The organism is Arthrobacter sp. efr-133-R2A-120 (assembly GCF_030209835.1).
Taxonomy (GTDB): domain Bacteria; phylum Actinomycetota; class Actinomycetes; order Actinomycetales; family Micrococcaceae; genus Arthrobacter.
Window position 1 is genome coordinate 1 of sequence record NZ_JARVRF010000064.1, and the last position, 57,353, is coordinate 57,353.

A 57,353-nucleotide genomic window follows, 5' to 3' on the forward strand; every position below is an offset into this window, starting at 1 on the left:
GGGCGGCCGCCTTGGCGCGTCGCGCGGCTTCCGGGAGTGCACCGTAGCCGGGGAGTCTGGCGCCGAATGGCTCGGCTTTGCCGTTCCGGGCGATGTAGCGCTCTGCCTGTTCGATGATCCAGAGGGAGTTGGCTTCGGTTTCCGCGCTCGTGGCTCCCCAGGCGGTGATGCCGTGGCCGCCCAGGATGGTGCCGATGGCCTGTGGGTTGGTTTCCTTGATCGCTGCGATGTCCAGTCCGAGCTGGAAGCCGGGGCGGCGCCAGGGAACCCACACAACCTTCTCGCCGAAGACCTTGGAGGTCAGGGCTTCGCCGTCCACCGCGGTCGCGATCGCGATGCCGGAGTCCGGGTGCAGGTGGTCCACGTGCGCGGCGTCCACGAGTCCATGCATGGCGGTATCGATCGAGGGCGCGGCGCCGCCCTTGCCGAACAGACAGTAATCGAAGGCGGCCACCATGTCGTCTTCCCGCTCGACGCCGGGGTAAACGGCCTTGAGCGCCTGCAGCCGGTCCAGCCGCAAAACCGCCAGGTTAGCCGCCTTCAGGGTTCCCAGGTCCCCGCCGGAACCCTTGACCCACAACAGCTCCACGTCCTCCCCGGTCACCGGGTCCTTTTCCGTGCCCTTCGCCGAGGTGTTCCCACCGGCGAAGTTGGTGTTCCGCTTGTCCGCGCCCAGGCGGTTGGAACGGGTGATCAGCTCTTCAACAGCGTGGTTTTCCATGTGACTCATGCTTCCGATCGGACTGGGTGCTGAGGTGCTCAGCGGCTGTTTGGTCAGCGTTACTCTGCTGGCGGGACAACTCGCAGTCCCGCTCATCGGACGGAGGGGTTTGCCGCTGGAAGGGTCAATTTCCCCGCCAGCGGCACCCCACGCCGAGGTGGTGTTGACTTAGAAGTCGTAATTGCCGATGTTGCTCTTGTCGAAGACGATCGGGTCACCCACGTTAACGACGCCGTCTTTCCCAACCGTGTATTTCCCCAACCGCCCGGCCGTGAACGTTTCGCCTTCCTTGCCGCTGATCGTCCCCTTACCGAGCGCGTCGATCGCGTAGGTGGCCAGGTAGCCCATGTCCTTCGGGCTGTACAGTGCAAAGGCTGAGACGGTGCCGTTTTTGATGTAATCCCGGGTCGCATTCGGTGTGCCCAAGCCAGTCAAAGCGACCTTGCCCTTGAATGACGAGTCGGAGATATAGCGTGCCGCGGCCGCGAGGCCCACATTCGTGCAGGCGATGATGCCTTTGAGCTGAGGATGGGACTGCAGCAAGGCGGCGGTCTTGTTGAACGACTCCTGGTCGTCATCATTGCCGTAGACGGTGTCCACCAGCTTCAGGTTCGGGTGGTTTTTGGCCAGCTCGGTCTTCATTCCGGAAATCCAAGCGTTCTGGTTCTTAGCGTTTGCGGATGCACCGAGGATCGCGACCTCTCCGCTCTCGCCGATCTGCTTTACGAGCAGGTCCACCTGAATCTTCGCAATGCTCTCATCAGTCGCCGGGGCTATGAACAAGTCCCTGAACTTAGGCTCAACGTCGGAGTCGAAGGTCACTACTTTTGTTCCGGCCTTCCGTGCCGCAGTCAGGGCCGAGCCGGGAGCAGTGGGGTCACTGGCTGAGAGTACGATTCCGGAAGCCCCCTGTTGGCTGAGGGTGTTGATGAAGCTGACCTGGGCATCTGCTGCCGAAACAGCGGGACCGACCTCAGCAAACGTCCCCTTGAGCTCCTTTGACGCTTCCTCGCTGCCTTTGGCTGCATCCTGGAAGTAGGGATTGCCCAGCGCCTTGGGCAGGAAGCCAATGCTCAGGTCCTTGGCGGTGCTCTCCTGGGAAGAGCCTGACGGTCCGGACGTCTCTCCTGCGCCGCAGCCGGAGGTGACGAGGGCCACGGTGGCGGCGACCGCTGCTAGTGCGGCCAGACGAGAGCCACGTGTCCCTAGGGATGTGAATAGCGACATTTCTTTATTTCCTTTCAATGACGGACAAAAGCGAGATAAGACTGGATCGGACGTTCGCCTACGCATGACGGGCTGGGGTTTTCGATGTCCCCTCCTTGGCGGCCCGGGTAATTTTCCCTTTGAGCCAGGTAAGCAAGCTTGGTGACACGATCGACGCGACCAGCAGTGCGCCGACGATAATGTTGATGACGTCGGAGGTTACGTTGACGAAACGCAGGGCACTTTGAAGCGTGCCGATCAACAGGACCCCCGCGAGCACTCCGTGAAGGGCGCCCTTCCCGCCGAAGATGGAGACGCCGCCGAGAAGTACCGCGGCGATGACGGTCAGCTCCAGTCCCTGTGCGTTGTCACCGCGCGCGCTCCCGTAGCGGAATGTGAAGTAGATGCCTGCAAGTGCCGCGACGAGCCCCGACAGGACAAAGAGGATGAACTTTGTCCGCTGAACCTTTACACCGGAGAAGGCTGCGACTTCCCGGTTTCGCCCGATGGCGAATATCCCGCGTCCGAAGGGCGTGAAATGAAGCAGGAGGACGAAGGCCAGGGCCAGAACGACGACCAGAACCATGACGTAGGGGATACCGCTTTTGCCGAATACGGACGTCGTTAGTGTGGTCCAGTATTCGGGAAAGTTCACAACGGATCTCGTTCCCAGGATGCCGACAGCGATTCCACGAAAAAGCGCCAGCGTCCCGATTGTCACGGCGAGGGAAGGTAGCCCGACGACGGTGACGAGAAAACCGTTGATGGCTCCGCAGACAATGCCGAGCACGAGCGCTGCCAGCGCTGCGAGTTCAATGGGCCAACCGGCGTCGAACAAGGCCCCGAGCGTGACGTTGCTCAGTCCGACAATGCTTGCCACCGAAAGGTCGATTTCCGCTGAGATCAGAATCAAGGCCATCGGCAGGGCAATGAGGAGGATCGGGGTGACATCCAGCAGCAAGTATCCCAAGGTGAGGGGACTGGAGAACTTGCGGATCGACATCGACGCGACGGCAGCCACGATGATCAAGGCGATGACGACGGCGAATTCGCGGGTGAGGAAGAACCGTTTCCACGCCGGAGAACTGTAGTACGGATAGCTTTGGCTCCGGTACGGGGCGGCCTGCAAGGACGTGGATGAGTCAGTCATTTGCGTTGTCCCTGATCTCGATGAGTTTGTGGAATTGGCGAAGGGAGAGAACTCGATCCAGCGCGATGGCGCCGAGGATGAGGGCTCCGACGACCGCCTGCTGCCAAAAATCCTGCACTCCCAGAAGCGGCAGGGCCCGGTTGATGGTCAAAAGGAGCACGGCACCGATCGCGGCTCCAAGCACGCTTCCGCTTCCGCCGAAGATAGCGATTCCGCCGACGACGGCGGCCGCGACAGAGATGAGTTCAAAGCCGGTTCCAGCCTGCGAGTCGACCGTCCCATAACGTGCGGCGAACAGGACGCCGGCGAGGCCGGTCAGCGCCCCACATGCAACGAAGGCGTGTATTACCCGTTTCGTGATGCGCAGACCATACAGTGTCGCTGCTGAGGGATCCGAGCCGATGGCGTAAAGCTCGCGGCCCCCACGCGTGGTCTTCATGCACCATCCGACGGCGACGAGCACCAGCGCCGCGATGATGGCCAGTGTGGGAATGTTCAGGAACGAGCTGACACCGAAGCCAAGGAAGTCGCGTGGCATGTCGGACGCGTTGATCGGCTTGCGCCCGACCCACCAGACGTCAACACCCCGGTAAATGTAGAGCGTGCCCAAGGTGACCACGAGCGCGGGCACCTTTGCGTAGGCGATCAGTGCACCGTTGATCAGTCCGAGGAGAGCACCGAGGGCGATTCCGGCAATAATGACGACCGGAATCGGCATCCCAGGGAAATCAATGAAGAGGCGTCCCGTCAGATAGGCGGTGAGCCCGACGACGGAACCGACTGAAAGGTCAATGTTGCGGGTAATGATGACCATCGCCTGTCCGATGGCCAGGAGCACAAAGATTGCCGGAGTGAGGAGGAGGTCCCGGAACCCGTCGGTGCTGACGAGAAACGCGGGGCTTCGAACCGTTGTCGCCACAAGGACTAACAGGAGGGCGAGAACGATGCCCGTTTCTCGGGACTTCAGTAGTGTTTCGATAGCCTGCGCTGCGGGGTTCTTGCGTGCGGGGGAGATGAGGGCCGTCACTGCGTCGGCTCCATCACGTTCGTGGCGGCCAGGACCTGTTGCCTGTCGTGCGTTGCCGCGAACATCACGGTTTCCGCCGTCGCCTCTGCGCGGGGGATCTCTGACGTGATTCTTCCTTCACGCATGACGAGAACACGATCGGCCATGCCGAGTACCTCCGGTAGTTCTGAGGAAACCATGAGGATTGCGAGCCCCTGGCCCGCAAGTTGTGAGAGCATGCGGTGGACCTCCGCTTTGGTTCCCACATCGATGCCGCGGGTGGGCTCGTCGACGATAAGTATCCGAGGCTGAGCCGCGAGCCACTTGGCTAGGACAATCTTTTGCTGGTTGCCGCCCGAGAGCGTTCCTGCTGCCGTCGCCAGGGAATGGGACTTGACCTGCAGGCGCTGGGCCCACCCGTCGGCCGCCAGGTTCTCCGCCTTGGAGGAGAGGAGACCGAAACGAGCGAGACCTCGGCAGATGGACAGCGTCAGATTTCGTGCTACACCGAAGTCCAGGATGAGGCCCTGCTGCCGGCGGTCCTCTGGTACGAGGGCAACACCGAGCTTCATGGCTGCTGCGGTGTTCTTTCTCGGAACACTTTCGCCGTACACCGATACATGGCCCGAATCGTAGTTGTCGACGCCGAAGATGGCTCGGGCGACCTCACTGCGCCCGGCGCCGACGAGGCCAGCGAGGCCAACAATCTCTCCGGCGCGGACGGTGAAGCTGATGTCATGGAACGTTCCAGTGGAGTTCAGGTTGCGGACCTCTAAGGCGACGTCACCGATGGTCGCTTCTTCCTTTGGAAAGAGTGAAGCCACATCCCGTCCGACCATCTTTCGCACGAGCGAAGGGACGTCCGTCTCATCGATCGGATCGGTGGAGATGTACTCACCATCGCGCATCACGGTCACCGTGTCGCAGAGCGCATAAACTTCCTCGAAGCGGTGCGAGATGAACAGCAACGCACGCCCCTCGTCGCGGAGCGCCCTGGCGATGGCAAACAGCCGGTCGACCTCGGCGAGGCTTAGCGCCGCCGTCGGCTCATCCATGACCAGGACTTTCGCATCCAGCGACATCGCCTTGGCAACTTCGATGATTTGTTGATCTGCGATGGACAGCCCCTGAGCGGGCCGGTCAGGATCAATATGCACATCTAGGCGGCTGAATAGCTCCTGCGCGTGCTTTCTCATCGCCGCCCGGTCGATCCGTCCCCAGGACTTCATGGGCTGACGGCCCATGAAGATATTCTCCGTGACGGAAAGATCAGGAAAGAGGGTCGGCTCCTGGTAGATGACGGCGATGCCGGCATTCTTGGATTCGGCAGTGGATCGAAAATCCACCTCGGTTCCGTCGAGGGTGAACGAACCGGCATCCCGGTGGTACAGACCTGCAATGATCTTGACGATTGTTGACTTGCCGGCTCCGTTCTCACCCATCAAGGCATGAATGGAGCCGGCCCTGAGCGTCAGCTCGCCGTTTCGAAGCGCCCGTACCGCCCCGAACGACTTCGAGACTTCGGACAGCTCAAGCACAACATCGCCGACGGTTGACGTGGAAGAGTGACTCGACAAGCGGATCAATCCCTTCCCGTGGGGGTGGCGGTCATCAATGTGTAGGCGCCCTGCGTGGTATCCAGGCGGCTGTACTGAGCGAGCACGGGGATGTCGCTTGTCACCATAAGGGCATAGGGGACTCCTGCGGGGATGCGTAGGCCACCCAGCTTGTCCGGATCGTCGGTCCTGAGGTGGTACGCCCGCTCGGCGGGCAGGAGAACCGGATCCGAAAGACGCGGTTCGTCGTCGGCGAAGTAGGCTGCGAAGGTCACTTCAGCAGCGGAGCTGCCTACGTTTAGCAGGCAGATCGATTCGTGGCTCGTTTGCCCGCAGGAGCTTTCAGAAGGAATGTACGCATCGGGAACGTACCAGCGCGTGTGTCCGTCAGCCTTTGTTGCAGTGGACATCCGGATTCACCAGCCCGCCGGAGTGCCGACACGCTCACTGATGCGCTGCTTACGGTCCTCGGAATCACGGTAGGCACCAAGCGGATCTGCCACCACGCCCTGACGCTCCCTCAGCCTCCGCAGCAGCGGACGAACGTCCGTTTCGTATGCATCGGTCAGGACTTCATTGGCCGTCACGACATCCCCGGCTTCCTGGGCGGCGGAGAGAGCCGCGCGGTCCACGAGCAGGGCTTTCGCGAAGGCGGCCTGCATCGCCGTGACACTGCGTAGCATGGCGGGAATTTTGTCCTCGATCATCGCGCACTGATCAATCTTGTAGAGGACGTTGCGCGCCGTTTCAGCGACGCGCGGGTCTGCATCGTCCTCTCCGCCAACGAGCTCGACCGCAATAAGGAAGAGTTCATAGGGGTTAATGGCGCCGACAAACAGGTCATCATCGGCGTATTTCTTACCGTTAAGGTCAAAGCCGCCCAGGCGGTTCTCGTCAAGTAGGGTTGCGACTATGTGCTCAATATTGACACCGAGGGCATGGTGGCCCAGGTCGACCAGCACCTTCGCACGATCGCCCAACTTTTGGCAGAAGGAGAGCGACTGCCCCCAGTCGGCAATGTCCGTGTGGTAGAAAGCCGGCTCGAAGAGTTTGTATTCGAGCACCATGGTCATGTCCTCGTCGAGCGCAGCGTAGATCTCCTGCAGGCCTTCACGAAGGAAGTGGCGCCGCCGACGGAAATCGGCCTGGCCGGGGTAGTTGGTGCCGTCGGCCAGCCACATGGACATCTGGGTGGAACCAACCGAACGCATGACGTCAACGACTTCGATCGAGTGCTCGATCGCCTTGCGCCGGATCTTGGGGTCGAGGTTCGTCAGCGAGCCGAACTTGTAGTCATCGTCCTGGAACAGGTTCGGACTGATTGAACCGATCACCAGACCTTCCTTTTTGGCGTAGTCAGAGAGTCGGCCATAGTCGTCGACCTGGTCCCAGGGAATGTGTAGGGCAACCGAAGGAGCAACTCCGGTGAGTCTGTGCACGAGCGCGGCGTCATCGATCTTTTCCCAGACGTCGCGCGGTGTTCCCGGGGTGTTGAACACCTTGAACCGTGTTCCGGTGCTCACGTACCCCCAACTCTGTGTCTCAATATGCTGCTGAGCCAGGCGTGTCAAAATTTTCTCGTGCTTATCAGATTCAGACATGGGATCTCCCGATCGATGTAGTAAGGCTGGTTTCGGCTTTTTATTGGCCGTCAGTTGGGTCAGCTGTGGTTCAGAATGAGCCGGGCCGGCTCTGAGTTCACTGGTGTGGGCCGCCGGGACTGAGAAGCTCCTTGCGGCGGAGATGTTCGTCCGGACGCGAGTCGATGCGCTCTGCGTCTGGTTCGGACAGGTGTGTAGTGTTTCCGATGGAAAGGGCGCCGCCGATGATACGGGCGCATTTCACAGCCATTTCTGTGATCTGCAGAGCTTCCGTGGCAGACTGACCCAAGGCAAACATTCCATGATTGACAAGGTAAAGAGCCTTCGGCGGCCCGCCGAAAGCGGCGATATGGCGCTGAAGTTCGCGGCGTGCGCTGCGGGCCAGTTGGAGCCCCGGGTCGGTGTAGGGAATGAGCAGCTGGCGCTTGCCCAGAACCACCACCTGGTCTGGAAAGAGGGTTCCTGAGACGAGCTCCGTGGCTTGGTCCGAACAGAGCAACGCATTGACGCTGACGGGATGGGTGTGCGCGACAACCGGCGTCTCCCCGTATTCCTGGCAGACAGCGTGCAGCAAAGCCTCAACGGAGGGCCTCTTGTCTTCGGAGTCGACGAGGCTTTCCATCAGTACGCGCGCAACCGTTTCATCATCGGCCGTGTCATCATTCAGGAGGGCCAGAAGCGGGGCCAGCCGGACCTCAACCAAGTCTTGTCGGGTGGCGGTCGCCATGTTTGCCCCTGACGCTTTGACAAACATTGTCTCCGGGGTGGCTCGACCGGAGACGTTTCCTTCAGCAAGGATCACCAGGTCCCGCCCGGGTTCTCCGAGGGTTCGGCAGAGTCTGACAATGTCGTCGGCTATTTTATGGCTCACGACTTTTCCTTTCGCGCGGCTTGGAGGTAGTGCAGTTTTTGCGCGGCTGTCTGCCAGGCAAGCAATGAGGACCTGTCGGAGGCCGGGTTGTACCGCAACGGTTCGGTGCTGGCCCGAACGATCTTGCGGGCGTGGGCGACATTTTCGACGGCACCCGTCGAGATGGCCTGGACCAAGAGATTGCCCATCGACGTGGCTTCGGCGGGACCGGCCAGAACTGCGCGCTGGCTCGCGTCGGCGGTCAGCTGGCACAACAGCGAGTTTCTGGAACCTCCGCCGATCATGTGGATCACCTCGACGGGTTCCCCGCTGATCTCCCGGGCCGCGGTGATCGCTGCGCGGTATGCCAGCGCCAGACTGTCTACGATGCATCTGGTCATTTCGGCATGACTTTCGGGAATCTGCTGACCGCTTTGTTGGCAATAGCCTGCAATTCGTGCGGGAAGGTCGCCAGGCTCCAGGAACACAGGGCCGCCGACGTCGATGACAAATTGATGGGCCGGCACATCCTGGGCTGCCCGGAGGAGATCCGGAATTGTGGAGCGGCTACGATCGTCTCGGTTCCATTGTCGGACACATTCCTCGAGCAGCCACAGACCTGCCAGATTCCTCATGAAAAGTGTTGTGCCGTAGGCGCCTTGCTCATTCGTGAAATCTGCTGATCGTGCATCCTCGGTCAGTATCGGCCGGTCCAGTTCGAGTCCCACGAGCGACCACGAGCCGCACGAGATGAAGGCGTACGGTTCTTCGGCGGGTAACGCCAGCACGGCCGAAGCGGTGTCATGTTCGGCGACGCGATACACCGTCAGCGGCTCGGCCGCTGAGATGGCGCCGCGGACGGCAGGAAGAATTTCCCCGGCCACGGTCCCGGTATCGCACAACTGTGGCAGGGCCGAGAGCGGGATGCCGGCCCGTGAGGCCAGTTGCGGAGACCATCCACCGGTAGTTACGTCCACGAGTTCGGTGGTCGACGCTATTGAACGCTCCGCGCCGAAAGTGCCTGTGAGACCGTGCACCCACAGATCCGGGATCAGCAGGGCTTTCTCCCCGCCCGCCAGTTCACCGCGCTCGGCAGCGTCCGACAATTGGTAAAGGGTATTGATGGGGAGGGGGTTGATCCCTGTGATGCTGTAACCGACCCGGGCCGGAATCCGCCGACGGAGCCGTTCAACGGTCTCGGACGGAGCTGACCTGTAGTGGCGCGCAGGAGGAAGGTCCTGTCCGCCAGGGCGGACGATGCCGTAGTCGACACCCCAGCTGTCGATGCCTGCGCCACTGGCCGAATGGCCCCGTTCGCGCAGTGATGTAACAGCTGTGCGAAGACCGACGAGCGTCTGTTGAAACAACCGGGTGGTGTCCCACTCCAAAACGCCCGCGATCAGGAGCGGGTCGTTGCTAAATCGTGTTACTTCTTTCAGCTCGATCTGTGTGTCTTCGATGATTCCGTAACAGACCCGTCCACTCGTGGCTCCAAGGTCAACCGCTATAAACGCAGGCATGGATCCTCACTCTCGACACTGAAAGACGGCGATGCACCGAGTGGTACATGTTGTGAAATTTATCAACGAATTTCATCCAACGCAAGGCATTTAAACATGAACTAACAAATGTCGGCTAGGATTACGCTCATAACAAGCGAGGGGAAGACATGACGCTAAGCGGCTCTGCAGCCACTGAAGAACGCCGAGAAATGCTCAGGGTGATTCTTCGCGAGGAAGGCACGGTTGACTTGGTCGCAGCCTCTGAAAAACTCGAAGTGCACCCCATGACCGTTCGCCGCGATCTCGATTTCCTGGAACAGGAAGGGATCGCTCGGCGTGTCCGGGGCGGTGCGGTCTACGTCGGCACCGAGGATTTTCATCAGCGCCAAGGTCGGCATTTTGCTGCAAAACGACGTATCGCCGAGAAGTTAGTGCCCCTGATCAAGTCAAACCAGGCCATCGGTTTCGATGCATCAACGACGGTCTTTCAGCTCGCAAGCGCGCTAAAGGACGTCGAGCAACTCTCGGTCATCACGAACGGACTGGCCACCTTCACGGCCCTTCAACATCGGCCAGGGATACGCGCGTACCTCACCGGAGGGGAATCCGAGGAGCAAAACGCCAGCCTCGTCGGGCCGTTGGCTGTGGCTTCGTTGTCCAGTTTCCTGCTGAATACATGTTTTCTCTCGACGACTTGCATCGACCCGGTCATCGGCACCAGCGAACCCACAATGGCTCAGGTTGAGGTGAAGAAGGCGATGGCGGACGCGTCCCAGTTTGTCGTCATTGCCACGGACTCATCGAAGCTCGGTACGCGGTCCGTCGCTCGTGCCCTTCCAATGACCAGGATCGATCTGCTCGTCACGGAACTCGATCCCAAAGACCCGAAACTGGACCCTTTCCGAGACGTCACTGACATCCTCTGAAGCAGGCACAAGGCACTTCCCAAGCGGAAAGGGAATGGACAGCTCCCACCAGATGCTCGGTTCCGACATCGTTCGGCAAGCCCAAGAGGAGGCAGTTGCCGAGACTCAGTGAGGGACTGGGGCGGGGAAGGTCACACGCTGATCCCTGTAAGACAGTGGATCCGTGGTCGGAACGACATGATCACGGCAACTTATAGCCAGTTCAGATTCCTCCACTAGATCAAGCAGGTCGTCCCAGACGCCAGAGGGGATCCTCCACTGCGCAAGGTCCGTGACAAAATCGGCTTGCGACGGGGTGCTGGCGCCGACGATCGTTGAAGTAATCCGTGGATCAAGCGTCGAAAACTGCAGGGCAGCTGCCGCCAAGGGGATGCCATACGCCGCACAGATCAACCGCATCTTATCGCTGCGTTCCAGACGTGCCGGGCTCCTCTCCCAGTTCACGCCCTGGGTAGACCTTCCCGCCCCATCCGGAAGTAATCTGCCGGTGAATGGCGCGGCATTTACGAACGCCACCTCCCGGGAGGCGGCATTCTGGATCAGCGGCTCGGCCGCCCGGTCCAGCAGGCTATACGGAACGTGGCTGATCACCGCGTCGAACGCATCAGTTTGCAGGTACTTCAGTTGGAGATCTATCGGACCGCCCGCAATGCCAAGATGATTGATCAAGCCCTGATCCCGCAACCCAACGAGCGTTGCAAGAGGGCCGCTACGCGCCGTTCCTGATTCAAAGCTGAACTCTTCGGGATTACGCAGCAAGACGAGCGGGAGAAGATCGAGGCCAAGGCGCTGAAGGCTCTCTTCCACGGCGCGCACAATGCCGTCCCCCGAGAAGTCGAGCGCTAAGGCGGGTCCCACGCTACGGGTCAGGACAAATCCATCGGGCAAGCCGCCTGCTTCAGAGATGGCCCGCCCAATACACCGTTCTCCCTCGGCTCCTTGCCAGGATTCACCACTCGCATCGATGAAGTTGAAAGGTCCTTCCAACACCCTCCGGATGGTCTCCAAGGCGGTTTCGAAACCGGGCCCGCAATCGGGCTGTCTAGTGCACACATCCATCGTGCTGATGTCGATGCCCACTGATGACGCCGACAGGCCCGCACGGCCAAGCATTCGTCTTCTCATCTTTACCCTCGTGCAACCCTTCAAACGGTTTTGTGAGCTTTCCCAGCCTCGGCATCTGGAGCCGAGAATTTCTTTTTTACAATCCACGCCTCGTTGGCCGTAAGCGCATGCCGGCACCAGCCACACCTGCCAGTGCCGAAACAGGCGTTGTGGCCGCCCGGCCTTCTCGAGGCACCCCGATAGGCCTCGTCAACCTCTCGCGGCTTGTACCCGCTCGTGAGTAAGCGCGTCGCCGCCGGGAAGGCTGACGAAGGCTTCCTCTTCTATGCCGAGATCCGCGTACACCCTGTGCAGTGCGGCGACCACGGCTCCGACAGCACCCGAGAAGTCGCCCAACTCGGCAGCAGCGAGCCGGGGAGACGCGCGGAGATTCTGCTCCAGAGCCGCCTGGTAGCGGTCAAGTGTCGACGCGAGGGAGTTCGCGATGCCGCCGCCGAGGACGATCGTCTGCGGATCGCATGAAACCGTTGTGGCAGTGAGAACGATCAGAAGAGCTTGATCGAAATGGGCGCGCAATGCCTTCAGCCCGGGGCCCGCATCGCTTGCGAAGAGCTGGCTAGGGGCGGCGAGATCGATGCCCGACTCGGCGGCACGGCGGATGATCCCGGCGCCGGTGACCATGTGCTCAAGGCGAGTCCCAAGGGGGCCGACGGGCAGCTGCCCGAATTCACCGATTAGTCCGTGGTCGCCCTGAAGGATTCGGCCATCGATCGCCAGGCCGGCACCGAGCCCGGAACCGATCGTGACCATTGCAGCGTTGGGCGCGGAACGTGCCGCGCCGAAATGCTGTTCACCGAGGAGCGCATAGTTGGCGTCGTTGTCGAAGCCGACTGGCCTGCCCATCGCATTCTCGACGTCGTCCAGGAACGTTGGCGCCTCGATCTGGGCCAAGTTGGGTGCGTTGGAAATTGTGCGCTTCTGCTGACTCACAGCCCCTGGCAGGCCAACGCAGAGGTGTTCGACCCGATCCCAGACGTCTCCGGCCGATGTGCGCGCCGTGGAGGCCAACCAGTTTGCAAGCTCGCGCGCAGTCGTCGCAGTGGGCGTCGCGATCTCGAGGGCAAGGAGCGGACGAGCAAGCAGGTCGGCGACGACGAGACGGACGTTGGACGCTCCGAGGTCCACGCCGACGACGAAACTGCGATTGGACACCACGTCTAGCTCGACGGCCCGACGTCCGCGAGATTCGGAGATGATCTCGGCAGTCTCGGTGACGATTCCTTCAGCGATCAGCTGGTCGACAGCACGGGTGACTGTCGCCGCGGAGATGCCTGATGCTTCGGCAATCCATTTGCGGCTGGCAGGTCGCGACATCATTAGGGCCGTCAAGACCGCCTTGCGGTTCAGCTCTCTAGTGTCTTGAACCATCGGGGTCTCCTTTTGCAATCAGTGTGAATTCAAAGTTAGCCTAAATCGCCGTGGCGATCCAGCCATCTCGGGGATCGATTTACTGGCCGGTTCATTTGCGATAACACGCGCCGGGCGGGATGCTCCAGCGGAGGCGGCTGCGCGGTTGGCCTTGTCCCGCGTGACTGAAAATCACCCGCAGCCCTGATTTTACGGGGCCCAAACGGTCGGGCGATGACGCCGCTCAGACCTCTCGGCAAGAGTCGCGAACGGGGCGAAAGTGCAGGGCGGAGGATGCCCCGCATCTTCGTCTGCAACCCTCCGAGACCTATTCGTTACAATCGGAGGGGTTGACTTTACTTGCGCACTGAAATCAAAATGGATTACGCACAGTCGAAGATGACAGGCCACGGACCAACCGCTACCTGTCACCGGAACTGGCATCCCACCCGGTCACGGAAGGTAGACCCCCATGAGCACAGCACCCACGGTCCGACGGTTCGGCCTTCGTGCCGCCGTCGGCGCACTTGCGATCACGCTCGCCCTCGCTGGCTGCTCCAGCGGAGGCGGCGGCACGGCCGCTTCATCCGGGCCCGCAGCCAAGCCCAGCCTGGAGTTCGCAGGTCCGAACGGCGAAAAGCCCGGTGCGCTCTCGGAGCTTTCGCTGACGAGTAGCGAGCAGGCGAAGGTGAAGGACGGCAAGTACACCGCCGCTTTCGTCTGGCACACGTCCTCGGACTTCGTGACCGCCGTCGAGAAGGGCGCGCGTGAGGAGTTCAAGAACCTCGGGATCGACGTCGTCGCGAGCACGCAGGCCAACTTCAACGCCGCTACCCAGGCCAACAACGTTCAGACAGTCCTCGCGCTGCACCCGAACATCATCGTTACCATCGCGGTCGACCCCACTTCCGCCGCCGAGGCGTTCAAGCCCGCCGTCGACGCGGGAACGAAGCTCGTCATTATGACGACGCCCCCCGCCGGATACCAGGCCGGCAAGGACTTTGTGTCCATCGTGACGGAGAACCTGACCGAGGCAGGGCAAGCCAACGCCGAGATCTTGGGAGACGCCCTCGGCAAGACCGGCGAGGTGGGCTATATCTCGTACAACGCCAACTTCTGGTTCACGAACCAGAGGGACAAGTCGTTCAAGGATTGGCTGGCCTACGAATACCCCGACATGAAAATCGTTGACTCCGAAGGCTTCGCCGATGAGACGGCCACCCAGACGATCGCGGCCGCCATGATCGCGAAGAACCCGAACATCAAGGGCATCTACGTGTCCTGGGCGACGGCTGCGCAGGGCGTCGTGGCCGCGATCAAGGCGGCCGGGCGGAGCGACATCCAGGTGGTCACGAACGACCTGGACACCACCCTCGCGGCCTCGATGGCCTCTGGAACGAACGTGGCCGGAATGGTCGGAAACGGATCCCTCGGAATCGGCAAGGGTCTCGCCTTGGCGGGAGCATACGGCGTCCTCGGCAAGACCGCGCCGGCGCTGGTCGCCTCGGACCCGACCAAGGTCACCAAGGCAGACCTCGACAAGGGATGGCTGTCCGACTATGGCACCCAGCCGCCGTCGAGCATCACCGGCGGCTGACCTCGGACCGAACGGGGCGGACGGTCTCGCCCACCGCTCGCCCCGCTCGCCACGCACCCCAAACACCAAGCACCACGAAGGAGACATCGATGTCAGGGCAAGTCACAACCGTTCTCGGTGCGGTTCCGGCCGATGACCTCGGCAGGGTCATGCCACACGAACACCTCCTCTCGCTGACTCCGGGACCCTGGCTCACTGGCGGGCTGCGGGACGACGCCGTCGATAGGGCGGTGGAGGCTCTCGGGTCGCTCCGAGAGCTCGGATTCGGGACCGTCGTCGACCTCAGCCCTTACGGTGTCGTCGGTCGTGACGACAATGGAGACAACGCTGCACTGCTCGCCGAGATCTCGCGCAAGACGGGCATGCACATCGTCTCCGGAACTGCGTTCTACCTCGAGTCCTACTCTCCCGAGTGGGTGCACGACGCCGACGCCGGCGTCCTCGCCGAGCGCCTGATCCGGGATGTGGTCCACGGCATTGGCGACTCGGGCATCCATGCAGGCATCTTCGGCGAACAGGCGACAAGCCTGGGCGAGATCACCGCGTACGAGGAGAAGTGCCTCCGCGCCGTCGCCCGCGCTCAACGCGAGACCGGACTCTCGATCATGACCCACACCACCCACGGCACGATGGCGTTCGAGCAGCTCGAGATCCTTAACTCCGAAGGCGTTGACCTGGACCGAGTGGTCATCGGCCACCTTGACACCCAGCTGAGCCCCGAATTCGCACGCCGGGTCCTGGATGCCGGTCCCCGCATCGCCATCGACACGATCGGCAAGGAGAACTGGGATTTCTTCCTTGGTCCGGCCCCCGACCCCCGCCCGGATGGCGAGTTCGACAAGCACGCCTTCCACCGGTCCGACGCCGGACGCGCCGACCTTGTCGCGTGGCTGGTGTCGCTCGGATACACCGACCGCATCCTGCTCTCCCAAGACCTCACCGGAGCCGAAGTCTGGATGAATCCGAAAACCCACGGGATCCACGGCTACTCCTACCTCGGCGCCGTCTTCGTTCCCGAGCTCCGCGCACGCGGGGTCTCGGACATGGACTGCGAACGGCTCCTCACTGCCAACCCCGCCAGCGTGCTGGAGGTGCGGTGAACGTTCTCCAGCACTCCTCCGTTCCGGTTTCGCGGTTCGTCGTCGGTGTCGACCTTGGCGGAACCAAGGTGCGTGCCGGCATCGCCGGACTCGACGGTCGGGTGCTGTTCCAGATGACCGAACCCACCGCTCCGGACGCTGGGCCCGATCTCGTTCCACAGTTGTCCGCACTGGTGGCCGCACTGGCCTCGGCTGTCGGGTCCGATGTATCGGCAGTCGTCGCCACGGCGATCGGAGGAGCGGGCGTTCCCGACGGCGACTCGGGCCGATTCGAGCGCGCGCCGAATCTCGGCGAGCTCGACGGATTCAGCCTGGCAGCCGACTTGGAGGAGGCGCTGGGGCATCCGGTGGTGCTGGAGAACGATGTCAACATCGCCGCCCTCGGCGAACTGCATGACGGCGTCGGCTTCGCGTACGACAGCTTCGCGTTCGTATCGGTCGGCACCGGCATCGGCGTCGGTCTCATCCTCGACCGTCGGCTGTGGGCCGGAGCGAGCGGCGGTGCCGGGGAGATCGGATACCTGCCGTTCGGGGCCGACCCGATCAACCCCGCCAGCCACCGTCGCGGTCCGCTCGAAGAGGTGGTCGCGGGCGACGCCATCGGCCGTCGCTACTCGGCGTCCTCCGACTCAGCCGCCCCCGAAGCCACTCCCGATGCCGTCGAGGTCTTCGACCGGGCCGGGCGCGGGGACCCCTTTGCGGCCGCCTCGCTCGACGAGGAGGCGAAGTGGATCGCCCATGCCCTCGTCGCGGTCGACGCCGTCGTGAACCCGGGACTCTTCGTCCTCGGCGGGGGAATCGGCACCCGCGTCGAACTCCTTGCGCCCATCCGTGCGTGGATGACGCGCCTCGGCCGGGGCGACCTCAAGGTCGTCATCAGCCGGCTCGGCCCCCGCGCCCCCATCGCCGGCGCCGTGCGCCTGGCCATCGACAAGGCCCTCCAGCCACAGGAAAGAGAAGCATCATGACCATCACGACCCACGTCAAGACAGGGACGGTCAGCGACGTCCTCCGGGACATCGATTGGCGGCAGTATGTCGTCTACATCGGCTTCGTAGTCGTCTTCGCCTACTTCGCCATCACCCAGGCCGGCAACTTCCTCAACACCACGACCCTGGTCAACATCATCACCCAGGCCGCCCCCATCACAGTGATGGCGGTCGGGGCGGTGTTCGTCTTGAGCGTTGGTGAAATCGACCTCTCCATTGGTTCCACCGTCGCACTCGCGTCCCTTGGGTCGGCCGTGACGCTGCAGGCGACCCACCAATGGTGGTTGGCCGCGTTGGCCGGACTCGCCATCGGCGCTGGGGTCGGCGCGATCAACGGGATCTTTATCACTATGGTGCGTCTGCCATCCTTCCTGGTCACTCTGGCCACGATGGGCCTGGTGGCCGGACTTGCCCAGCAGGCGACCAACCTGCAATCGGTTCCGGTCACGAACAGCGCCTTCGGTTGGCTGTTCGGCGGCGGGACGCTTCTCGGGATCCCCATTCTGATCTGGTGGACAGCCGTGATCGTCGCAATCGGCTGGCACGTGCTCCGTCAGCGCTCGTTCGGCGCACACGTGCTCGCAGTGGGCAACAAATCGTCGGCGGCTGCGGTAAGCGGCATCCGAGTGAATCGCGTGAAAATGATTGTCTTCATCGTGAGCGGCATGGCGGCGGCCCTGGCCGGCATCCTCTACGCGGGTCGTCTTGCCGGCGCGACGTATACGCTGGGCAGCTCCGACCTGATGAGCGTGCTCGCCGCGGTCATTGTCGGTGGCACCTCCCTCACCGGAGGCAAGGGCTCCATCATCGGAGCACTTGTCGGCAGCCTGTTCATGAGCATGATCAACTACGGTCTGCTCCTGGGCGGCCTCAACGTGGCACAGCAGTTAATCGTGCGCGGCATCATCATCCTCGCCGCCGTCTCCCTCTCGCTCCGCGCCAAGAAGAACAGTTAGGCCCACCGATGTTCTTAGACCTCCTTCGCCGCCGCAACCCGGCGCTCCTGCAAGCGGCCGCCCGGTTCCACCAGAACGGTCAGATCCCGGCCAACACCTATGTGATCGACCTCGACGCAGTGACCCGAAACGCGGCAGCCATCTCGGCCGAAGCCAGCCGACTCTCCCTGACCCCGTTCGCTATGACGAAACAGATCGGGCGCAACCCGGACGCCTCCCGGGCAATCGCCGCCGGCGGCATCGACAAGGCGGTCGGGGTGGACCTCGAGTGCGCGATCGCCGCTGCGACCGGCGGCCTCCGGACCGGTCATCTGGGGCACCTCGTCCAGATTCCCAAGCATCGCGCCGCCGAGGCGGCCGCACTCGAACCGCTCTACTGGACGGTTTTCTCGGAAACGAAGGCGGCTGAGGCCGGCGCGGCCGCCCTGGCGCACGGCCGGGTCCAAGACGTCCTGTTGCGTATCCAGGCCCCGGGCGATCGGTTCTATCGCGGACACGAGGGCGGGTTCGACGCCACAGACGTCGTGGGCGCTGCCGACCGGATCGACGCCATTGGGGGCGTTCGGTTCGCCGGCATCACCACTTTCCCCGCAACGCTCTTTGACGCCACAACGGGTGCCGCACGTTCCACTCCGAACCTCGCCACGCTCACCACGGCGTTGCGGGCACTGGAACGAGCGGGCCGCCGGGATGTGCAGGTGAACGCACCAGGAACGACCTCCGTTTCCATCCTGGCAACGCTCGCCGAAGCCGGGGCCACCCAGGTGGAACCGGGCCACGGCCTAACGGGCACCACTCCGACCCACGCGGTGCAGGATCTCGTGGAGGAACCCGCCATCGCCTATGTCTCCGAGGTCTCCCACCTCTGGAACGGCGACGCCTACGTCTTCGGCGGTGGCCTCTACATCGACCCGGTGCTCGGCGGCTCGACGACCACAGCGCTCCTTGTGGCGCCGGATACCAACGCGGTCACCGCGCCTGAGCTGCGGGTGGACATGCCGGCAGCCGACGCGATCGACTATTACGCCACCGTTCCTCTCGGCGACCACCGCGCACAACCAGGCGACACCGTGCTGTTCGGGTTCCGCCCCCAAGTGTTCGTCACCCGCGCCCTCACCGCCGGCATTGCGGGCCTATCCACCGGAACGCCGACGGTCGCCGGTATCTGGTCTTCCGACGGCTCAGCACCCCTCACCATCTCCGACACACTCGCTGCACCCAGGAGGACAGCATGATCATCGCAGACCCCACATCCACGCCGAAACCCAACGACGGAACGGTCAAGCCGCTACGGCTCGACGGCATCAGCAAGCACTTCGGCGGCATCGTCGCCATCAAGCGGTTCGACCTCGAGATCGAGCCAGGCGAGATCGTCGCCCTTGTCGGCGACAACGGCGCCGGCAAATCGACGCTCGTCAAGATCATCTCCGGCCTCTACCAGCCCACCGACGGGGAGATCTGGTTGAACGGGGAACGCACCATCTTTCGCGACGCCTCCGATGCGCGCACGAAGGGCGTCGAGGTCGTCTACCAGGATCTCGCACTCGTCGACCTCCAGCCGGTGTACATGAACCTGTTCCTCGGCCGCGAACTGCGCAAGCCGCCGTTCGGCACGCTCGATCGCAAGGGGATGGCAACGCGCACGCAGGCGCTCGTCGACGAGCTGGATGTGCGCATCCCCTCTGCGAAATCGACGCTCAGCGACCTTTCGGGCGGCCAACGACAGGGTATAGCCATCGCTCGCGCCACCCATTGGGCCAGCAGCCTTGTGCTCATGGATGAACCGACGGCGGCCTTGGGGGTGGCCGAGACCGCGAAGGTCGAGGAGACCATCCTCAAACTCAAGGAGCGCGGCGCCGCCGTACTCGTCGTCAGCCACAACATGGAGCAGGTCTTCCGCATCGCCGACCGGGTTACCGTCCTCCGACGTGGGACACAGGTGGGAACCCGGCGCGTCGCCGACACGTCCCACAATGAGCTGATCTCGATGATCACGGGGCTCGCCTCGTGAGCGCGGCGATCATCGACGGGCCCGGGGCACTAATGCGGGCGGAAATCGCCGAGCAGCCCAGCCGCTGGATCGACCTGCTTGATGACCAGCGGGCCGCCATCGACGCCGCCGCCGACCTGATCCGTGAAACCCAACCAGAATTGCTCGTCTTCGTGGCACGAGGGTCAAGCGACCATGCCGCGATGTACGGCCAATACCTCGTCCACAACCTTCTTCACATCCCGGCCATGCTGGCGACCCCGGCAACGGTGACCGCGTTCGACACGAGCCTCCGCTACCCCTCGACTGTCGCCATCGCCGTATCCCAATCGGGCCAGTCCCCGGACCTCCTCGCGACCGCCGAATCCATTGCCGAAGCGGGCGTGCCCATCGTCGCGATCACCAACGATTCCCGGAGCGCCCTCGCCGCACTCGGGCGCGTTCATATTCCGCTCGCGGCAGGGCCGGAACTCTCGGTTGCCGCGACCAAGACATACACCGCGGAGCTCTTGGCCATCGCACTCGTGGTGTTCCGCGTCGCCGGCCTCGATTGGGACGACATCGGAACTCGCGTCCGTGCGACAGCGGAGGAGGCGATCGCAGTCCTCGGTCAGCCGCTCGACGAGCTGGTCGATGCGTTCGAGGGCCGCGAACGCATCCTCATCGTCGGCCGAGGCTACGGGATGGCCACCGCGAAGGAGGGTGCCCTCAAGCTCATGGAGACGAATGCGATCGCAGCCTCGGGCTGGAGCGCCGCCGATGCGACCCACGGCCCGCTCGGGCAAGTCGTGCCTGGTGCGGGCATCATCGCGTTGACGCGCGGCGACGCAGGCCGCGACTCCGTCATCTCCTTCGCCGAAGCGGCCACCCGGCTTGGCGGGCTCGTCGCTGAGCTGGGTGGCCGGACAATCGCGGCCGCCCAGGTCCAGATGCCGAGCGCCACGGTGTCGACCGAACTGTCGCCGCTCGTCGACATTCTCCCGCTGCAGAGACTGGCCCTGGAACTGGCACTACGCCGCGGACTCGACCCAGACAGTCCAGTCGGTCTCGCCAAAGTCACCAAGACCCACTAACGGTTCCGGGATGACGGCCGCGATGTCCAGGGAAGGCAGGAAGCTGAACAATGAGAGTAGGACTGCGGCTGCAGGGAACCAGCTGCCGGACCGTTGTGCTGAACGGGCGGACTGTAGTTTCAGCCATTCGGGAGGTGCACGCGGGCAGTTTGTCGGAAGCCTTGGAATTGTCCATGTCAGGGCTCCGTCGGGAGTTCGGGCCAGGCATCACGGAGATCACTGCCGACGTCGGACGGGTCTTGGTGGAGCGGAAACTGGCCGACGTTGTCGCCATCCGCATTTCGCCCCGTCCGCCCGCGGACGCCTTCCACATGACCGTGCCGCCACCCCTTGTTGAGCCTGCAGTGACCCGGACCGTGCATGTCCGCGGGGGTCACGACCTGCGGGGACGGCCTCTGGCCCGGTTGGACCTGGAGGCGTTCCTGGCCGATCTCCCCGGCATCCTTGCCGGTGACGCACGGAACGTGGCGATCACTTCCGTCGGTTCGACCGCGTCAAGGAACCATGAAACGCGTATAGCCGATGCCATCCTAAGCAACGATAGAGATATGCGGATCAGTATTTCCAGTGATTTCTATTCCAGTGTTTTCCGGGACCGCGACTACACGGCCATCCTAAACAGCGCCCTGATGGAGACGGGGGAAGAGCTGGCTGCAATGCTTACAGAGGCAGGCCGGCGGCAGTTCCCGGCCACCCACTTGTCGTTTGCAAAGAACGACGGCGGCCGCGCGCCTCTGTCACGGTTGGCGTTGGCTCCTGTGCACGGGTTGCACGCCGAGCCCGCGATGGCAATCCTTGGCGCGGCCACACTGGCGGGAATCCCCAACGGGGAAGTCATTCTCTGCATGGAGGCTGGGGCCACCGTGGGCCACACCCGCGGAGGGCTGCCTGTCTCCAGAAGCCTCATTCGCCAAGGATTCGACGCAAGCCTCGCCAGCAACGCCGCCATTCTCGAGCCGTACACCATCCACCACCCGGTTCGCCCCGACATCCCGTCCGTGATTGCCGACCTCCGCGAGCGGCCGGAGAGTGCGCTGCCCTTCGGGCTGGTGCCCACTCTGCCAGCGGTGCAGGACGCCGCACTGGTAGGGTCTGCAGCGGCGCCGCTGACTGCGTGGATCGACAGACTCGAGACCGTCAGCGGCCGGGTTGACCTGGAACGCGTACAGAACCTCGCCGAAGAGGACGCCCACTCAGCGGCGGTCCAGTTAGGCGCCAGCCCCGGGCAAACCCGCATCCTTGAATCGAACGTCTACGCCATGCCCTACGGTAATCCCGGAATCGTTAGTATCCGGGTCCAAGCGGCAGGAGAAACGTCCGCCGACGAGGAACACGTGCTGCCCGCTGCCGTGCGGGGAACCAACCCATGAGCACCATACTCACTACCGAGGACATCCGTAACCTCCGCACCGGGGCCCACTTCCTGACCTGCACCATCGACCCGACGGCCATCTACATCTACGCCGAGATGATTCAACGAGCGATGGAGGACCGGTCGTTGGAGCTCATCACCGTCGATGAGCTTGCTCCCGACGATCTGGTGGTGGCGGTCGGAATGGTAACGCAAGGCCTTTTCATCGCCGACATGCCTCCCGTGGGCGATGAGTTCCTTGGCTGCATCCGTGCCATCGAGGCGAGTCTCGGCCGGTCGGTGCGGGCGATCTATTCGCTCGCCGCCGCCAACATCAACGGAATCGTCCCCCTTATGGTTGGGCTGCAGTCCTCGCTGCCTGTCATCGATTCCGACCCCATGGGCCGTGTTTTCCCCTTGATCAGCCAGACAACTCTGAACATTGGAAACGTGGCAATCGGCCCTATCGCGCTCATGGGGGTAACCGGGGAACGGGCGGTTGTTGAGGTCGAAAGCCCGCAGCGGGCCGAAACGCTGGTGCGTGCACTGGTGACCGAACTCGGCGGCTGGGCAGCCACAGCCATGTATCCGTGTTCCGCGCAACAGCTGAAGGAGCATGGCGTCCATGGCTCCATCAGCCGGATGATCCGGATCGGGCAAATCCTTGACGCGAGCACATCGGTTGAGAGAAAGCTGTTGTTGCTCGCCGATCTCCTCGGCGCGACGCGCATCGCCCGGGCCCGCGTGAGCCACATCGAAAGCCTCTCCCGGCCCAGCGACCTCGGCCTGCCGGCGCAGCCGTCCAGCGTAACGCTCGAAGACGAAACCACCGGACGCATCGTCCGTCTTGAAATCCAGAATGAGATCCTGCTGGTCCTCGTGGATGGTGCGGTGACAGCAGCCGTCCCGGACATGGTGACGCTACTCAATTCCGAGCACGGCACGGTGGTCAACATCGACGACGTCCAGGTGGGCGACGTCATCGACATAATGAAGATCACGGCAGCGGCGCAGTGGTACACGGAGGCGGGGTTGGATCTCACCGAGCCAAAGGCCTTCGGCATTCCGATCGTGCACCCAAGGCGGAGACATGCGTAGATCGAAAAATGAAACCCGCCTCGATGTCGCCGGGCTATTGGCGCACGGTTCCCTCCGTGGCACCACTCCGCTATATCTCACTCCATCCAGCGGGCTGATAGAAAGTGTTGTTCTCGTCTCCCAGCTTGAAGCAATCCGGCAGGTGCGGCCCAATACCGTGGTGGTCCTCACCTCAGAGATGGGATCAGGGGGTTGGCTTGTGTCAGCGGCGCTGCGACACGCCTGGGAGCGGCGGGCCAGCGCCGTCGTCGTAGCCGGCAGCGCCTATGCAAGCGCGGCGGTCGGACTGGCAGAGCGGTTGGGCATCACGCTGCTGGCCACTGATGGGGAACCTGCAGCGCTCGCCTTGGCGCTGGCGGCCGAGATCGGAGCGGCCCTGTCAGTGGTCGATGCGGAACTGGCCAGGGTTGCTCGGACAGTCGCAAAGGACACCACACTCGGTGATGTCCTCAAGACCATTTCCAGGGAACTGGACGGATCCGGAGTTTCGCTGGAACACGACGGCGTTGTTCTGGCCTCCGCCGGAATGCCTCCACGGGAGACTGACGAAGTCATCACCGTGGAAGTCGGCGAGGCCAATAGTGCCGTCCGCTTCACCCTCACGGCCCGCGTGCCCACTTCCGGCGTCCACAACCTGCGGCTGGTCCGCTCAATCCTTGAAGTAGCCACCCCCTCTGTGAAGGCTGCCTGGCTGTTGGAGGACCTACTCAGCACTGCCCGGGCCGTTCCCACAGCAGCTATCGCCGGGTTGGATCAGGACCCTGCCGCGTCAGGCGCGGAGTTCGAGGAAAAGCACCGACATCTGCTGAAGCAGTTGGGCTGGCGCGAAGGGGAGCCGTACGTGGCCGTGTGGTTCCGCAGCGGGCAGGTGCAAGACCATCGGCCCGAGCTGACGGCCGTGTTGCGCCTGCTCTGGCGCAAGGTCACAGTACGCAGCCCCTTGGCGGAGGTTCAAGGCGGTTGGCTGACGCTCGTACCGGCCGGGGAGGAGGACGCCTCCACCCAGCTCGAAACCCGGATCAGGACACGTCTGGGGCCGGCTCTTGCCGAGCTTGGCCTGGTGGCGGGACTGTCCCGATGGCAGGAGGATGTCCCAGCGCTGGCGTTGATCGTGCGTGAGGCGCGGCTGTCCGCTGAATCCGCCCGGTCAACGGGACCCGGCACGGTTCTAGGCTTCGCCAGCCTCGGGGTGGTCGCGGCCACGACCTTCGTCGACATGGCCGCCGTCGCGCTCGTGGCAGAACTATCACTGCCGCGGCTGATGACCTCCCCTGACCGCGACGTAATCATTACCGCAGTGGCCGTCTTCCTCGATCACCGCGGCTCGGTCAGCCTCGCTGCGAAAACCCTCAACCTGCACCGGAACACCCTGCAGGCCCGGCTTAACCGGGCGAGGGAACTCGGTGTCCCGCTTGATATTCCCTCTGAGCTGCTGTCCGTCCACCTCATCGCCAAAGTGCTGCAGCGCGCGTCTTCATCCGTCAGCAGTACGTGACGGCGCGGTCCATGCCTGAGCTCGACCCCGGTCCGTGTCCGCGGACTGTTCCACGGACACGGACACGGACACGGACACGGAGCCAGGCGCGTCCGGGCTAACTTATTTCGACGACAATCTTCCCTGACTGTTCGTTTGACTCCATGTAGCGGTAGGCATCAAGCACTTGGTCGAAAGCAAAGACCCGGTCGACTCTGGGCCGCAGGGCCCCGGAGCTAATCCGCTCGAGGATGAAGTCGACACCTCGCCGCCGCTCATCGGCCCGTCCGACGTGGTTGAACATTGAGTACGGGTGGAAAACCGATTGAGTCCTGCACATTGCGGCCATAGGGACGACGGGCTGCAAATCGCTCAGCGTTCCGTAGCCGAAGATGACGGCGTTGGGTGCGAGGTGATCGACGTAGGTGCCGAGGGACTCTCCTCCGACAGGATCGAAAGCGACCCGCACGCCTTTGCCATCGGTGGTGCGGTCGATGACTTCGCCCAGGTCGTCGACTCCTACGAGGGCCACTTCGTTTGCGCCGGCCTCGAGGAGGAGCGATCGCTTCTTCTCCGACCGTGTCGTCGCGACCACCTTCGCCCCAAGTGCGCGTGCGATCTCGATGGCGCCAAACCCGGCTGAACTGGCGGCGGCCGTCACGAGCACTGTGTCTTCGGATCCGAGGTTGGCTACTTCTGCGAAAGCGAAGTAAGAAGTGAGATATTGCATCCACACAGAGCAGGCTTGGGCGTCCGAAAGTTCCGGTGGAGCAAGGGTTAGGTAGTCTGCCGGGAGGACGGCTGTTGTTGCCTGCACGCCGTCGGTTGTGGTGAAGAATGGAATGCTCGTAACGCGGTCGCCGATGCTGAAGGCGGTGACGTTCGCGCCGATCTCGGTGACGGTGCCAACTGCCTCGGAACCAATGCGCGAGGGGAACACCGGGATGGTGTAGTGCTCTCCGTGGATGAACATTAGATCTGCCCGGTTGAGTGCGAATGCTGCGACGTTGATCCGGACATCGTTTTCGGCGACTGGACGTGGAGAAGCAGCTTCGACGGCCAGCACATCGGGGCCGCCTAATTTGCGGAAGACAACCGCGGATTCCGGCCTGTTCACGAGGACACCGTGGTCATTGACACCATGTGCTTTGGCTCGAGGGCCGGGAAGAACCGCTGGCGTTCTTGGGCCGTGGGCCCGTCGTAGCCCAGGCGCTTGCTGTGCGTCCAACCGAACCGACGAACCGAGTCGACGAGCTGCTCGGCGTGTTTGAGCGGGGCCACAGTCGCGTCGATCACGGGTACGCCGATTTCCTCTTGAACCGTTCGGAAGAATCCGAATTCGGCCGTGCAGCCGAGGATAACGACGTCGGCGCCGTCCTGCTCCACGGCTTTGCGGGCTTCGGTCATGATCCGCTGTTCCGTGAGTGCCGGGTCCTCCTGGAAGTCATCGACGCCCATCTCAAGCACGCGCCATGAGGCAAGACGGTCTGACGCGCCGCAACGATGGACGTTCTCGGCCATCTCGGGAATCCACTTTTTCCTTCCCACGAGGATGGAGAATCGCTCGCCTAGACTTCCGGCGATGCTCAGCGCCGAGTGGGCCGGGCCCACAACCACCATGCGATCGGTGATTTCGCGTGCCGCCCGCAGCGCGGGGTCGTAAAAACAGCCGACGACGGCGGCGTCATAGCCTTCTTCTTCCGCCCACCGCACTGTTCGCAACAGCTGTGGAAGCATAAGTGCCTCGAAAGCGTTGTATTCAACGTGGGAGGGGCCCTCTCCGTCAAGGGAAACGACATCAACTTCGGTGCCGGGACGGACTATCTGGCGGAAGGAATCCGCCATCGCTCGGTTGTACGCATCGGTGTAGAGCGGGTTGATCCACAGGATTCGGGCGTTCTCCGAGAGATCGTGGAGATTGTCGGTGGGGGTGATCATTCCAATTCACTTCCTTCGGTTTCGGGCAAGAACAGGCCAAGGATGACTGTGACAAACAAGAACATGTTGATGAACAGAATTGTCGAGGTGGCTCCGGTGGCGGAGGCTAGGAGGAACCCGACAAGACTCGGTGCGACCGTATTCGCGACGCGCTGACCGAAAATCCCGAACCCGTAGCCTGAGCCACGAAGGGCTGAGGGATAGAGCTCGCCCATCCACGTGTCCCAGACACCCCAGGCTCCCAGAGCGAAGAAGGCCAGGGAGAACATGCCGAGATACATTTCGGTCTCGGTTGAGGCTGTCGCGAAGAAGAAGCCGCCGCCAGCCGCGGCGAGGACGTAGATCGTGAATATCCATTTGCGGCCAAAGCGTCCGGTCAGGTAGGAAGCCGTCATGTATCCGGGGATCATGAGGACCGCGCTCAGGGCAATGAAGGCAAAGCTTGATGAGGCGCTCAGTCCCCGCCCTTCAAGCAATGTTGGCATCCACGATTGAAGTCCCCAGTAGCCCCAAGAGAAGGTGAAGTTGATGAGGACTTGAATGACCGTGACCCGGCCCATCCTCCCCTTGAAAAGGCCCCAGATGGACTGCTTCTTGCCCTCCGAGACGGTGAAAATGGTGCCACGGGAGATGCCGCGGGCTCCCAGATGGTCGAGGACATCGTGCGCCTCTTCATTCCGCCCCCGCCTCGCGAGCCAGTACGGGGATTCCGGAACGATCTTGTACAGAACGATGCCCCAGAGGCTGGCAAGTGCGCTAACAGCAATGACCCAGCGCCAGCCGTGCCCTCCGATCAGAGCAGCGGTGCCGAGGGCGGCCAGGATACCAATCGGCCACCCTGCGGCCAGATAGACCGTTGCCTTTCCGCGGGCCTTGACCGGGAGCAGTTCTTCAAAATAGGGGAAAGTCACAGTGAAGACGCCGGAGAACAACAGCCCGGAGAGGAAACGAGCCACCGAGAGGGTCTCAAAGTTCGGTGCGAAGCAACTCAGGAGCGTGAAGACGCCATAACCGGCGAAGCTCCATGCACACGTGGCCTTCCTACCGATCCGGTCAGAGATGGGCCCCCAAACTAGTGACCCGGGGATCATGCCCAGGAAGAGCGCCGAGATGGCGATTCCTACCTGCGTCGTGCCGACCTGCAGGCTGGTAGCCAGATCACCAGCAACGTAGGTGAGCATGAGCATTTCCCAGGCTTCGATTGCGAAAGCGAAGAATAGAACGGCGCAGATTTTAAAGTGGATGGACCCGAAAGGCATGTCGCGGAACGCGTGCCCGACGGCCATGGAGCGAGGCGGGCTCGCCGTCCCGGGCGCTTGCCCTGAAATGAGTGGGTCGATGCTGGACATGTCTTGACCTCCGATATTTTGGACAGGATAAGAAGTACACGCAGTGTTTCTGGGCACGGAGAACAGTCCGGATATTAGGGAATTCACCTCGGAGCAGCTCACCAAAGCCTCCACTCGGGGTAGCTCTTCCTGGCCTCCCGCCGAGTGATTGCACTCACACTACAAGCGGGGAGTGCTCAGAAAGTGTTCACTTTGCACTTTTTTGATTCGAGCGTTTGGGCGTAAAGCACTGCCCCTCTAAACGCGCACCCTCTGGGGCGCCGGTCACCGTTCGTTCCAGCACTTGCGCCTGCCCCGGCCGGAATGGCTCGTGCCGCTTCAGGCCACCGGCCTCGTCAGCTCTGGTGCCCGCACAACCCTGTTATGCACTCTGCCCGTCCAGCCGTAGCCCAATCATGCAGTATGCCCACCATCTTGCTCGGCCCCGTATGTACCGTGATGTCCCACACACAAAGTTCCATCCCAAGACCATGAGGAGATATACGTGCCGAACTACAGGGTGTCGATGGATATCGGCGGAACCTTTACCGACATTGTGGCGTACGATCAGGACGCCGGAACCTTCGCGGCTACGAAAGCGTCCACCACGCCGGGGAACCTGAGCGCCGGAGTCATCGCAGGCCTCGAATCGATAGTTAATGATCTATCGGACATCGATTTCCTGGTCCACGGCACCACCCAGGGCCTGAATGCGTTCCTGGAACGTCGGGGGGTTCCCGTGCTACTGCTGGCAACGGCCGGCATCGAAGATACCTATCACATCGCCCGCGGCCCGCGTCTTGAGCTCTACAATGCTCAATACCGCAAGCCTGCCCCGCTGGTCGATCGCAAGGACGTCATCGGCGTCGGTGGCAGGCTGGACAGTCAAGGCCAGGAACTCCGGCCTTTGGACGAACTGGCAGTCCGCCAAGCAGCGCGCCGGGCGGTGGAGGAGGGCTACGGCGCCGTCGCCGTTGCGTTCTTGTTCAGCTACAAGAACCCCTCGCACGAGCTCCGGGCCCGCGAAATCTTGATCGAGGAACTCGGCGAAGAGTTCACGGTCTCCCTCTCGCACGAAGCAGCGAAGGAATGGCGCGAATACGAGCGCACGTCCTCCGCCGTCGTCGAGGCCTACACGGGTCCGGTCGTACGCAACTACCTCTTGGACTTGGAAGAGAAACTCGCTGACCGGGGAGTGGAAGCCCCGCTGCACATTATGCAGTCCTCCGGCGGCGTTCTTACCGCAGAGTCCGCCCGTAAGCGCCCGCTGCAGACACTGCTTTCCGGCCCCGTCGGCGGTGCCATGGGCGATGTCGAACTGGCAGGTGTCTCGGGAAACCGCAACCTCATCGGTGTGGACATGGGCGGCACATCCTTTGACGTTTCCTTGGTGGTCGACGGCAAGCCGGATGTCTCCACGGAAGCCCACCTTGAAGGTCTGCCGATGCTCATGAGCGTCGTGAACATCCACACCGTCGGCGCTGGCGGCGGCTCCGTCGCTTGGCTCGAAGCCGGCGGCCTCCGGGTGGGACCGCGTTCCGCAGGAGCCAACCCTGGACCGGCCTGCTACGGCCGCGGCGGGACGGAACCCACCGTTACCGACGCCAACCTGGTGCTCGGCCGAGTCGACCCCGACTGGTTCGCCGGCGGACAGGTGGCCTTGAACCGCGAGGCCGCGATCACAGCCCTGAAGACAGTCGGTGACCAGCTCGGCCTTGACCCCATCGCCATGGCCGAAGGCATCTGCGACGTCGCCAACTCGCAGATGGCCCAGGCCATCCGGACCATCACCATCTCCCGCGGCATCGAACCCCGCGACTTCGCCCTCGTGGCCTTCGGCGGAGCCGGACCCATGCACGCTGTCTTCCTCGCGAAGGAACTTGGCATCCCGGAAACGGTCGTTCCCCGCTTCCCCGGCGCTTTCTCGGCCTGGGGCATGCTGCAGACCAACATCCGCAAGGACTTTTCCGAACCGTACTTCTACCTCGACGAAGACATCGATGTGGCAGATATGGCCGGCATCCTGCGCTCGATGGAAGTAGAAGGCCTGTCGTCGCTGGTCTCGGAAGGGGTCCCGGAGGAAAGCCGCGCCACGACGGCGTCCGTGGACGTCCGCTATCAATCGCAGGAGTTCTCCCTGAACGTTCCCCTGACGTCCGCTGACGAACCCGAATCTCCGGACTTCGTCGCGAACCTCGCTGTCCGCTTCTCCGCGATGTACCACGAGCGCTACGGCCACTCCAACCTCGGCGCCCCGATCGAAATCGTCACGCTGCGCACGCAGGCCGTCGGCGACCTGGGACGGCTGGAAGCTCCCAGTTACGTAACCGCACGGGGCCCGGAGTTCAAGCACGAAATACGCCGGGTGGTCTTTGACCACGTCGAGCAGGACACCATCGTGGTCCGCCGGGACGACCTCGGTGCCGGGCACACATTCGAAGGACCAGCCATCATCGTGGAGCAGACCGCCACCACCGTGGTTCCCCCCGGGTTCAGTGTCAAGGTCGACGAGTTCGGCTCACTGGTTATCCGCTCTGAAGACGTCGAAGGAAACTGAGGTACCAAAAATGACAATTGCAGCAGTCAAAACCCTGGATCCCGTCACCGTGGAAATCATCCGCAACGCGCTCACCAGCGCCGCGGATGACATGAACGCCACACTGATCCGTTCCGCTTACTCACCCATCCTCTACGAGGGCGGGGACTGCGTTGTGGCCCTGCTGGACACCGAACACCGCGTGCTCGGGCAGTCCGCCGGCCTGCCGCTCTTCCTCGGCAACCTCGAAACCTGTTCCATCGCTGTGGAGGAGATGTACGGCCGCGCGGTCTGGCAGGAAGGGGACATATGGATCCTCAACGACTCATACCTGGGCGGCACCCACCTGAATGATGTGACCCTTTTTGCTCCGATCTTCGACGAAGGCGCGGTGGTCGGATTCGCCGCCACCCGTGCGCACTGGATGGACATGGGGTCCAAAGATGTGGGCGGCTCGATGGACTCGACAGATATCTTCCAGGAAGGCTTCAGAATGGGGCCGGTCAAGCTGGTCGAAGCCGGAGTCGAGACTTCGGTTGTGGACCTGATCCGGACCAACGTGCGCTTCCCCTACCAGACCATTGGTGACATGCATGCGATGATCGCAGCCCTCCGGATGGGGACCACCCGGATGAAGGAGCTCGTGGGCAGGTACGGGATGGAGCAGCTGGATGCCGCCCGGGATGAGATCTTCCGCCAAACGGAGGAAATTGAGCGTGCGACCGTCAGCAACATCCCGGACGGGGTATACGAAGCCGAGGGCTTCCTGGACAACGACGGCATCAATTTGGACACTCCCATTCCGATCAAGCTGCGGATCACTGTAGCCGGCGACACCGTTGACTTCGACGTCACCGGATCGGCGGACCAGACCCTGGGTCCGGTCAACTGCGGTGCTGCCCAGGCCGTCTCGGCACTGCGCGTTGGCTACAAACTCCTTGTCAGCCCTGAGTCCAACTCCAACGGCGGTTCCTTCCGGCCAATGACCACTCAGGTGCGGTCCGGCTCCGTGCTCGGGGCCGTAACGCCGGCCCCGTGCCAGTGGTACTTCTCCCACCTTGGGCTGCTGATCGACCTCGTCTCTAAAGCGATGGCTCCTGCCATGCCGGAACGCGTCGCCAGCGCCAGCCACGGTGACTCAATGATCATCACCGCCGCCGGTTTCGACACCCGCTTCGGCCGGAACTTCGTCACCATGGAAGCAACCCTGGGCGGCTGGGGTGCCTGGCAGGGCACGGATGGTGAATCAGCCATGATCAATAACGTCAACGGCTCTCTCAAGGACCTGCCCATCGAGATGCTGGAAACCCGCTACCCATTCCGGATCAATGAGTACTCCATCCGCCCCAACTCCGGAGGTCCCGGGCAGTACCGCGGCGGCAACGGCGTGGTGCGCGAGTACGAATTCCTGGCCGACTGCGTGGTCGGGCTCTGGTTCGAACGGTCGAAGACCCCCGCCTGGGGGCTCTTCGGCGGATCAGACGCCCAGGGCCCGGAGGTTGTGATTAACCCCGGCCGCACTGATGAGGTCCGCACGCTGAAGGCGAACGCCCGCAAGGTCAAGGCCGGCGATGTCGTCCGCCTCGCCGTGGGAGGGGGCGGCGGCTTCGGAGACGTCTCCAAGCGCTCCCGCGAGGACATCACCTATGACATCGTCAACGGTTTTATCACCGAGGACTTCGCCAAGACGCACTACGGCTACTAAGCACCGCCAGCTGATGGGTTCCCATCTAGAAAGGAAAGGACCTTATGAGTTCCCAGTTTGAATCCTTTGGCGACGTGTACGCTCACGCCCAGGAGGCAGTCGGTGTCACGCTCTTTACCGCCTCCGTGATTGCTGAGAATGGCGCCAGCATGGCCCGCGTCTACACCACGCATCCCGATGTCTATCCGGTGGGCGGGAAGAAGACTCTCGCCGGGGACACGAACCAAGTGTGGCTGAAGCAGGTGCTCAATGGACAGCAGCCGTTCTTGGGGGCGGATAAGGAAGCGGTCCGCGCATTCTTCTTTGATTCGGCAACCATCGAGTCATTGGGCTGCGGGGCCATCGTCAACGTTCCGGTCGTGAGCAACGGCCAGACTATCGGATCCATGAACTTCCTCGGCCCTGAGGGCAGCTACGACCAGAGTTCGGTGGACGCAGCCGTGGACGTTGCACGGCGGTCAGTCCATCTGCTCGAAGAATCCCTTACCGCCGCCAGCTAGTTCCTTCACGGGCGGGCACCAATTGGGGGCCCGCCCGTGCTGGACAACAGGAAGGAACCGTACGTGACCACTCCGGAACGCCTGACAATACGGAACGCCCTAATCTTCGACGGTGAATCACCTGAGCTGATTGAGGGCTCAATCAGCATCCGGGATGGCCGGATCATCGCCGTAGGGCGGGAGGTGGAAGAGACCGGTGCCGTCCTTGACGCCGGCGGCCGAACCGTGATTCCAGGACTTATCGATGCGCATTTTCATGCTTACGCGCTCAGCCTGACGTCCGCCAGAAACGAGACGGGGCCGCTGAGCTATTCTGCACTGGTCGGAGCAAGGCGCCTCGCGGCTACACTGCTCCGCGGGTTCACTTCGGTTCGTGACGTAGCCGGTGGTGACGTTGGCCTTGCCAGCGCCATCGAGGAGGGTCTGTACCCTGGTCCGCGCTACTTCTTCACAGGCCCGGCGCTAAGCCAGACAGGCGGACACGGCGATATCCGTCCCGCGAACGACGGAGGATGCTTCCATGGCGGGCACATGTGCGAAGTGGTGGACGGCGCCGAAGACCTGCTGCGGACGGTGCGTCACCGCTTCCGCACAGGCGCCTCCGCTATCAAGCTCATGACCTCCGGAGGCGTCGTTTCACCGGTCGATCCGATTCGGGTTCCGCAGTACAGCGCGGCGGAAATCCGAGTCGTAACCGAGGAGGCTTCCCGCCGGGGCAGCTACGCCACGGCTCACGCATATTCGCCCGAGGCCATTCGCCATTCAGTACTCAACGGGGTTCGCTGCATCGAACACGGCAACCTGCTGGATGCCGAAACCGCCCAGCTAATGGCCAACAATGACGTCTATCTGGTCCCCACCTTGGTGACCTACGAAGCCATGGAACGGCGCGGCAAGGAAGTCGGCCTCACCGAAGTGGGAGCGGCCAAGAACCGGGAAGTGCTAGAGGCAGGGAGGAACGCCGTGGCACTGGCCCGAGATGCGGGGGTCCGGATTGGGTTCGGAACAGACCTCATGGGTGAACTAGAGGATGAGCAACTGGCCGGACTTCGCCTGCAGTGTGAAGTGCTTGGCGTGTACGGCGCCCTCCGGTCGGCAACGTCAACCAACGCCGCCCTGCTTCGGCGCGGTGACCTTGGACGCATCGCCGTAGGGTTCTGCGCAGACTTGGTGGTGCTAGACGGGAATCCCTTCTGTGAGCCCTCGATCCTCTGGGACGAAAGCAAGACGCGTACCGTCATCAAGGACGGGCAGATCATCTCCACCGGTGCCCTTCGGGGCGCGGCGGACTTAACCTTAAACGTTCCGGTTGCCTGAGAAAGCCGGAAGACGGACTTGTGCGCGCCCGGGCGCCGACCCGGTCATGCTGGACGTACCCCAAACGGGTCCTGGCTGCTTTGGATACGGCGCCAAACACATCGACACAGCAGCCTGCCCAGGATCTCCGGGAGGAGAAGGTGCTCAGGCAGGTTGGGCGGCGGCCTTGAATGGATCACCGAACCGCGGTTGGGTGAGCTCTGCGTCGAGCTCCGCCCAGGTTGGCGGGTTGGCGCCGGGACGGCTCACGGTGATGGCCGCTGCCATGGAGGCGCTGCGGCCTATCGTTTCGAGCACGGACGGGGTGAGGCCTTCGCCGGTGCGGTTCAGGAGCCCGTGGATCAGTGCGGACATGTAGGAGTCTCCGGCGCCGATGGTATCGGCTACCTGTGTTGCCACCGCGGGGATGGTCAGTTGCGTTGCGGCGGTGGAGAGCAGGGAGCCGGAAGAACCAGTGGTGATGACGGCCAGTTCGGCGCCCAGGGCGAGGACCCGGGCTGCGATGTCCTCCAGCGCTGTTCCGGGGTACAGCCAGTGTGCGTCGTCGTCGCTGAGTTTGACGACGTCGGTCAACGGCACGAGTTCTTCGAAGATTGTCTTGGCTTCGTTGTGGCTGCCCAGCAGCGCGGGCCTGATGTTGGGGTCATAGGTGACCAGGCACGAGTCGTGGCATTGCAGCATCAGGGACCGGACGGCGGCTGCCCCGGGGGCGAGGAAGCGGTTGACGGCCGGCCCGAAGGCTCAGGAACTCAGCATTGAATCTCCTGTTTTTGCATTCGGCACTTGCCGTGTCTGACAACGATGTCAGGTAAGATGCAACCCGGATCACAAAAGGGAGTCAATGGTTCTCCGAATAAGAAGGAGCAGGCCGTTGACAACGTTGTCTAACCGTTACCAAGCCGAAGCCGCGAAACAGCGCCCGACCATGCGCGACGTCGCTGCGCTGGCGGGCGTGGGGATCAAGACAGTATCCCGGGTCGTCAATGAAGAGCCCGGCGTCTCGGAAGCCAAAACGGTGCGGGTGCTCCGGGCCGTGGAACAGCTGAACTACCAGTTGGACATGGCCGCGGGCAGTCTCCGCCGCACCGGGCGCCGGACCCTGTCCATCGGCTTGCTTCTGCCCAGCGTGGCCAACCCGTTCAGCGGGGAAATCCACCGCGCCATTGAAGATGCCCTGGCGGCGCGCGGCCTTGCCATGTTTGCCGCGAGCCTGGACGACGATCCCGAGCGGGAGAAAGCCCTCGTCGCCGCGTTTCTCAGGCGCCGGGTCGACGGGCTTATCCTCACACCCATTGCCAAGAGCCAGGCCCACGTCATCCCGGAACACTCCCAGGACTTGCCGGTCGTTTTCATCGACCGCGAACCCAACGGGATCGACGCCGACGCCGTCGTGAGCGACAACGCCACCGGCGGAGCGCGGGCGGCCGCCCACCTGCTCAGCCACGGCCACACCAGGCTGGCATACCTTGGAGACCGGACCGACATCCAGACCGCACGGGAACGCCGCCGGGGGTTCCTGGAGGAACTCGCCCGCTCCGGCATCGCCGTGTCCGACGTTCCCGCCATTGAGAACCTTCACGACGAAGAGGCAGCACATCGCGCGACACACGAACTGCTCGCCTCCCGGAATCCCCCTACCGCGATATTCTCCAGCCAGAACCTGGTCACCTTCGGCGCCATGAGGGCACTGAAGGAAGCGGGCGCGAGCCACAAAGTGGCCCTGGTCGGTTTCGACGACTTCGCCCTCGCGGACATGATGGAACCGGGCATCACGGTCATCGCGCAGCACCCTGAACGCATTGGCAAACTCGCCGCCGAAAGGATCCTGGCCAGGATCGACGGCGACCAAAGCCAGCCCAGCACCTGGGTTGTCCCCTCGGAGTTGATCGTGCGCGGCTCGGGCGAACTCCCACCATCTGACTGACCCAACCAACCACTCCAACAATTTCGCCTGAAAGAAGGAACCCACCATGACCAAAACGTTGTACGCAGAATTCACTGTCAAGCCCGGCTGCGAAGCCAGCGTCGCGGAAATGATGCGCGAGCTCACCGAACACGTCCGCGCCGAGCCGGGAAACGTGGTCTTCTGGCCCTACACCAGGGAATCCCGGCCCAACGAGTACTTCGTCTTCGAGGTCTACCGCGACCAGGCCGCCTTCGAGGAGCACATCGGCGCCGACTACGGACGGAAGTTCAACGAAGAACTCGCAGGCCCCATCGAGGGCGACGGCTCGGAACTGACCTGGCTCCGGGCGATCCAATAGCCGCCGGCACGATCCTGGGAGCCTGCGTCCTGCACATTCACCGCTCCCCGCGGACGTGCACGCTTTGCCGGAGAAAGGACCGGTGGGTAGATGAAAAGAAACCTACCCCTGAGGGAAATCAAGCTGCCCAGGATGACGGTGAACGCACTGCTGAGGTCAGGCGTGCAGACGGTGGGGCAGCTGATCGCCCTCTCAGCCAAGAACCTGAGGGAAGACGTCGCCGGCATCGGTGCCGGCAGCATCCTGGCCATCGAAGACGCGCTGGCCGATGAAGGCCTGCGACTGGCCCCGGACAACGGAAGCGACCGGTACATCCGTCCCCCAGACCGTCACGTCCGCAACCACAAGGCCTGGCTGCAACCCGTCGTCGAGCTGCCCGTGCCCGCCCGGAACGAATAGGCAGCCTGGCAGAAAAACTACGGGCCCAGTTCGCTTGAACCGGGCCCGTAGTTTGTGTGCAAAATTTACGCCGTAACGCCACTTGGCTGCCGCGTCGATGTGAGGTCCTCGACGGCCTTCTGCATGTGTCGCTTTATGGCTTGTTGAAGTCCGCTCTGGTCGCGCGCCTCAAGAAGGTCCAGGATGTCTTGGTGTTCCTGTACCAGCACATCTATGCGGGGATATGAGACTTCCAGGCTGAGGATACACATGCGGGATTCCGCGGCAAGTGTCTCGTAAATCCGGATCAGTCGAGTGTTCCCGGTGCCTGAAACGAAAGCGGTGTGGAATTGCATGTCGAGCCTGGCGATCGCCTGCCAGTCCGACGCCGCCACCTGCTTTGCCATGTTCTTGATGATGCCCTTGAGCTCTCGGCAGGTATCCGTGATCTGGTCGGGACCAGAGTCGAGGAGAGTGTTGGCGGCGGCCAGTTCCACTGCCTCGCGCACGGCGTAGATCTCTTTGATGTCTACGGTTGAAAGCTCCAGCACGAAAACGCCGCGGTTACGCTTGCTGACTAGGATGCCTTCCTGGCATAACCGTTGCAGAGCTTCCCTGAGTGGCCCCCTTGACGTGTTGAGCTGGCTAGCCAGGGCAGATTCGTTCACCTGCTGACCGGGCCTGAAAGCCCCTTGGACGATGAGCTCTCGGAGTTGGTCAGCGATCAGCTGCGCCGTGGGCCGGCCCTCCAATACGAACATTCCCTCCGGTGCCGCCATTGACATCCCCTCATTTCATACTTCGCCAAATTGAATCTATTAGACCGCTATCGCGGTGTACTTGTATTCCAGGAATTCTTCGATGCCGATCTTTCCGCCTTCACGTCCCAGGCCCGACTGTTTGACGCCCCCGAAAGGAGCGGCGGGATTGGACACGATGCCGGTGTTGACACCGACCATTCCGACCTCCAGTTCCGCTGAGAACCGCATGGCCTTGTCGACGCTTTCGGTGAACACGTAGCCCACCAAGCCCCATGCGGTGTCATTGGCCATACGGAGTACTTCGTCCTCACTGTCGAAGGGAGTGATGGCTGCTACCGGTCCGAATATCTCCGTGGTCATCAGCTCGGATTCCAGCGCCACATCCGTCAGGACAGTGGGGGAGTAGAAGTAGCCGGGACCTTCCGGGTGGCTTCCGCCAGTCAGCACCCGTGCACCCTTGGAAACGGCGTCGGCAACAAGAGACTCCACTTTGTCCAACCCTGCCTGTTCGATGAGCGGACCCACTTCTGTGCCTGCCAAAGCGCCGTTGCCCACCTGCAATTCTGACATCTTTTTGGAGAACTTCTCGCCAAACTCCTCTGCAACGGAGCGGTGGACGAAGAAGCGGTTTGCGGCCGTGCAGGCTTCGCCCATGTTCCGCATCTTTGCCTTCATGGCTCCATCCACTGCCTTCTCGACGTCGGCATCGGCGAGCACGATGAACGGTGCGTTCCCGCCGAGCTCCATGGAAGAGCGCATGACGTTGTCAGCGGCTTGCCGCAAGAGGATTTTGCCCACCTCGGTGGAGCCGGTGAAGCTGATCTTGCGGGCGATGCCGCTGTCCGTCCAGGTCCGCACCACGCCGGAAGCGCTCGACGTCGTCACGACGTTCAGGACGCCGTCGGGAAGTCCGGCTTCCTGGAAGATGGCAACCAAAGCCAAGGAGGTCAGCGGCGTCAGCTCGGCCGGCTTGAACACCATGGTGCACCCTGCGGCGACTGCGGGGGCGATCTTGCGCGCTCCCATGGCGAGCGGGAAGTTCCAGGGCGTGACCAATACCGACGGTCCGACTGGTTCCTTGGTGATGAGGATGCGCGTATTTCCGTCCACGGAGGTGGTGCTGTCGCCGCCGATCCTTACGGCCTCTTCCGAGAACCAGCGAAGGAACTCGGCGCCATAGGCTACTTCGCCCCTTGCCTCGGCAAGGGGCTTTCCCATTTCGGCGGTCATGATCGCCGCGAGCCGGTCGGTGTTGGCAATGACCAGATCGAAGGCACGCCGCAGGATGTCGGCCCGCCGACGCGGCGTGGATTTGCTCCACTCCGCCTGCGCGCGACCTGCGGCCTCGATGGCCAGGGCGGCGTCTTCAGCACTGCCGTCTGCGACGTGGGCAATGACTTCGTTCGTGGCCGGGTTCTCTACCGGGAAGGTGGCTCCGTCAGCAGCGCTTTGCCATTTTCCGTCAATAAACAAGTCTGTTTGGAGAGTGGTGGGATCAAATGGGGGGTTCATGTTCGCTCTTTCAGTGATCAGGGGAACTAGGAAGTGGCCGACTTGAGCGCCTGCGTGAACTTGGACAGGCCTGCCTGGATTTCATCGCTGCTGACGTTCAGCGCGGGGATGAGACGAATGACGTTGCCATGCGGGCCGCAGGTGAGCAGCAGGAGCTCTTCCTTGATGGCAGCCTGCTGGACCGCGAGTGCGGTTGCCGCGTCGGGAATGTTGCCTTCGGCGGTGAATTCGACGCCCTGCATGAGGCCGCGTCCGCGCACGTTGCCGATTCCCGGGAATTCTGCCTGGAGCGCGTCCAGCCCTGCCCTCAGTTCGTCGCCGCGCAGCAAGGCATTTTCCACCAGGTTCTCCCTCTGAATGACACCCAAGGTGGCGACACCGGCTGCTGCTGCGACCGCGTTTCCACCATAGGTACCACCTTGGGAACCAGGCCAGGCCTTGCCCATCAAATCCGCCGATGCGGCAATAGCCGAAATCGGGAAGCCGCTTGCGAGGCCCTTTGCGGTGATGACCACGTCGGGCCGTATCCTGGCCCAGTCGTGCCCCCAGAACTTGCCCGTCCGGCCGACGCCGGCCTGGACTTCATCGAGGATGAGTACGATGCCGTGCCGGTCTGCCCGTTCCCGAAGTCCTTGGAGGAAGGCAACAGGCGTGGGGATGTATCCGCCGTCGCCGAGGACGGGTTCGATGATGAAGCCTGCCGTATCGGCCGGGGTGCTGACGGTCAGAAGGAGGTGGTCCAGTTCCTTCAAGGCAAATTCGACAGCCGTGGCTTCATCCCATCCGTACCGGTACCAATGCGGGAAGGGAGCTACGTGCACGCCGCCCATCAGGGGGGAGAATCCTGAGCGGAACTTGGTTCCGGCGGTGGTCAAGGACGCCGCAGCCACCGTCCGCCCGTGAAAGCCTCCCTGGAAGGAGATGATGTTGGGGCGGCCGGTTGCCATGCGGGCCAAGCGGATGGATGCTTCCACGGCTTCTGATCCGGAAGTCGCGTAGAAGACACTGTCCAATCCTTCGGGCAGGACGCTGCCAAGGAGTTCCGTCAATTCCAGAAGGGGCTTGTGCATCACAGTCGTGTACTGGGCGTGGACAATCTTGCCCACCTGATCACGGGCTGCGGCCACGACGTCAGGGTGGCAATGGCCAGTGCTGGTGACGCCAATCCCGGTGGTGAAATCGAGGTACTTCTTGCCGTCGGTCGCGTGGATCCAGCTCCCGAGTGCGTAGTCGACGACTACGGGAGTTGCCTGCTTGAGGAGGGGGCTAAGTGCTGCCATGGCTTCATACTTTCTTAGTAACTGTAGATTGTCAACAATGCACGATCCAGAGTTCACCCGGGGAACCCATAAGAAGTCGCTAAATCTTTTCGAACCTGTGGGGCCGAACGAAGTCCAGCCCGTCGAACCAGCGCTTACCGAGGGCTTCGCTGGCTGCGATCTCGCCGTAGCCGGAAGCCATTTTGAATCCGGCGCCTGAGAATCCAGTTGCGGCGTAGATCCTGCTGGAAGTGTCGAGGAAGCCCAGCAAAGGCTGGGAGTCCGCGGTGTAGAGGTCCGGGAACGCGTCCGAGCGAACGATGCTGGGGAAAAGGCCGGGGAAGAACTCACGTACCGTCTCGGTGGTTTCGGCGATCTCCGCTGCGGTGAGGTCCCTTGGCACTGAGTCAGCCGCTGGTGTTGGCGCCCCGCGACCATCCAAGGTGGCCTTTACAGTCACTCCGTCAACGCTCGGTGCACCGTACATGGAGCGGTCTCCGGAAATCCTGATGAACACGGGGAATCTCTCCGGGGAGAATTCCGCCGCGTCTCTGGCCACGAACCAGGACAGGAATATCCGCCGCGTCTCGGTTGCCGCTTTCAGATAGTCGGGCATGAGCTTTTGGGACCAGCCGCCGGACGCGACGATCACGTTTTCGAAGGTCCACGACTCGTCGCCCGAGGTGACGACCACGCCGTCGTCCGTTTCCTGGATGCTGTCGATCGGCGTGTCGGTGACCACTGCCGCCCCGTTTGCCTGTGCGGCGGCAACTGCCGCCGTCACTGCACGGTCAGTGCGCAGGGCGCCGGCATGCGGATCGAACACGGCGCAGTCATCAGGCCGAAGGTTGTGCTGCGGATACCGTTCCGCCATGGCGTCGCGGCTCAAGATCTCATGCTCAGCCCCGTTGACCCGGGTCGTTTCGAGCAGGGCGGCGATATAGGGGCCGTCAACCGTCCCGATCGATAGCCCGCCGCAGCGCGTCAGAATGTCCTGGCCCGATTCCGCCTCGAGTTCGGCCCAGAGGCCGCGGGACCGCTGCAGGATGGGGTAATAGTCGGGTCGTCCGCGATATAGCATGCGGAAGAGACGGGTGTCGCCCCCGACGGCGCTACGGGCATGACCCGGCGCCTGCGCCTCGAATCCGACGATGGAATCGGTCAAACGGGAGGCCTGCCACAGGGCCATGCTTCCGATGCTGCCCAGGCCGATCACGGCCAGTTTTCCGTCCATCGTTCAGAGCACCTGCTTCAGGAAGGCCTGGGTGCGGGGTTCTTTGGGGTTGGCAAGGACCTCCCGGGCGTCGCCGCGTTCGACGACGAAGCCCTCGTCCATGAAGATCAGCGAGTCCGCGACTTCGCGGGCGAACCCCATTTCATGGGTGACGACGACCATGGTCATGCCTTTTTTGGCGAGGTCCTGCATGACCATGAGGACTTCGCCGACTTTCTCGGGGTCCAGGGCGCTGGTGGGTTCATCGAAGAGCATGATCTCAGGATCCATCGCCAGGGACCGTGCGATGGCGACACGCTGCTGCTGTCCGCCGGAAAGCTGGGCCGGGTAGTGGTCGCCGAAAGCGTCGAGTCCGACGCTGGCCAGCAGCTCGTCGGCCCGTTTGGCTGCCTGCTTCTTGTCACCGCGTTTGACCAGCACGGGGCCGGCCATGACGTTCTCCCGTGCCGTCATGTTGGGGAAGAGGTTGAACTGCTGGAAAACCATGCCCACCCTGGTGCGCTGCTCGGCGAGCTTCTTTGGACTGAGGGCGTGGTAAGCGGTGTCGGTCTCGTAGTACCCGAAGTCTTCACCGTTGACCTTCAAAACCCCCGAGTCGACGGTCTCGAGCCCGTTGATGCAGCGAAGGAGCGTTGATTTGCCGGAGCCGGACGGGCCGATGATGCAACAGACCTCACCGCAGGCGATGTCCAGGTCGATGTTCTGCAGGACTGTTTTGTAGCCGAACGATTTTCGGATCCTACGGGCGTGTATGGTGCCGTCGTTACTCATCGGGCAACACCTTCCGGTTCTGTCAGCACAACCTTCTTCGCGTTCCGGGGAAGCCTGGAAGATGTACGGGAGTATTTTTTCTCGAGCAGGGATTGCGGGTAGCTCAGAAGGAGGGTCATGACGAGGTACCACAGGCTGGCAACGATCAGCAGCGGGATGGTCTCGTACGTGCGGGCGTAGATGAGTTGGGCGCTTTGCAGAAGCTCTGCGACGCCGAGCACGCTGACCAGTGAGGTTTCCTTGAACATGCCGATGAATTGGTTGCCGGTGGCAGGAATGATCGATGGCATGGCCTGGGGAATGATGACCTTGCGCATTTTCGTTGCGCCGCTCATTCCCAATGAGTCGGCAGCTTCAATCTGGCCCTTGCCCACGGCGGAGAAGCCGCCGCGAATGATTTCTGCCATGTACGCGGCTTGATTGAGGCTCAAGCCAATCAGGGCTGCCGTGATCGGTGCCATCAGGGCGTTGATGTCGACCGCCGTGCTGATGTTAGTGAACGGAATGCCGATGGTCAGGTTCGGGTAGAGGGCGGCGATGTTGAACCAGAAGATCAGCTGGACCAGGACCGGCGTACCCCGGAAAAGGGTGATGTAGACGCCCGCCGTGGCAGCGATCGGCTTGATCCGGGAGGATCTCATGATCGCCAGCGCCAGGCCCAGAAGGGTGCCCAGGAGCATGCTGGCGACAGTAAGGAAGATCGTGAGCATCAGCCCACTGATGATTGTTTGATAAGTGAAGTACTTAGCGACCACGTCCCACTTGAAGTTGGGGTTGGTCGACACGGAAACGAGGATGCCCAGGCCAATCAGGCTGCACACCACCCAGGCCACGTATTCGAAGACGCTCCGCCGCCGCAGCCTTGGCTTGAGCGCCGGGTCGGTCCCATCTATCTTGTTCCTGCTTCCGCGACTGATGGTTTGCACCATGGGAGCACGCCTCCTAGTTGAGCTTGGCATCCGTGATGGCACCCGATTCGAGGCCCCAGTTCGAGAGTGACTGCTTGTACTCCGGGCTGTTCAGGACCGACTGGACGGCAGCCTGAAGAGCGGGGGTCAATGCCGAACCTTTCTTGAGGCCGACGGCTGTAAGGTCGCTCGAGCCGACGTTGATCTGGGGGGTGAGGATAGTGAAAGCGCCAGGCTGCTGCTTCGCGGCCCACGCGAGGGAGGTGGTGTCGTAGAGGATGCCGTCGATGCGCTTTGACGCCAATTGGGTCAGCGCCTCCTGGACGTTGGGAAGCGTCACGGCGTTAATGGCCGACTGTCCTTTGGAGGTGCACGTTTGATCCGAGAGGGCCGGGAGGCGCTTGAGCTGGCCCGTCGAACCGGCTGTGACGGCAATGTTCTTACCGCACAGGCTCTCATTCGTGAGCTTCAGCGGATTGCCCGCACTCACGGCCACTGAGTTGCCGGCCTTGAAGTAGTTGATCATATCCAGGACCTTCAACCGCTCGGCTGTGGGGGACATGGTAGTGACGGTGAAGTCGTAGCGGCCGCCGTCGATACCGGGAATGATGGTGTCAAACACGGTGTTCTCGAACTTCAGCTTCAGCCCAAGCTTCTTGGCCACCAGGCGGGCAACGTCCGGATTCAGGCCGATCGGAGTCTTGTTGTCATCCGAGAGGAAGGTGGTTGGCGGGTAGTGAAGGTCCATCGCCACCGTCAGTTCACCTTTGTCCTTATAGGACTGCGGCAGCAGCTTGACCGCGGCCGCATCGGGCTGGACGCCCTCGGAGATGTCAGCGGTATTTGAGGCTTTGGAGCTGTCCGGTGCCGAGGTGCTTGTGGCGGTGCCTCCGCAGGCGGTCAGTGCGAGCAGCACAGCCAGTGCTGCGGCTGCGGTTTGTGCCTTTGTTCGAGTCTTCATAATGCTTCCCTTCGAAGGGGTAGTCAGTTGGTGGTTGTCACCGGGGAGGGGAGAGAAGTGTGATCCGAATCTCTCCGCCGTCTAATGCAATGCAACCCCCTCAACAGTAGATTGTCAACAATTTACAGAAACTTTTTCGGAGGCCGGATCGGTTCTGAATCGTTCCGGTCGGTCGCGTTCAAACTGTTGACAATTTACAATTTGCAAGCCTAGAGTCGAGTCATCGGGCAGGATCTTCCAGCCTGGCGGGGACCCGTTCCCGGCCCACCACGCGCTTCCCGAAACCTCCAATACGCAGGGACGGCAACCGCTTCCATTTCCTGACAAAGAACGGAACCGAACATGGCAGAGACCAATTTCCGGCCGAAGTACATCTCTTTTGATATCTACGGCACGCTCATCAACTTCGACATTGACCCCACCACGCGTCGCCTGCTGGATGGCCGCATCTCGGAAGAGCAGTGGCCGACCTTCAAGAAGCAGTTCCGTGGGTACCGGTTCGACGAGGTCCTGGGCGACTACAAGCCTTACGAGCAGATCCTGCAGGATTCCTTTGACCGCGTGTGCAAGCGGTGGGGCATTGGACCGACCGAAGGTGCCGGCGCAGAGTTCGCTGAGGCGGTACGCGGCTGGGTTGCCCACGAGGACGTACCGGCTCCGCTGAAGCTCATGGGCGATAACTACAAGCTGGTGGCCCTCTCCAACGCAGACACCAGCTTCCTGGACATCAGCATTCCGAAGCTCGGTGCAGACTTCCACGCCGTGTTTACCGCTGAGCAGGCCCGGGCCTACAAGCCGCGCTACCAGGCGTTCGAGTACATGCTGGACACCCTGAACGCCAAGCCGGAGGACTTCCTGCACGTCTCCTCGCACACACGCTACGACATGCATCCGATGCACGACTTGGGCTTCCGGAACCTCCTCCTGCTGGACCGTGGTTATGACCCCGTCACCACGGGCTACGACCTCTTCACTGTTAAGTCCCTGGACGAGCTCAACAAGCACCTCGGTCTCTAAACCGACTTCGAGGCGAAAGGTCACACCGTGAAACTTGTTCCTTACTGGCTGGACACAGCCGAGCCTTCCGGCGACTACCGGCAAACATCCGTGCCGGAAAATGTTGATGTGGCGATCATCGGGGCCGGATTTACCGGGCTCTCCGCAGCCCTTGAATTTGCCCAGCAAGGCGCCAGCGTCGCTGTCTTCGAGCGCCACACAGTTGGTTGGGGCGCCTCCGGACGTAACGGGGGCATGGCAACCACCGGCTTGGCCATCAGTTTCAACACAGCCGTCAAGCGGTACGGGAGTACCCGTGCCGTGGAGATGTTCCGCGAATACAACGACGCGATCGACAGCATCGAGAAGCTTGTCCACGACAACGGCATCGACTGCGACTACAAGCGCTTCGGCAAGCTTTCGCTGGCCTTCCACAAGTCCCACTACGAGGGGATGCTGAAGTCCCAGGAGCAATTGGCGAAACTTGCCGACTACTACGTGAAGGTCATTCCCGAGTCGGAGATCCACAGCGAAATCGGTACGGATTTCTATCACGGTGCAATGCTTGATCCGCTCGGGGCCGGCCTCCACGTAGGCAAGTTCGTGCACGGCTTGGCCGGTGCAGCCGCTGCTGCCGGTGCCCACATTTGCGAGAACGCCGGCGTCACCGAGCTGAAGAAAGTCTCCGGCACGGTCCATGACGTACACACCACCCGTGGCATCACACGGGCCAAGCAGGTTCTGGTCGCCACAAGCGGATACACAGGCAATGTCACACCGTGGCTGCAGCGCCGCGTGATTCCGGTGGGCAGCTTCATCATTGTCACCGAACCCTTGCCGGAGGACGTGGTGAACCGCATCCTTCCGCACAGGCGCCAAGCCTCGGACAGCAAGATGCTGACTTACTACTTCCGGATCACCCCGGACAACAGGCTCCTTTTCGGCGGACGTGCTCGATTTGCACTGTCCAGCCCGGATTCAGATGTCAAGAGCGGCGAGATCCTGCACAAGGCGATGACTGAGCTCTTCCCGTATCTTGCCAACGTGAAGGTGGACTACACCTGGGGCGGCTTGGTGGACCTCTCCATGGACCAGATGGTCCATGCCGGCGTGCACGATGGCCTGTTCTATTCGCTCTGCTACAGCGGCCACGGCGTGCAGATGGCCGCCCACATGGGCAAGAAGATGGCCCATTACATGGCCGGAGACAAGCAGGCGAACGTGTGGGAAGACCTTAAGAACCCGCCGGTGCCCGGCCACTTCGGCCCGCCGTGGTTCCTGCCCTTCATTGGCGGAGCCGCGAAGATTATCGACCGATTCAGTTAGGCAAGAGAAGGTTTCCTATGAGTTCGTCAACAACCGTCGCTGAAGCGCGCCCAAAAACAGCAGAAGAAACGGCCTACAGGCGGGCAAGCATAGCCGCGCTACCGGGTGGTGCATTCCTGGAAGGCCGTTGGGAGAGAGCCGAGATGATCCTGGAGGTCCGGGATCCCGAAGACGGTGTCCTCTTGGGAAATGTGTGTTCCTCGACCCCACAGGATGTGCGGCGGGCCGTAGCCTACATTCATCGGCACCTGCAGGACAGTGAATGGCCCCTCCGGGCCCGCCGCGAGGCTTTGGAACGTGCGGCCGTGCTTCTGGCGGAGCAGTCCGTTCGCTTCGCGGAGCTCATTGCCGCAGAGAGCAGCAAGACCATCAACGAGGCCGAACGTGAGGTGCGCCGCTGCACCGAAACGTTGCGGCTCTCCGCTGCTGCGTCCAGCGAACTCAATGGAGAAACCCTCGCTTTTGAGGACAGCATGGCCGGAGCAAACAAGATCGGATGGTACAACCGCAAACCGGTGGGAATCGTCGCCGCCATCACGCCCTTTAACGATCCGCTCAATCTCGTGGCACACAAGCTGGGGCCGGCGCTCATCGGAGGCAACGGCGTCGTGCTCAAGCCCTCAGGCCGAACGCCGTTGACCGGGCTGGCCTTCGTCCAGCTGCTGCTGGAAGCCGGTGTCCCTGCCGGACGCATCGCTGCGATTGTCGCCGGACCCGGAGTCTCCGAGGCGATCGTGACGGACCCGCAGGTAGACCTCATTTCCTTCACCGGCGGCCCGAAGACGGCGGACCGCATCGCTGCCGCCGCAGGTGCCAAGAAGATCCTCTCGGAACTGGGCGGCAACAACGCCACGATCGTCTGCGCCGACGCTGAACCAGCGAAAGCCGCTGAGGCAATCGTTGCCGGCGCGTTCGGAGTGGCCGGCCAGAATTGCCTTTCGGTCCAGCGCGTCTACGTCCACATTTCGCTGTTCGACGAGGTCCTCGAACACGTGATCACCGGGACCAAGGCGCTCCGCTTCGGGGCGAAGTTCGATCGCAGCACGGACATCGGCCCCCTCATCACCGAAACGGAGGCACGCCGGGTGGAGGAATGGGTGGACGAGGCCAAGGCTGCGGGCGCCACCGTCCAGGTGGGCGGGCAGCGCAGCAACGCCTTCTACGAGCCAACTGTTCTCACCGACGTGCCGGCGGACTGCCGGGTCATCCGCGAGGAAGTGTTCGGCCCGGTGGTCAGCATCATGCCGTTTATCCAAGCCTCCGACGCCATCCGCGCGGCCAACGATTCCGAGTACGGGCTCCAGGCTGGAGTTTTCACGGAATCCATCGATCTGGCTTTGGCGATTGCCGAGAAGCTGGATGTGGGGGCAGTGGTGATCAATGAGACCAGCGACGTCCGGATCGATTCCATGCCCTTCGGCGGGTTCAAGAAATCCGGTGTTGGGCGTGAAGGCGTCAAGCACGCCGTCCGTGAAATGACCGAACCCAAAAGCACCATCATCAAACTGGCCGAGCCGGCCACCGGGTGGCAGCAGTTGACGACCGCAGAACGGAATGCATCATGACCACCCACAAAATCGCGGTGATCGCGGGCGACGGCATCGGCAAGGAAGTTGTCCCGGCGGCCATCGAATGCCTTGAACGCATCGCCGGACTCCACTCGTTGCACCTTGAGTTCACCTATTTCGACTGGGGATCGGACTACTACGCCGAGCACGGGCGCATGATGCCGCTTGACGGGCTCGAACAGCTGTCAGCGCACGAAGCGATCTTCCTGGGCGCTGTGGGCTCGCCGTCCGTCCCGGACGCTGAATCCCTCTGGGGGCTGTTGATCCCCATCCGCCGCGAATTCCAGCAATACATCAACCTCCGTCCAGTGAAAACGCTCGACGGCGTGAAGTCGCCCCTCGCGTCCAAGGAACCGATCGATATCCTCATCGTGCGTGAAAACAACGAGGGGGAGTACTCGGAGGTCGGCGGCCGCGCCTATCGCGGGCTGCCGCATGAAACCGCGGTCCAGGAAACCATTTTCACCCGGCTGGGAGTGTCGCGGGCAGCGCACTACGCCGCATCGCTCGCATCCTCCCGGAAGGGCCGACTGACCTCGGCAACCAAGAGCAACGGCATCATCCACACCATGCCGTTCTGGGACGAAGTGGTGGAAGAGACAACCCGCCTCTACCCCGACGTGACGCTCACCAGTGAACTTGTCGACGCGTTGTCCGCGCATCTGGTCCTGAAACCCTGGACCTTCGATGTCATTGTTGCCTCCAACCTGCTTGGCGACATTCTCTCGGACCTTGGCAGTTCCGTCACCGGCTCCATCGGTGTAGCCCCGAGTGCCAACCTCAATCCCGAAGGTGACTTCCCGTCCCTCTTCGAACCTGTCCACGGATCAGCGCCGGACATTGCAGGCAAAGGCCTGGCCAATCCGGTAGGCCAGATGTGGTCCGGAGCAATGATGCTCCAACACCTCGGGTACCCGGAAGCTGCCGAGCACCTCCAATTGGCCTTCGAGTCCGTCCTACGGGACGGCCTGGGTACCCGCGATGTCGGAGGACCGTCCTCGACCTCCGAATTCACCGCCGCCGTCCTGGCCGCCATTGACGTCATCGACGCCGTTGGGGCGGTGGACGCCACGACGGGAAACACGCCGCCGGCAGCAACGGCGTCGTCATGACAGCTACGGAACGCAAGCGGCCCGTCGTCGCGGTCCTGTACCGGGAGGCTTTGCCGCCCCGGCTACAGGAGATCGAGGAGCTGGCGGATGTCCGCCTTAGCAAGGCCGATGGGCTTGCTAAGGCGTTGGACGGCGCGGACGTGTTGTACCAGTGGCACTCGTTCTCACCTGCCTTGAAGGAGAACTGGGCCGCAGCCTCGTCGCTGAAGTGGGTTCATGCCTCGGCGGCAGGCGTCAGCCAGCTGCTTTTCGAGGAGTTGGTCCAAAGCGGCGTTGTCTACACGAACTCCCGGGGTGTGCTCAGCAGGGCCATTGCCGAATTTGCGCTCGGGTTCGTTTTGGATTTGGCCAAGGATGCGCAGGGTTCGTTCCGGCTCCAGCAGCAACAACGCTGGCAGCACAGAACCACGCAAAAGATCCATGGCAAAAATGCGCTGGTGGTGGGCATCGGATCGATCGGACGTGAAATCGCGCGCCTGTTCCGTGCCGTGGGCATGGAGGTCAGCGGTGCCGGACGCGCAAGTCGTCCCGGGGACGATGATTTCGACTGGATCTACTCTTCCCAAGACCTGCCCGGCATCGTCCATGACTACGACTATGTTGTGCTCGCCGCTCCGCTGACCGCGGAGACCAGGGGACTGATGAACGTCGACGTGCTTGCGTCCATGAAAACGTCGGCGCACCTCATAAATGTGGGCCGCGCCGAACTTGTTCACACCGGCGCCCTGACTGAAGCACTGGCATCGGGCTCGATCGCCGGTGCCGCCCTCGACGTCGTGCACCCGGAGCCGTTACCTGGGGGACACGCGCTTTGGAGCATGGAGAACGTCATCATCACCCCTCACATGAGCGGTGACGCTGAAAACTATCTCGATGACCTCAGCAAGCTGTTCTTGGAGAATCTGGGACGGTTCGTCAAAAGCGAACCGTTGTTGAACGTGGTGGACAAGACCCTCGGATTTGTCCCTGTTTCCTGATCCAGAAGGCGTCTAAGGAGCCGCAACATGCCCACTATTGCCAACGCGTATATCGCCAATTCGGCTACGTCCGCACTGCAGCCCGGCATCATTGAACGCCGCGATCCAGGTGAGTTCGACATCAAAATTGCCATCAAGTTCAGCGGCATCTGTCATTCCGACATCCACACTGCGCGAGGCGACTGGGCAAGCGTCAACTTCCCGATCGTTGTAGGACACGAGATCTCGGGAATTGTTGAAGCTGTCGGAGCCAAAGTGACGCGCCATGCCGTGGGCGACCGGGTAGGTGTGGGCTGTTTCGTGGATTCATGCAGGAACTGCGTCAACTGCCTCGCAGGCGAGGAGCAGCACTGCCTGTCGGGATCGACGAGTACCTACAACTCGGTGGGCCGGGACGGCCGGCCCACCGCAGGCGGCTACAGCAACAGCATTGTTGTGGACGAGAATTACGTTCTGCGGATTCCCGAGGGCATTTCACTCGAAACAGCCGCACCACTTCTATGCGCCGGGATAACCATGTACTCGCCCCTCCGCAATTGGGGTGCAGGCCCGGGAACGCGGGTGGCCATTGTCGGCATGGGCGGGCTCGGCCACATGGGCGTCAAGATCGCAACAGCGCTCGGGGCGCAGGTGACGGTGCTCAGCCAATCGCTCAGGAAGCAGGAGGACGCGCTCCGTTTCGGGGCGGCGGCCTGCCACGCGACGTCGGATCCCGCCACTTTCGCGCGCCACCAAGGCTATTTCGATCTAATCATCAATACCGTCTCCGCGGACATCGACATCGATCAGTACCTTTCCTTGCTCGCCTTGGACGGCACCCTGGTCATCGTGGGGCTGCCCTCGAAACCACTAACACAACGGGCCTGGTCACTGGCCAGTTTCAGACGCAATCTGGCCGGTTCAAAGATGGGCGGCATCAGGCAGACGCAGGAAATGCTGGACTTCTGCGCCGCCCATGGGCTCGGCGCCGAGGTGGAGGTGATTCCGGCCGGCAAAATAGCCGAGGCTTTTGACCGAGTCATTGACAGTGCGGTGCGGTACCGCTTTGTCATTGACGCCGCGACGTTCTGATCTTCCGCATTTCGAGTGTTTTGGCGAGTCGGGTAACGCCGAGTTCCGTCCGCTCAGGGGTTTGCGAGGCAAAGCATAGACGCAATGCGTTGCCAAACTGTCCTGCCACGGAAAACGCCGCATGGCGAAGCTGACAATATCGTGGGTCTGCTCCTGCAGCAGTGACGTACTTGAATCGATGATGGAGCCGACAAGGCTTTTGGCGCGGGCCGCCCACGGAAGGCTTGCTGGCTCAACGGATGGTGCTGACACGATGGATCTCGCGTTGGTCATCGGAACGCTCCCAGTTGCGCATGGACAGACAGGAGAACGGCACCCAGGGCAACGATTCCGACGCAGGCCTGTGACAAGGAGTTGGTTCCAAACATCCTCCTACGCCTTGTGCTCCAACTGGACGGCCGGTTGTGTAAGAGGGTAATTGTGCTAGTCAGGAACCCCGCTGCAATAAGCATGACGAGGCTGCCCATCAGACCTCCCAGTTGAAGGATCCGGGATGGCCGTCATGTCCCGCTGCGGCCACAGCCTCCTGGGCAGGTGTGGACAACGCCATGATGAGCAACTCGTAGTCGTCCTCTATGTGGAAGAGTCGACGGTCACCGATGGCATCGGTCACCCAGATCATTCGGCCATCTTCGGTTCGTTCGTCAATAGTGCCCCTGTGGCACTGCATACCGCGCCGGAGAAGCGTGACGATGTCTCCGCGCTGGAGGGATGTCCACAGAGACACCTGACTGGACGCACGACCGCTTTGTCGCATCTTTATCTGCCTTTCTGGTCCGGCGCGAGATAAGGAACTTTAGCAGTCTATCGTCGATTGTTGACAATTGCTAGACCTGTGGAGCCGGCAGTTTCGACGGAGGCGGGGCATTGTCGACAAGCGTTGCCGACGCTCTTCGCGACAACGTCCAGGCGGGGCAAGAACTAGGTCGAGGCTTCGATTTCCGCTAATTGTAGAGGGAGTTCGGGATCTCCCCGAAGGATGCCAGTGCCGCCTAGTAGCGGGATGGGGCGAGCGGGGAAGTTGCCCGCCTCGGGGTTGTCGACAATCCAAGAGCAAAAAATCGTTGACAATCGACTATTTCGATGGAAATGTGTTCCGCACCACTTCAATGTGTGTTTCGCATCACTTCTTGGACCAACTCCACCGCATCCCCTGACTAAAGGCAGTTTGCATCATGCGAAGAAGCAAAGCAGTCCTCCTCGGCGCATCAGGCGCCACCCTTGCGCTCACCATCAGCGCATGCTCGTTCTCCGGTGGAAGCGGCAACGGCGCCGCCACCGGAAGCGGGAACGCCATCATCGACATGCAGTTCACACCAAGGGCGAACTTCGCCCTGGAGACCGACGACGCCTTCATCCTCAGCCAGATCGGCTGCCTTGAGACCCTCGTGCGCTACGACGAGGGCACCGGCAAGCTGCAGCCCTCACTCGCCACGGCGTGGAAACAGACGACGCCGACGACGTGGGACTTCACTATCAGGGACGGCGTCACCTTCCAGAACGGCACGAAACTGACGGCGGCGAACGTCGCGGGCGCGCTCTCGCGTGCACTCCACGTCGAGACCCCTGCCCGGTCATTCAAGCCCAGCGTCGTCAGCGACGTCAAAGCACTCGACTCCAGCACCGTGCGCGTGACTTCGCCGAAACCCAACGCCCTGATCCCGTTCAATCTGGCCAGCGTGAACACCGGCATTCTTGCACCGGAGGCATTCAAGGCCAACCGCGTCGACCCGATCGGCGCCTGCACCGGCCCGTTCAAGGCGACGGCCTACACCCAGGGGCAGTCGATGAAGCTCGTCCGCAACGACCAATATTGGGGCGCGAAGCCAGCCCTGGGCAGCGTTGAGGCAAAGTTCGTGCCGGACGGAGCGACGCGGGCTACCCAGGTGAGGACCGGCGAGGCCGACATCGCCCTGGGCATTCCGGCCTCGAGCCTGGCGGACCTCAAAGGCGACAAGAACGTCGTCGTGACCCAGACAGGCGCCCCCAAAACCAACGGGCTGTATCTCAACACATCCAAGGCGCCATTCAATAACCCAGACGTCCGCCGCGCCATCCAGCTCGCCATCGACACCTCGGCAATCGCCTCCCAGGTGTACGACGGCACCGCACAGCCCGCAATCGGTCCCTTCGCTCCGAACGAGCCGTGGTCGCCCAAGGACCGAGCGGCGAAGCAGAACCTGGACCAGGCCAAGGCCCTGCTGAAGTCCGCCGGGGTCGACCCCGGCAAGCTCAGCCTCGAACTTCTCGGCTATACCGAGCACCCCGAGTTCCCCGACCTCGCGACGGTGATCCAGTCCGACCTGGCCAAGATCGGCGTGACCGTAAAGGTGCGGATCGCCGACTACGCTGCCATTGAGCCCAGCCTCCTCTCGGGGAAGTACGACATGGCGCTGCTGTCGCGGAACCACCTCATCGACATCCCCGACCCGCTCGGGTTCCTCTCATCCGATTACACCTGCAAGGGCTCCTTCAACATCAGCCACTACTGCAGCCCGGAGCTGGACAAGCTCATCGCCGACGCCGGCAGCAAACCAGAGGTACAGGACCGGGACGCCATCTACGCCCAGATCGCCCAGAAGCTTCAGGACGACGCGGTCACGGTCTTCCTCGTGCACGAGCAGAGCACCGCTGTGGCGCGCGCCAATGTGAAGAACTTCCACATTGACCCGTTGGCCAGGGACGCCATCACCCCGACGCTCACAGTCGGCGGCTGAACGAAAGGAGAGCAAGGTGATCTTCTTGCTGAGACGCTTCGTCGTCCTCCTCTGCACGCTGGCCTCGGTGTCGTTCCTCGTGTTCCTGATCCCCTACTTGACCCCCGGGGACCCGGCCCGGAAGATCCTCCAGGCCCGGACGGGGGAGCTGAACCTGGACCCCTCGGCGGTGGAGGCCGCCCGAGTCCGCTATGGCCTCGACAAGCCCGTGATCGAGCAGTACTGGAACTGGGGGCAGAATGCCCTCCATGGCGACTTGGGTCTGTCGTACACGAGCCGCACCCAGGTCTCCGACCTGGTGGGCAGCGCCCTTGCGGTGACGACCTCCCTGGCCGTCGCGGCACTGTTCATCGCCTTGGTGGCGGCCCTTCCCCTCGGGTCACTGGCCGCGATCAGGCGCGGAAAGGCCTCCGACATCGCCATCACGACGGTCACCCAGGGCTTCGTCGCGCTCCCCGAGTACTGGGTGGCCCCGATGCTTGTCCTGGTGTTCGCCCTCAAGCTCGGGATCCTGCCCTCCGCCGGATGGACCGGACCGGCGTCGATGATCCTCCCCGCTGTGACCCTCTCGCTCCGCCCGCTGAGCTACTTCACCCAGGTGACCCGGGCATCGATGGTGGACGTCCTGGAGTCACCCCACCTCACAGCCGCGCGTAGCCGGGGACTGAGCTTCGCCCAAGCGATGCTCAGGCACGGGCTGCGCAACGGCCTCCTGCCAGTGGTGACGCTGTTCTCCATCTGGCTTGCCGGACTGCTGGGCGGCTCGGTCGTCATCGAGGTCATCTTCGCGGTCCCCGGAATGGGGAGGCTCCTGTACCAGGCCGTGACCGACGGCGACGTCCCGGTCATCCAGGCTGGAATCGTCTGCATCGTCGCACTCACGGTCCTGATCACCACGCTGACCGATCTGCTCTACGCGCTCATTAACCCGACTGTGAGGTCCTCGAATGTCTCGCGTTGATAACCCTGCAGTTGATAACCCTGCAGTTGATAACACTGCATCCGGGGCACTGGATGGCGTTCTTGACCCCGCGCCATCGCCTGGCGCCCCGCGCATCCGCGGCTTGCGGCGCCTTCGGGCCTGGCCGTGGAGCCTGCGCGTGGGCCTGTTCGGCGTCCTGGCCGTGGTCCTCGTGCTCCTCGCCACGCCGTGGAGCGCCCCGTTCGACCCCGCACTCCAGGACCTGTCCAATAGGCTGGCGCCGCCCAGCGGCGCCCACTGGCTCGGCACTGACCAGCTCGGGCGCGATGTCATGAGCCGGCTCATGTGGGGCGGCCGGTTCTCAGTCACCATAGCGGCCATCACCCTGACCATCTCCGCCGTGTTCGGCACCCTCTTGGGAATCGTGTGCGCCCGGAGCAAGGGAGTGCTCGACGAATTTGTCATGCGCGTTTCGGACGTCCTGCTGGCCTTCCCCGAGATGATCGTCGCGATGTTCCTGGTGTCGATCCTCGGCGCCGGGTACGGCACGCTGATCCTGGCGCTGGCCGTCGCCGGGTGGACCCCGTTCGCCCGCCTGGCACGCGCCCTGACGCTGGAGATCAACTCGCGCGACTTCATTGAGGCGGCCGAGAGCCTAGGCTTTTCGCGGACCTTCATCATCCTGCGCCATCTCCTCCCGAACGCGTTCAGCCCTCTCCTGGCCCATGCCTCGGTGCGCTTCGGGCACACGCTCATCACGGTGGGTGCGCTGTCCTTCCTCGGTCTTGGCGTCGCGCCGCCGGACTCCGACTGGGGCTCGATGCTGGCCGATGGGCTGCCCTACATGTCACGCGCCGCGGGGCTGGTCATCTACCCTGGCCTTGCGATTTTCCTCACTGCTCTCGCAGTGACGCTGACGGGCAGGGGCATCAATGTCCGACCGGGGCGACAGGGGCGAGGCTGACATGAACCCGCTTTCAAAAAACACGCGAAGGGCAGGAACGACGATGACAGCGAGCTACGGGGGTCAAAATGGAAAATCCGAGGTGCCCAAGCGGACCCTCTCGTCAGTGGTCGCCTCCCAAATGCGACGTCGGATCGTCGACGGGACCTACCCGCCGGGCATGCAGCTGAACGAGCAGGAGCTCGCGGCGTACTTTGCGACGAGCCGAGCGCCGGTGCGGGAAGGAATCCAGCGACTCGTCCAGGAGGGGCTGCTGGTAAGCGAGCCGCACCGCGGCGTCTTCGTGCCGCAGCTGACCTACGAGGACCTCGACGACATCTACTTCTCCCGCGCGGCCATCGAGCGGGCATCGATGGTGAGGATCACCGAGCGGGGCCTGGCCGCCGCCGATATCGCGGCCCTGGAACATTCGCTTGGCCAGATGGCAGTCGCTACCCGGCAACAGGAATGGCGGGACGTGGTCGCGGCCGACCTGCGCTTCCACGAACTCATCGTGGGCGCCGCCCGAAGTCCCCGCCTGTCGCGCATGTACGCGTCGCTCTTGGGGGAGTCCCGGCTCGGCCTGAACATGCTCGTCGGCAGCTTCGAGGGGCGGGCCGACTACCTCGAGGAGCACCAGCGGATCTTTGACTACTTGGTCGCAGGAGACCGGACCCGGTTGGTCGAGGAACTCGAGTCTCACCTAGGAACAGCCCTGAACACGCTGCACAGACACTATGCGGAGGCCGCGGAACCCCTGCAAAGCCCGTTCGGCGCCGACGCCGAATTGAGTGTGCCTGCTGCCGGGGGCGCACCGAAAGCTCCAGGAGGAAGCAATGACTGACACCCTTACAATCAGCGGGCTCACGGTCGAGCTCGGCCCGCCCGGCTCGCCGCCGATCCTGGACCGGGTCTCGCTCACGGTAGGCCCGGGCGAGATCGTGGCCCTCGTGGGCGAATCCGGATCCGGGAAGAGCATGACCGCGATGTCATTGATGCGCTTGCTGCCACCCGGGGCGCGCATGCGCGCCGACGCCATCAGTCTGGGGGACATCGACGTGCTCCACGCCAGCGAGCACGAGATGAACCACATCCGGGGCGCCCGGATCAGCATGCTGTTCCAGCAGCCCAAGCGGATGCTCGACCCCACCGCCACCGTGGGCGCCCAGGTCGCCGAACCGCTACGCCTGTGCCTTGGCCTGAGCCGGTCGCAGGCGCACGCCCGAGTCATCGAGCTCCTCGCCGACGTCGGCATCGCCGAGCCGGAGCGGCGCGCGCACTCGTACGCCCACCAGCTTTCCGGCGGCATCGCGCAGCGCGTCATGATCGCCATGGCCCTCGCGGGACAGCCCGACGTCCTGATCGCCGACGAGCCAACGACGGCGCTGGACGTCACCGTGGAGGTCCAGATCCTGCAGCTCATCGCGGCGAAGCGGGCGAAGCTGGGCATGTCGGCGCTCTTCGTCTCCCACGACCTCGGAGTCGTCTCCTCCGTCGCGGACCGCATCGCGGTGATGTATGCCGGCCGCATCGTCGAGGAGGGTACGACCCGGGAGATCCTCCATTCCCCGCAGCACCCGTACACCAAGGCACTCGTCAAGTGCGCGATGCTCAAGCCGGAGGCAGACGGGTCCTTGTACACGATCCTGGGCGACGCGAACGCTGCCCGGGCGGTATCGCACGGATGCAGGTTCCGAGCGCGGTGCCTCGTCTGCACGGCCGAGCACCTTG

At 62.7% G+C, this 57,353-nt stretch carries 51 protein-coding genes and 1 pseudogene (1 of these 52 running past the window's edge); 29 read left to right on the forward strand and 23 right to left on the reverse strand.

Annotation, left to right across the window (positions count from 1 at the left end):
- The 9 genes from QRN52_RS21870 to QRN52_RS21910 all read right to left on the reverse strand — a co-directional run.
- Positions 1-721, reverse strand: a 721-nt coding sequence (locus QRN52_RS21870) for a class II aldolase/adducin family protein (protein ID WP_284755975.1), incomplete at its 3' end; no start/stop codon positions are given.
- A gap of 168 nt (positions 722-889) precedes the next feature.
- Positions 890-1,948, reverse strand: coding sequence for a rhamnose ABC transporter substrate-binding protein (gene rhaS / locus QRN52_RS21875; RefSeq protein ID WP_284755794.1), 1,059 nt, complete (start codon positions 1,946-1,948; stop codon positions 890-892).
- Positions 1,949-2,006: 58 nt separating this feature from the next.
- Positions 2,007-3,077, reverse strand: coding sequence for an ABC transporter permease (locus tag QRN52_RS21880; protein ID WP_284755796.1), 1,071 nt, complete (start codon positions 3,075-3,077; stop codon positions 2,007-2,009).
- On the reverse strand, positions 3,070-4,104 hold the full coding sequence (locus tag QRN52_RS21885) for an ABC transporter permease (protein WP_284755798.1): 1,035 nt from the start codon (positions 4,102-4,104) through the stop codon (positions 3,070-3,072). The genes QRN52_RS21880 and QRN52_RS21885 overlap by 8 nt, the downstream gene beginning before the upstream one ends.
- The gene (locus tag QRN52_RS21890; protein WP_284755800.1) at positions 4,101-5,660 is read right to left on the reverse strand and encodes a sugar ABC transporter ATP-binding protein; all 1,560 of its coding nucleotides are present in this window, start codon (positions 5,658-5,660) and stop codon (positions 4,101-4,103) included. Before QRN52_RS21890 ends, QRN52_RS21885 begins: the two co-directional genes overlap by 4 nt.
- Before the next feature lie 5 nt (positions 5,661-5,665).
- Positions 5,666-6,049 (reverse strand): sensory rhodopsin transducer, encoded by a 384-nt coding sequence (locus QRN52_RS21895; protein ID WP_284755802.1) that lies wholly within the window; start codon positions 6,047-6,049, stop codon positions 5,666-5,668.
- Between the two features lie 6 nt (positions 6,050-6,055).
- Positions 6,056-7,240: an L-rhamnose isomerase gene (gene rhaI / locus QRN52_RS21900; protein ID WP_284755803.1), complete on the reverse strand. Its 1,185-nt coding sequence runs from the start codon at positions 7,238-7,240 to the stop codon at positions 6,056-6,058.
- Positions 7,241-7,337: 97 nt separating this feature from the next.
- Positions 7,338-8,111 carry a class II aldolase/adducin family protein gene (locus tag QRN52_RS21905; RefSeq protein WP_284755805.1) on the reverse strand — a complete coding sequence of 258 codons (774 nt, stop codon included), beginning with the start codon at positions 8,109-8,111 and terminating at the stop codon, positions 7,338-7,340.
- Entirely contained in the window at positions 8,108-9,610 is a 1,503-nt protein-coding gene (locus QRN52_RS21910) for a rhamnulokinase (RefSeq protein ID WP_284755806.1), read from the reverse strand. The genes QRN52_RS21905 and QRN52_RS21910 overlap by 4 nt, the downstream gene beginning before the upstream one ends.
- A gap of 191 nt (positions 9,611-9,801) precedes the next feature.
- On the opposite strand from QRN52_RS21910, the gene QRN52_RS21915 reads away from it, so the two are divergent.
- Complete coding sequence (locus QRN52_RS21915; protein ID WP_284755976.1) at positions 9,802-10,518, forward strand: DeoR/GlpR family DNA-binding transcription regulator; 717 nt, start codon at positions 9,802-9,804, stop codon at positions 10,516-10,518.
- A gap of 105 nt (positions 10,519-10,623) precedes the next feature.
- Here the strand turns inward: QRN52_RS21915 and QRN52_RS21920 are convergent, their stop codons facing one another.
- Positions 10,624-11,598 carry an aldo/keto reductase gene (locus QRN52_RS21920; RefSeq protein ID WP_284755808.1) on the reverse strand — a complete coding sequence of 325 codons (975 nt, stop codon included), beginning with the start codon at positions 11,596-11,598 and terminating at the stop codon, positions 10,624-10,626.
- A 234-nt stretch (positions 11,599-11,832) separates the two neighbouring features.
- The gene (locus QRN52_RS21925; RefSeq protein ID WP_284755810.1) at positions 11,833-13,011 is read right to left on the reverse strand and encodes an ROK family transcriptional regulator; all 1,179 of its coding nucleotides are present in this window, start codon (positions 13,009-13,011) and stop codon (positions 11,833-11,835) included.
- Between the two features lie 451 nt (positions 13,012-13,462).
- Between QRN52_RS21925 and QRN52_RS21930 the strand changes: the two genes are divergently transcribed.
- The 10 genes from QRN52_RS21930 (at position 13,463) to QRN52_RS21975 (ending at position 24,639) form a co-directional block, all read left to right on the forward strand.
- The gene (locus QRN52_RS21930) at positions 13,463-14,587 is read left to right on the forward strand and encodes a substrate-binding domain-containing protein (RefSeq protein WP_284755812.1); all 1,125 of its coding nucleotides are present in this window, start codon (positions 13,463-13,465) and stop codon (positions 14,585-14,587) included.
- A gap of 89 nt (positions 14,588-14,676) precedes the next feature.
- Positions 14,677-15,687, forward strand: a complete 1,011-nt coding sequence (locus QRN52_RS21935) for a phosphotriesterase family protein (protein WP_284755813.1) — start codon at positions 14,677-14,679, stop codon at positions 15,685-15,687.
- Positions 15,684-16,655, forward strand: coding sequence for an ROK family protein (locus QRN52_RS21940; RefSeq protein ID WP_284755814.1), 972 nt, complete (start codon positions 15,684-15,686; stop codon positions 16,653-16,655). The genes QRN52_RS21935 and QRN52_RS21940 overlap by 4 nt, the downstream gene beginning before the upstream one ends.
- Positions 16,652-17,632 (forward strand): ABC transporter permease, encoded by a 981-nt coding sequence (locus tag QRN52_RS21945; RefSeq protein WP_284755817.1) that lies wholly within the window; start codon positions 16,652-16,654, stop codon positions 17,630-17,632. Before QRN52_RS21940 ends, QRN52_RS21945 begins: the two co-directional genes overlap by 4 nt.
- A gap of 8 nt (positions 17,633-17,640) precedes the next feature.
- Positions 17,641-18,867, forward strand: coding sequence for an alanine racemase (locus QRN52_RS21950; RefSeq protein WP_284755818.1), 1,227 nt, complete (start codon positions 17,641-17,643; stop codon positions 18,865-18,867).
- Positions 18,864-19,643, forward strand: a complete 780-nt coding sequence (locus QRN52_RS21955) for an ATP-binding cassette domain-containing protein (protein ID WP_284755821.1) — start codon at positions 18,864-18,866, stop codon at positions 19,641-19,643. The genes QRN52_RS21950 and QRN52_RS21955 overlap by 4 nt, the downstream gene beginning before the upstream one ends.
- Positions 19,640-20,695, forward strand: a complete 1,056-nt coding sequence (locus tag QRN52_RS21960; RefSeq protein WP_284755823.1) for an SIS domain-containing protein — start codon at positions 19,640-19,642, stop codon at positions 20,693-20,695. The genes QRN52_RS21955 and QRN52_RS21960 overlap by 4 nt, the downstream gene beginning before the upstream one ends.
- Positions 20,696-20,868: 173 nt before the next feature.
- Positions 20,869-22,065, forward strand: a complete 1,197-nt coding sequence (locus tag QRN52_RS21965) for a hydantoinase/oxoprolinase family protein (RefSeq protein WP_284755824.1) — start codon at positions 20,869-20,871, stop codon at positions 22,063-22,065.
- On the forward strand, positions 22,062-23,144 hold the full coding sequence (locus QRN52_RS21970; protein WP_284755825.1) for a DUF917 domain-containing protein: 1,083 nt from the start codon (positions 22,062-22,064) through the stop codon (positions 23,142-23,144). The genes QRN52_RS21965 and QRN52_RS21970 overlap by 4 nt, the downstream gene beginning before the upstream one ends.
- On the forward strand, positions 23,137-24,639 hold the full coding sequence (locus QRN52_RS21975; protein ID WP_284755826.1) for a helix-turn-helix domain-containing protein: 1,503 nt from the start codon (positions 23,137-23,139) through the stop codon (positions 24,637-24,639). Before QRN52_RS21970 ends, QRN52_RS21975 begins: the two co-directional genes overlap by 8 nt.
- Positions 24,640-24,736: 97 nt before the next feature.
- On the opposite strand, the gene QRN52_RS21980 is transcribed toward QRN52_RS21975, so the two are convergent.
- Genes QRN52_RS21980 through QRN52_RS21990 form a run of 3 tightly spaced genes read right to left on the reverse strand, consistent with a single transcriptional unit; the run spans position 24,737 to position 27,905 of the window.
- A complete protein-coding gene (locus QRN52_RS21980) occupies positions 24,737-25,735 on the reverse strand; it encodes a zinc-dependent alcohol dehydrogenase family protein (protein WP_284755827.1) in 999 nt (332 codons plus the stop codon).
- Entirely contained in the window at positions 25,732-26,556 is an 825-nt protein-coding gene (locus tag QRN52_RS21985; RefSeq protein WP_284755828.1) for an aspartate/glutamate racemase family protein, read from the reverse strand. The genes QRN52_RS21980 and QRN52_RS21985 overlap by 4 nt, the downstream gene beginning before the upstream one ends.
- A complete protein-coding gene (locus QRN52_RS21990) occupies positions 26,553-27,905 on the reverse strand; it encodes an MFS transporter (RefSeq protein ID WP_284755829.1) in 1,353 nt (450 codons plus the stop codon). The genes QRN52_RS21985 and QRN52_RS21990 overlap by 4 nt, the downstream gene beginning before the upstream one ends.
- A gap of 484 nt (positions 27,906-28,389) precedes the next feature.
- Between QRN52_RS21990 and QRN52_RS21995 the strand changes: the two genes are divergently transcribed.
- The 4 genes from QRN52_RS21995 to QRN52_RS22010 all read left to right on the forward strand — a co-directional run bounded on the left by QRN52_RS21995 (position 28,390) and on the right by QRN52_RS22010 (position 33,942).
- A complete protein-coding gene (locus QRN52_RS21995) occupies positions 28,390-30,441 on the forward strand; it encodes a hydantoinase/oxoprolinase family protein (protein ID WP_284755830.1) in 2,052 nt (683 codons plus the stop codon).
- A 10-nt stretch (positions 30,442-30,451) separates the two neighbouring features.
- Positions 30,452-32,125 (forward strand): hydantoinase B/oxoprolinase family protein, encoded by a 1,674-nt coding sequence (locus tag QRN52_RS22000; protein WP_284755832.1) that lies wholly within the window; start codon positions 30,452-30,454, stop codon positions 32,123-32,125.
- Positions 32,126-32,169: 44 nt separating this feature from the next.
- The gene (locus QRN52_RS22005; RefSeq protein WP_284755833.1) at positions 32,170-32,625 is read left to right on the forward strand and encodes a GAF domain-containing protein; all 456 of its coding nucleotides are present in this window, start codon (positions 32,170-32,172) and stop codon (positions 32,623-32,625) included.
- 63 nt (positions 32,626-32,688) lie between these two features.
- Positions 32,689-33,942 carry a metal-dependent hydrolase family protein gene (locus QRN52_RS22010; RefSeq protein WP_284755834.1) on the forward strand — a complete coding sequence of 418 codons (1,254 nt, stop codon included), beginning with the start codon at positions 32,689-32,691 and terminating at the stop codon, positions 33,940-33,942.
- A gap of 144 nt (positions 33,943-34,086) precedes the next feature.
- Here the strand turns inward: QRN52_RS22010 and QRN52_RS22015 are convergent.
- Positions 34,087-34,671: pseudogene (locus QRN52_RS22015) on the reverse strand (PfkB family carbohydrate kinase); the annotation flags it as partial.
- Positions 34,672-34,867: 196 nt separating this feature from the next.
- Between QRN52_RS22015 and QRN52_RS22020 the strand changes: the two are divergent.
- The 3 genes from QRN52_RS22020 to QRN52_RS22030 all read left to right on the forward strand — a co-directional run bounded on the left by QRN52_RS22020 (position 34,868) and on the right by QRN52_RS22030 (position 36,605).
- Positions 34,868-35,866, forward strand: coding sequence for a LacI family DNA-binding transcriptional regulator (locus tag QRN52_RS22020; protein WP_284755977.1), 999 nt, complete (start codon positions 34,868-34,870; stop codon positions 35,864-35,866).
- Between the two features lie 46 nt (positions 35,867-35,912).
- A complete protein-coding gene (locus tag QRN52_RS22025; protein WP_284755835.1) occupies positions 35,913-36,206 on the forward strand; it encodes a putative quinol monooxygenase in 294 nt (97 codons plus the stop codon).
- 90 nt (positions 36,207-36,296) lie between these two features.
- Entirely contained in the window at positions 36,297-36,605 is a 309-nt protein-coding gene (locus tag QRN52_RS22030) for a hypothetical protein (protein WP_284755837.1), read from the forward strand.
- A gap of 65 nt (positions 36,606-36,670) precedes the next feature.
- On the opposite strand, the gene QRN52_RS22035 is transcribed toward QRN52_RS22030, so the two are convergent.
- The 7 genes from QRN52_RS22035 to QRN52_RS22065 all read right to left on the reverse strand — a co-directional run bounded on the left by QRN52_RS22035 (position 36,671) and on the right by QRN52_RS22065 (position 43,990).
- A complete protein-coding gene (locus QRN52_RS22035; protein ID WP_284755838.1) occupies positions 36,671-37,363 on the reverse strand; it encodes a GntR family transcriptional regulator in 693 nt (230 codons plus the stop codon).
- A gap of 39 nt (positions 37,364-37,402) precedes the next feature.
- Positions 37,403-38,857 carry an NAD-dependent succinate-semialdehyde dehydrogenase gene (locus QRN52_RS22040; protein WP_284755840.1) on the reverse strand — a complete coding sequence of 485 codons (1,455 nt, stop codon included), beginning with the start codon at positions 38,855-38,857 and terminating at the stop codon, positions 37,403-37,405.
- Between the two features lie 26 nt (positions 38,858-38,883).
- Positions 38,884-40,137, reverse strand: a complete 1,254-nt coding sequence (locus QRN52_RS22045) for an aspartate aminotransferase family protein (protein ID WP_284755841.1) — start codon at positions 40,135-40,137, stop codon at positions 38,884-38,886.
- 79 nt (positions 40,138-40,216) lie between these two features.
- Positions 40,217-41,350, reverse strand: coding sequence for an FAD-dependent oxidoreductase (locus QRN52_RS22050; protein ID WP_284755843.1), 1,134 nt, complete (start codon positions 41,348-41,350; stop codon positions 40,217-40,219).
- Positions 41,351-41,353: 3 nt separating this feature from the next.
- The gene (locus QRN52_RS22055) at positions 41,354-42,121 is read right to left on the reverse strand and encodes an amino acid ABC transporter ATP-binding protein (RefSeq protein WP_284755845.1); all 768 of its coding nucleotides are present in this window, start codon (positions 42,119-42,121) and stop codon (positions 41,354-41,356) included.
- Positions 42,118-43,050 carry an amino acid ABC transporter permease gene (locus QRN52_RS22060; RefSeq protein WP_284755847.1) on the reverse strand — a complete coding sequence of 311 codons (933 nt, stop codon included), beginning with the start codon at positions 43,048-43,050 and terminating at the stop codon, positions 42,118-42,120. Before QRN52_RS22060 ends, QRN52_RS22055 begins: the two co-directional genes overlap by 4 nt.
- 13 nt (positions 43,051-43,063) lie before the next feature.
- On the reverse strand, positions 43,064-43,990 hold the full coding sequence (locus tag QRN52_RS22065; protein ID WP_284755848.1) for an ABC transporter substrate-binding protein: 927 nt from the start codon (positions 43,988-43,990) through the stop codon (positions 43,064-43,066).
- Between the two features lie 342 nt (positions 43,991-44,332).
- Here QRN52_RS22065 and QRN52_RS22070 point away from each other — a divergent pair, with 342 nt between their 5' ends.
- Genes QRN52_RS22070 through QRN52_RS22095 form a run of 6 tightly spaced genes read left to right on the forward strand, consistent with a single transcriptional unit; the run spans position 44,333 to position 51,040 of the window.
- Positions 44,333-45,007, forward strand: coding sequence for a haloacid dehalogenase type II (locus tag QRN52_RS22070; protein ID WP_284755849.1), 675 nt, complete (start codon positions 44,333-44,335; stop codon positions 45,005-45,007).
- Between the two features lie 27 nt (positions 45,008-45,034).
- Positions 45,035-46,312 (forward strand): NAD(P)/FAD-dependent oxidoreductase, encoded by a 1,278-nt coding sequence (locus QRN52_RS22075; RefSeq protein WP_284755851.1) that lies wholly within the window; start codon positions 45,035-45,037, stop codon positions 46,310-46,312.
- Between the two features lie 17 nt (positions 46,313-46,329).
- Entirely contained in the window at positions 46,330-47,877 is a 1,548-nt protein-coding gene (locus QRN52_RS22080; protein WP_284755853.1) for an aldehyde dehydrogenase family protein, read from the forward strand.
- Positions 47,874-48,992 (forward strand): tartrate dehydrogenase, encoded by a 1,119-nt coding sequence (locus tag QRN52_RS22085; protein ID WP_284755855.1) that lies wholly within the window; start codon positions 47,874-47,876, stop codon positions 48,990-48,992. The genes QRN52_RS22080 and QRN52_RS22085 overlap by 4 nt, the downstream gene beginning before the upstream one ends.
- Positions 48,989-49,969, forward strand: coding sequence for a D-2-hydroxyacid dehydrogenase (locus QRN52_RS22090; RefSeq protein WP_284755857.1), 981 nt, complete (start codon positions 48,989-48,991; stop codon positions 49,967-49,969). Before QRN52_RS22085 ends, QRN52_RS22090 begins: the two co-directional genes overlap by 4 nt.
- Before the next feature lie 27 nt (positions 49,970-49,996).
- Positions 49,997-51,040, forward strand: a complete 1,044-nt coding sequence (locus QRN52_RS22095; RefSeq protein WP_284755858.1) for an NAD(P)-dependent alcohol dehydrogenase — start codon at positions 49,997-49,999, stop codon at positions 51,038-51,040.
- Between the two features lie 466 nt (positions 51,041-51,506).
- Here QRN52_RS22095 and QRN52_RS22100 read toward each other — a convergent pair whose 3' ends face one another.
- Entirely contained in the window at positions 51,507-51,662 is a 156-nt protein-coding gene (locus tag QRN52_RS22100; protein WP_284755859.1) for a hypothetical protein, read from the reverse strand.
- A gap of 553 nt (positions 51,663-52,215) precedes the next feature.
- Between QRN52_RS22100 and QRN52_RS22105 the strand changes: the two genes are divergently transcribed.
- The 5 genes in view from QRN52_RS22105 to QRN52_RS22125 are tightly spaced (at most 43 nt apart) and all read left to right on the forward strand, a layout consistent with a single transcriptional unit that may run on beyond the window.
- The gene (locus QRN52_RS22105) at positions 52,216-53,757 is read left to right on the forward strand and encodes an ABC transporter substrate-binding protein (RefSeq protein WP_284755860.1); all 1,542 of its coding nucleotides are present in this window, start codon (positions 52,216-52,218) and stop codon (positions 53,755-53,757) included.
- A gap of 16 nt (positions 53,758-53,773) precedes the next feature.
- Positions 53,774-54,718 carry an ABC transporter permease gene (locus tag QRN52_RS22110; RefSeq protein ID WP_284755862.1) on the forward strand — a complete coding sequence of 315 codons (945 nt, stop codon included), beginning with the start codon at positions 53,774-53,776 and terminating at the stop codon, positions 54,716-54,718.
- Entirely contained in the window at positions 54,705-55,643 is a 939-nt protein-coding gene (locus QRN52_RS22115) for an ABC transporter permease (RefSeq protein ID WP_284755863.1), read from the forward strand. The genes QRN52_RS22110 and QRN52_RS22115 overlap by 14 nt, the downstream gene beginning before the upstream one ends.
- Positions 55,644-55,686: 43 nt before the next feature.
- On the forward strand, positions 55,687-56,466 hold the full coding sequence (locus tag QRN52_RS22120; protein WP_284755864.1) for a GntR family transcriptional regulator: 780 nt from the start codon (positions 55,687-55,689) through the stop codon (positions 56,464-56,466).
- On the forward strand, positions 56,459-57,353 hold the 5' portion of the coding sequence (locus QRN52_RS22125) for an ABC transporter ATP-binding protein (protein ID WP_284755865.1). Its footprint extends 101 nt past the window's final position; only the first 895 of its 996 coding nucleotides appear in the window; it begins with the start codon at positions 56,459-56,461; its stop codon lies off the right edge, out of view. Before QRN52_RS22120 ends, QRN52_RS22125 begins: the two co-directional genes overlap by 8 nt.

What these genes read in the sequence shown, in the direction of transcription:
- rhaS (WP_284755794.1), bottom strand. Translation starts at nt 1,948, where the DNA reads ATGTCGCTATTCACATCCCTAGGGACACGTGGCTCTCGTCTGGCCGCA.
- QRN52_RS21880 (WP_284755796.1), bottom strand. Translation starts at nt 3,077, where the DNA reads ATGACTGACTCATCCACGTCCTTGCAGGCCGCCCCGTACCGGAGCCAA.
- QRN52_RS21895 (WP_284755802.1), bottom strand. Translation starts at nt 6,049, where the DNA reads ATGTCCACTGCAACAAAGGCTGACGGACACACGCGCTGGTACGTTCCC.
- rhaI (WP_284755803.1), bottom strand. Translation starts at nt 7,240, where the DNA reads ATGTCTGAATCTGATAAGCACGAGAAAATTTTGACACGCCTGGCTCAG.
- QRN52_RS21910 (WP_284755806.1), bottom strand. Translation starts at nt 9,610, where the DNA reads ATGCCTGCGTTTATAGCGGTTGACCTTGGAGCCACGAGTGGACGGGTC.
- QRN52_RS21915 (WP_284755976.1), top strand. Translation starts at nt 9,802, where the DNA reads ATGCTCAGGGTGATTCTTCGCGAGGAAGGCACGGTTGACTTGGTCGCA.
- QRN52_RS21925 (WP_284755810.1), bottom strand. Translation starts at nt 13,011, where the DNA reads ATGGTTCAAGACACTAGAGAGCTGAACCGCAAGGCGGTCTTGACGGCC.
- QRN52_RS21930 (WP_284755812.1), top strand. Translation starts at nt 13,463, where the DNA reads ATGAGCACAGCACCCACGGTCCGACGGTTCGGCCTTCGTGCCGCCGTC.
- QRN52_RS21935 (WP_284755813.1), top strand. Translation starts at nt 14,677, where the DNA reads ATGTCAGGGCAAGTCACAACCGTTCTCGGTGCGGTTCCGGCCGATGAC.
- QRN52_RS21945 (WP_284755817.1), top strand. Translation starts at nt 16,652, where the DNA reads ATGACCATCACGACCCACGTCAAGACAGGGACGGTCAGCGACGTCCTC.
- QRN52_RS21950 (WP_284755818.1), top strand. Translation starts at nt 17,641, where the DNA reads ATGTTCTTAGACCTCCTTCGCCGCCGCAACCCGGCGCTCCTGCAAGCG.
- QRN52_RS21955 (WP_284755821.1), top strand. Translation starts at nt 18,864, where the DNA reads ATGATCATCGCAGACCCCACATCCACGCCGAAACCCAACGACGGAACG.
- QRN52_RS21965 (WP_284755824.1), top strand. Translation starts at nt 20,869, where the DNA reads ATGTCAGGGCTCCGTCGGGAGTTCGGGCCAGGCATCACGGAGATCACT.
- QRN52_RS21970 (WP_284755825.1), top strand. Translation starts at nt 22,062, where the DNA reads ATGAGCACCATACTCACTACCGAGGACATCCGTAACCTCCGCACCGGG.
- QRN52_RS21975 (WP_284755826.1), top strand. Translation starts at nt 23,137, where the DNA reads ATGCGTAGATCGAAAAATGAAACCCGCCTCGATGTCGCCGGGCTATTG.
- QRN52_RS21985 (WP_284755828.1), bottom strand. Translation starts at nt 26,556, where the DNA reads ATGATCACCCCCACCGACAATCTCCACGATCTCTCGGAGAACGCCCGA.
- QRN52_RS21990 (WP_284755829.1), bottom strand. Translation starts at nt 27,905, where the DNA reads ATGTCCAGCATCGACCCACTCATTTCAGGGCAAGCGCCCGGGACGGCG.
- QRN52_RS22000 (WP_284755832.1), top strand. Translation starts at nt 30,452, where the DNA reads ATGACAATTGCAGCAGTCAAAACCCTGGATCCCGTCACCGTGGAAATC.
- QRN52_RS22005 (WP_284755833.1), top strand. Translation starts at nt 32,170, where the DNA reads ATGAGTTCCCAGTTTGAATCCTTTGGCGACGTGTACGCTCACGCCCAG.
- QRN52_RS22020 (WP_284755977.1), top strand. Translation starts at nt 34,868, where the DNA reads ATGCGCGACGTCGCTGCGCTGGCGGGCGTGGGGATCAAGACAGTATCC.
- QRN52_RS22025 (WP_284755835.1), top strand. Translation starts at nt 35,913, where the DNA reads ATGACCAAAACGTTGTACGCAGAATTCACTGTCAAGCCCGGCTGCGAA.
- QRN52_RS22030 (WP_284755837.1), top strand. Translation starts at nt 36,297, where the DNA reads ATGAAAAGAAACCTACCCCTGAGGGAAATCAAGCTGCCCAGGATGACG.
- QRN52_RS22035 (WP_284755838.1), bottom strand. Translation starts at nt 37,363, where the DNA reads ATGGCGGCACCGGAGGGAATGTTCGTATTGGAGGGCCGGCCCACGGCG.
- QRN52_RS22040 (WP_284755840.1), bottom strand. Translation starts at nt 38,857, where the DNA reads ATGAACCCCCCATTTGATCCCACCACTCTCCAAACAGACTTGTTTATT.
- QRN52_RS22045 (WP_284755841.1), bottom strand. Translation starts at nt 40,137, where the DNA reads ATGGCAGCACTTAGCCCCCTCCTCAAGCAGGCAACTCCCGTAGTCGTC.
- QRN52_RS22050 (WP_284755843.1), bottom strand. Translation starts at nt 41,350, where the DNA reads ATGGACGGAAAACTGGCCGTGATCGGCCTGGGCAGCATCGGAAGCATG.
- QRN52_RS22055 (WP_284755845.1), bottom strand. Translation starts at nt 42,121, where the DNA reads ATGAGTAACGACGGCACCATACACGCCCGTAGGATCCGAAAATCGTTC.
- QRN52_RS22060 (WP_284755847.1), bottom strand. Translation starts at nt 43,050, where the DNA reads ATGGTGCAAACCATCAGTCGCGGAAGCAGGAACAAGATAGATGGGACC.
- QRN52_RS22065 (WP_284755848.1), bottom strand. Translation starts at nt 43,990, where the DNA reads ATGAAGACTCGAACAAAGGCACAAACCGCAGCCGCAGCACTGGCTGTG.
- QRN52_RS22070 (WP_284755849.1), top strand. Translation starts at nt 44,333, where the DNA reads ATGGCAGAGACCAATTTCCGGCCGAAGTACATCTCTTTTGATATCTAC.
- QRN52_RS22080 (WP_284755853.1), top strand. Translation starts at nt 46,330, where the DNA reads ATGAGTTCGTCAACAACCGTCGCTGAAGCGCGCCCAAAAACAGCAGAA.
- QRN52_RS22085 (WP_284755855.1), top strand. Translation starts at nt 47,874, where the DNA reads ATGACCACCCACAAAATCGCGGTGATCGCGGGCGACGGCATCGGCAAG.
- QRN52_RS22090 (WP_284755857.1), top strand. Translation starts at nt 48,989, where the DNA reads ATGACAGCTACGGAACGCAAGCGGCCCGTCGTCGCGGTCCTGTACCGG.
- QRN52_RS22095 (WP_284755858.1), top strand. Translation starts at nt 49,997, where the DNA reads ATGCCCACTATTGCCAACGCGTATATCGCCAATTCGGCTACGTCCGCA.
- QRN52_RS22100 (WP_284755859.1), bottom strand. Translation starts at nt 51,662, where the DNA reads ATGATCTGGGTGACCGATGCCATCGGTGACCGTCGACTCTTCCACATA.
- QRN52_RS22105 (WP_284755860.1), top strand. Translation starts at nt 52,216, where the DNA reads ATGCGAAGAAGCAAAGCAGTCCTCCTCGGCGCATCAGGCGCCACCCTT.
- QRN52_RS22115 (WP_284755863.1), top strand. Translation starts at nt 54,705, where the DNA reads ATGTCTCGCGTTGATAACCCTGCAGTTGATAACCCTGCAGTTGATAAC.
- QRN52_RS22120 (WP_284755864.1), top strand. Translation starts at nt 55,687, where the DNA reads ATGACAGCGAGCTACGGGGGTCAAAATGGAAAATCCGAGGTGCCCAAG.